This window comes from Streptomyces pimonensis, assembly GCF_041380215.1.
GTDB lineage: Bacteria > Actinomycetota > Actinomycetes > Streptomycetales > Streptomycetaceae > Streptomyces > Streptomyces pimonensis.
Genome location: NZ_JAHWZY010000046.1, coordinates 1 through 44,640, shown reverse-complemented (window position 1 = coordinate 44,640; position 44,640 = coordinate 1). Strand labels below are relative to the sequence as shown.

41 protein-coding genes and 1 pseudogene are annotated in these 44,640 nt (G+C 71.8%); 25 read left to right on the top strand and 17 right to left on the bottom strand.

Features of this window, described 5'->3' with window-relative positions; translation table 11 throughout:
- Positions 1-12 precede the first annotated feature (12 nt).
- From KYY02_RS29975 to KYY02_RS29940, 8 genes and pseudogenes are all read left to right on the top strand, one after another.
- Positions 13-675 (top strand): HAD family hydrolase, encoded by a 663-nt coding sequence (locus KYY02_RS29975; RefSeq protein WP_371243452.1) that lies wholly within the window; start codon positions 13-15, stop codon positions 673-675.
- Positions 676-829: 154 nt separating this feature from the next.
- Positions 830-1,078 (top strand): annotated as a pseudogene (locus KYY02_RS29970) (MFS transporter); the annotation flags it as partial.
- Positions 1,029-2,201: an acetoin utilization protein AcuC gene (locus tag KYY02_RS29965; RefSeq protein WP_371243448.1), complete on the top strand. Its 1,173-nt coding sequence runs from the start codon at positions 1,029-1,031 to the stop codon at positions 2,199-2,201. The pseudogene KYY02_RS29970 and the gene KYY02_RS29965, both read left to right, overlap by 50 nt.
- A 100-nt stretch (positions 2,202-2,301) precedes the next feature.
- A complete protein-coding gene (locus KYY02_RS29960; RefSeq protein ID WP_371243446.1) occupies positions 2,302-3,117 on the top strand; it encodes a phosphatase in 816 nt (271 codons plus the stop codon).
- Between the two features lie 129 nt (positions 3,118-3,246).
- Positions 3,247-3,459 (top strand): helix-turn-helix domain-containing protein, encoded by a 213-nt coding sequence (locus tag KYY02_RS29955; protein WP_371243444.1) that lies wholly within the window; start codon positions 3,247-3,249, stop codon positions 3,457-3,459.
- A 154-nt stretch (positions 3,460-3,613) separates the two neighbouring features.
- Positions 3,614-3,712, top strand: a complete 99-nt coding sequence (locus KYY02_RS29950) for a 30S ribosomal protein bS22 (protein ID WP_003948845.1) — start codon at positions 3,614-3,616, stop codon at positions 3,710-3,712.
- Positions 3,713-3,881: 169 nt separating this feature from the next.
- The gene (locus tag KYY02_RS29945) at positions 3,882-4,943 is read left to right on the top strand and encodes an NAD-dependent epimerase/dehydratase family protein (RefSeq protein WP_371243442.1); all 1,062 of its coding nucleotides are present in this window, start codon (positions 3,882-3,884) and stop codon (positions 4,941-4,943) included.
- Positions 4,944-4,957: 14 nt separating this feature from the next.
- Positions 4,958-6,034 carry a lysophospholipid acyltransferase family protein gene (locus tag KYY02_RS29940; protein WP_371243440.1) on the top strand — a complete coding sequence of 359 codons (1,077 nt, stop codon included), beginning with the start codon at positions 4,958-4,960 and terminating at the stop codon, positions 6,032-6,034.
- 322 nt (positions 6,035-6,356) lie between these two features.
- On the opposite strand, the gene KYY02_RS29935 is transcribed toward KYY02_RS29940, so the two are convergent.
- The 3 genes from KYY02_RS29935 to KYY02_RS29925 all read right to left on the bottom strand — a co-directional run bounded on the left by KYY02_RS29935 (position 6,357) and on the right by KYY02_RS29925 (position 10,361).
- A complete protein-coding gene (locus tag KYY02_RS29935; RefSeq protein ID WP_371243438.1) occupies positions 6,357-7,610 on the bottom strand; it encodes a DUF5667 domain-containing protein in 1,254 nt (417 codons plus the stop codon).
- 251 nt (positions 7,611-7,861) lie between these two features.
- A complete protein-coding gene (locus KYY02_RS29930; protein WP_371243436.1) occupies positions 7,862-8,725 on the bottom strand; it encodes an ECF subfamily RNA polymerase sigma factor, BldN family in 864 nt (287 codons plus the stop codon).
- A 724-nt stretch (positions 8,726-9,449) separates the two neighbouring features.
- The gene (locus KYY02_RS29925) at positions 9,450-10,361 is read right to left on the bottom strand and encodes an HAD family hydrolase (RefSeq protein ID WP_371243434.1); all 912 of its coding nucleotides are present in this window, start codon (positions 10,359-10,361) and stop codon (positions 9,450-9,452) included.
- A gap of 101 nt (positions 10,362-10,462) precedes the next feature.
- Between KYY02_RS29925 and KYY02_RS29920 the strand changes: the two genes are divergently transcribed.
- The 5 genes from KYY02_RS29920 (at position 10,463) to KYY02_RS29900 (ending at position 16,207) form a co-directional block, all read left to right on the top strand.
- A complete protein-coding gene (locus tag KYY02_RS29920; protein ID WP_371243432.1) occupies positions 10,463-10,741 on the top strand; it encodes a glutaredoxin family protein in 279 nt (92 codons plus the stop codon).
- A 300-nt stretch (positions 10,742-11,041) separates the two neighbouring features.
- Positions 11,042-11,806: a redox-sensing transcriptional repressor Rex gene (locus KYY02_RS29915; protein ID WP_371243430.1), complete on the top strand. Its 765-nt coding sequence runs from the start codon at positions 11,042-11,044 to the stop codon at positions 11,804-11,806.
- A complete protein-coding gene (locus tag KYY02_RS29910; RefSeq protein ID WP_371243428.1) occupies positions 11,803-13,521 on the top strand; it encodes a glutamyl-tRNA reductase in 1,719 nt (572 codons plus the stop codon). The genes KYY02_RS29915 and KYY02_RS29910 overlap by 4 nt, the downstream gene beginning before the upstream one ends.
- Positions 13,518-14,513: a hydroxymethylbilane synthase gene (hemC, locus tag KYY02_RS29905; protein ID WP_371243426.1), complete on the top strand. Its 996-nt coding sequence runs from the start codon at positions 13,518-13,520 to the stop codon at positions 14,511-14,513. Before KYY02_RS29910 ends, hemC begins: the two co-directional genes overlap by 4 nt.
- Positions 14,510-16,207 (top strand): bifunctional uroporphyrinogen-III C-methyltransferase/uroporphyrinogen-III synthase, encoded by a 1,698-nt coding sequence (locus KYY02_RS29900; RefSeq protein WP_371243424.1) that lies wholly within the window; start codon positions 14,510-14,512, stop codon positions 16,205-16,207. Before hemC ends, KYY02_RS29900 begins: the two co-directional genes overlap by 4 nt.
- Before the next feature lie 136 nt (positions 16,208-16,343).
- Here KYY02_RS29900 and KYY02_RS29895 read toward each other — a convergent pair whose 3' ends face one another.
- The 5 genes from KYY02_RS29895 to KYY02_RS29875 form a co-directional block, all read right to left on the bottom strand.
- Positions 16,344-16,868, bottom strand: a complete 525-nt coding sequence (locus KYY02_RS29895; RefSeq protein ID WP_371243422.1) for a nucleotidyltransferase family protein — start codon at positions 16,866-16,868, stop codon at positions 16,344-16,346.
- Positions 16,869-16,962: 94 nt separating this feature from the next.
- Positions 16,963-17,184, bottom strand: coding sequence for a DUF397 domain-containing protein (locus tag KYY02_RS29890; protein ID WP_371243420.1), 222 nt, complete (start codon positions 17,182-17,184; stop codon positions 16,963-16,965).
- 35 nt (positions 17,185-17,219) lie between these two features.
- On the bottom strand, positions 17,220-17,675 hold the full coding sequence (locus KYY02_RS29885; RefSeq protein ID WP_371243418.1) for a DUF5753 domain-containing protein: 456 nt from the start codon (positions 17,673-17,675) through the stop codon (positions 17,220-17,222).
- A 157-nt stretch (positions 17,676-17,832) separates the two neighbouring features.
- Complete coding sequence (locus tag KYY02_RS29880) at positions 17,833-18,498, bottom strand: class I SAM-dependent methyltransferase (RefSeq protein ID WP_371243416.1); 666 nt, start codon at positions 18,496-18,498, stop codon at positions 17,833-17,835.
- Positions 18,499-18,629: 131 nt separating this feature from the next.
- On the bottom strand, positions 18,630-19,088 hold the full coding sequence (locus tag KYY02_RS29875; protein ID WP_371243413.1) for a UCP032817 domain-containing protein: 459 nt from the start codon (positions 19,086-19,088) through the stop codon (positions 18,630-18,632).
- Between the two features lie 197 nt (positions 19,089-19,285).
- Here KYY02_RS29875 and KYY02_RS29870 point away from each other — a divergent pair, with 197 nt between their 5' ends.
- Both KYY02_RS29870 and KYY02_RS29865 read left to right on the top strand, forming a co-directional pair.
- Positions 19,286-20,293 (top strand): helix-turn-helix domain-containing protein, encoded by a 1,008-nt coding sequence (locus KYY02_RS29870; RefSeq protein ID WP_371243411.1) that lies wholly within the window; start codon positions 19,286-19,288, stop codon positions 20,291-20,293.
- A 680-nt stretch (positions 20,294-20,973) separates the two neighbouring features.
- The gene (locus KYY02_RS29865; RefSeq protein ID WP_371243409.1) at positions 20,974-21,879 is read left to right on the top strand and encodes a helix-turn-helix domain-containing protein; all 906 of its coding nucleotides are present in this window, start codon (positions 20,974-20,976) and stop codon (positions 21,877-21,879) included.
- A 21-nt stretch (positions 21,880-21,900) separates the two neighbouring features.
- Here KYY02_RS29865 and KYY02_RS29860 read toward each other — a convergent pair whose 3' ends face one another.
- On the bottom strand, positions 21,901-22,548 hold the full coding sequence (locus KYY02_RS29860) for a DUF4232 domain-containing protein (RefSeq protein ID WP_371243408.1): 648 nt from the start codon (positions 22,546-22,548) through the stop codon (positions 21,901-21,903).
- Between the two features lie 528 nt (positions 22,549-23,076).
- On the opposite strand from KYY02_RS29860, the gene KYY02_RS29855 reads away from it, so the two are divergent.
- Both KYY02_RS29855 and KYY02_RS29850 read left to right on the top strand, forming a co-directional pair.
- Positions 23,077-23,928: an IS982 family transposase gene (locus KYY02_RS29855; RefSeq protein ID WP_371243450.1), complete on the top strand. Its 852-nt coding sequence runs from the start codon at positions 23,077-23,079 to the stop codon at positions 23,926-23,928.
- 85 nt (positions 23,929-24,013) lie between these two features.
- On the top strand, positions 24,014-24,301 hold the full coding sequence (locus KYY02_RS29850) for a hypothetical protein (RefSeq protein WP_371243406.1): 288 nt from the start codon (positions 24,014-24,016) through the stop codon (positions 24,299-24,301).
- A gap of 27 nt (positions 24,302-24,328) precedes the next feature.
- On the opposite strand, the gene KYY02_RS29845 is transcribed toward KYY02_RS29850, so the two are convergent.
- Both KYY02_RS29845 and KYY02_RS29840 read right to left on the bottom strand, forming a co-directional pair.
- The gene (locus tag KYY02_RS29845) at positions 24,329-25,192 is read right to left on the bottom strand and encodes an NAD(P)H-binding protein (protein WP_371243404.1); all 864 of its coding nucleotides are present in this window, start codon (positions 25,190-25,192) and stop codon (positions 24,329-24,331) included.
- Entirely contained in the window at positions 25,189-25,620 is a 432-nt protein-coding gene (locus tag KYY02_RS29840; protein WP_371243402.1) for a nuclear transport factor 2 family protein, read from the bottom strand. The genes KYY02_RS29845 and KYY02_RS29840 overlap by 4 nt, the downstream gene beginning before the upstream one ends.
- A gap of 93 nt (positions 25,621-25,713) precedes the next feature.
- Between KYY02_RS29840 and KYY02_RS29835 the strand changes: the two genes are divergently transcribed.
- Complete coding sequence (locus KYY02_RS29835) at positions 25,714-26,322, top strand: TetR/AcrR family transcriptional regulator (protein ID WP_371243400.1); 609 nt, start codon at positions 25,714-25,716, stop codon at positions 26,320-26,322.
- 784 nt (positions 26,323-27,106) lie between these two features.
- On the opposite strand, the gene KYY02_RS29830 is transcribed toward KYY02_RS29835, so the two are convergent.
- Positions 27,107-27,280, bottom strand: coding sequence for a hypothetical protein (locus tag KYY02_RS29830; protein ID WP_371243398.1), 174 nt, complete (start codon positions 27,278-27,280; stop codon positions 27,107-27,109).
- An 834-nt stretch (positions 27,281-28,114) separates the two neighbouring features.
- On the opposite strand from KYY02_RS29830, the gene KYY02_RS29825 reads away from it, so the two are divergent.
- Both KYY02_RS29825 and hemB read left to right on the top strand, forming a co-directional pair.
- Complete coding sequence (locus KYY02_RS29825; protein WP_371243396.1) at positions 28,115-28,429, top strand: hypothetical protein; 315 nt, start codon at positions 28,115-28,117, stop codon at positions 28,427-28,429.
- A gap of 125 nt (positions 28,430-28,554) precedes the next feature.
- Entirely contained in the window at positions 28,555-29,556 is a 1,002-nt protein-coding gene (gene hemB / locus KYY02_RS29820) for a porphobilinogen synthase (protein ID WP_371243394.1), read from the top strand.
- On the opposite strand, the gene KYY02_RS29815 is transcribed toward hemB, so the two are convergent.
- The gene (locus tag KYY02_RS29815) at positions 29,550-30,281 is read right to left on the bottom strand and encodes a DUF4232 domain-containing protein (RefSeq protein ID WP_371243392.1); all 732 of its coding nucleotides are present in this window, start codon (positions 30,279-30,281) and stop codon (positions 29,550-29,552) included. The two genes, hemB and KYY02_RS29815, sit on opposite strands and share 7 nt — an antisense overlap.
- 212 nt (positions 30,282-30,493) lie before the next feature.
- On the opposite strand from KYY02_RS29815, the gene KYY02_RS29810 reads away from it, so the two are divergent.
- Both KYY02_RS29810 and KYY02_RS29805 read left to right on the top strand, forming a co-directional pair.
- Positions 30,494-31,981, top strand: a complete 1,488-nt coding sequence (locus KYY02_RS29810) for a helix-turn-helix domain-containing protein (RefSeq protein WP_371243390.1) — start codon at positions 30,494-30,496, stop codon at positions 31,979-31,981.
- Positions 31,982-32,541: 560 nt separating this feature from the next.
- Entirely contained in the window at positions 32,542-32,898 is a 357-nt protein-coding gene (locus tag KYY02_RS29805) for a peptidase inhibitor family I36 protein (RefSeq protein WP_371243388.1), read from the top strand.
- 207 nt (positions 32,899-33,105) lie between these two features.
- On the opposite strand, the gene KYY02_RS29800 is transcribed toward KYY02_RS29805, so the two are convergent.
- A complete protein-coding gene (locus KYY02_RS29800; protein WP_371243386.1) occupies positions 33,106-36,306 on the bottom strand; it encodes an AfsR/SARP family transcriptional regulator in 3,201 nt (1,066 codons plus the stop codon).
- 516 nt (positions 36,307-36,822) lie between these two features.
- On the opposite strand from KYY02_RS29800, the gene KYY02_RS29795 reads away from it, so the two are divergent.
- Positions 36,823-37,971: a serine hydrolase domain-containing protein gene (locus KYY02_RS29795; RefSeq protein ID WP_371243384.1), complete on the top strand. Its 1,149-nt coding sequence runs from the start codon at positions 36,823-36,825 to the stop codon at positions 37,969-37,971.
- A gap of 376 nt (positions 37,972-38,347) precedes the next feature.
- Here KYY02_RS29795 and KYY02_RS29790 read toward each other — a convergent pair whose 3' ends face one another.
- Complete coding sequence (locus KYY02_RS29790; protein ID WP_371243382.1) at positions 38,348-39,199, bottom strand: helix-turn-helix domain-containing protein; 852 nt, start codon at positions 39,197-39,199, stop codon at positions 38,348-38,350.
- Positions 39,196-40,002 carry a peptidoglycan-binding protein gene (locus tag KYY02_RS29785; RefSeq protein ID WP_371243380.1) on the bottom strand — a complete coding sequence of 269 codons (807 nt, stop codon included), beginning with the start codon at positions 40,000-40,002 and terminating at the stop codon, positions 39,196-39,198. Before KYY02_RS29785 ends, KYY02_RS29790 begins: the two co-directional genes overlap by 4 nt.
- A 310-nt stretch (positions 40,003-40,312) precedes the next feature.
- Between KYY02_RS29785 and KYY02_RS29780 the strand changes: the two genes are divergently transcribed.
- Positions 40,313-40,759: a peptidoglycan-binding domain-containing protein gene (locus tag KYY02_RS29780; protein ID WP_371243378.1), complete on the top strand. Its 447-nt coding sequence runs from the start codon at positions 40,313-40,315 to the stop codon at positions 40,757-40,759.
- 84 nt (positions 40,760-40,843) lie between these two features.
- On the opposite strand, the gene argS is transcribed toward KYY02_RS29780, so the two are convergent.
- Positions 40,844-42,592, bottom strand: coding sequence for an arginine--tRNA ligase (gene argS, locus KYY02_RS29775; RefSeq protein WP_371243376.1), 1,749 nt, complete (start codon positions 42,590-42,592; stop codon positions 40,844-40,846).
- A 214-nt stretch (positions 42,593-42,806) separates the two neighbouring features.
- Here argS and lysS point away from each other — a divergent pair, with 214 nt between their 5' ends.
- Positions 42,807-44,546, top strand: a complete 1,740-nt coding sequence (gene lysS, locus KYY02_RS29770) for a lysine--tRNA ligase (RefSeq protein ID WP_371243374.1) — start codon at positions 42,807-42,809, stop codon at positions 44,544-44,546.
- Positions 44,547-44,640: the final 94 nt, after the last annotated feature.

The following is a 44,640-nucleotide window of genomic DNA, read 5'->3' as shown; positions in this document are numbered from 1 at the left end:
AGGGTCGGAGGCATGCGCTACGACCTCGTCATTTTCGACAACGACGGCGTTCTCGTCGACAGCGAGCCGATCTCCAACCGGCTCCTGGCCGCTTATCTCACCGAACTCGGCCATCCGACCTCGTACGAGGAATCCATCCGTGACTACATGGGCTCCGCCATGCACCGCGTGCACGATCTCGTCGAGGAGCGGACGGGGCAGCGGTTGCCGGCGGACTTCGACGACGTGTTCCACGCCCGGGTCTTCGCCGCGTTCGAGCGGGAGCTGAAGCCTGTCGCCGGCGCCACGGGCGTACTCGAGGAACTGACCGCCGACGGGGTGCCGTACTGCGTGGCCTCGTCCGGGAGTCACGAGCGGATCCGGGTGGGGCACCGCACGACCGGGCTCGACCGGTGGTTCGACGACGAGCGGATCTTCAGCTCGCAGGATGTGGGGCGGGGGAAGCCGGCACCGGACCTGTTCCTGTACGCCGCCGAGCGGATGGGCGTGGCGCCCGAGCGGTGTGCGGTCGTCGAGGACAGCCCGCTGGGCGTCCGGGCGGCGGTCGCGGCCGGGATGGACGTGTACGGGTTCACCGCGATGACGCCCGCGGGGAAGCTCCCCGGGGCCACAGGACTCTTCGGGGACATGGGAGAGTTGGTCCCTCTGCTCGCACGAGCAGGAAGCCGGGGGTAATTCGTCTTTGACCCGGATCCACCCACCGGTACTCCCAGCCCTACGCTCGCCGCCACGACGGATGTGCTGCGGCGCGGCAGGGCCTGGCTGGCGTTCGGCTTCCTCGTGCAGGGCGTCGCCTTCACGCCCTGCACATGACGCGGACCCCGGCCGTCCGGGAGCTTCGGACGCTGCCGTGGCGCGGCTGAACGTCTTCGACCACGTGGGTTTCCCGGTCGGTTCGCCGTTGGCCGGGGCGCTCGGCGATGCCTGGAGCTACCGCGGGGCGATGCCTGTGCCGATGGTGCTGGTCCTCGTGACGCTCGTGTACGCCAGATCGTTCGCCGCGGAACCGGACCGATACGGTGGCGGGCATGAGCGGGCGCGTACAGCTGATGTGGGACGAGGCAGTGACGGGCTATGACTTCGGCCGGGACCATCCGATGGACCCGGTGCGGCTGGCGCTGACCCGGAGCCTGGTGGGCGCCCTCGGGCTCGACCGGGAGGTGGAGGTGGTCGCCGCGAAGGCGGCCGGGGAGTCGACGCTGCGGCTCGTCCACCGGGAGGACTACATCGGGGCGGTGCGGGCCGCGTCGGCCGATCCGGCGGCCGCGGACCAGTCGTACGGGCTGGGGACGATGGACGATCCCGCGTTCGCCGGGATGCACGAGGTGTCGGCGTTGATCGCGGGGCAGTCCGTGGGCGCGGCGGAGGCGGTGTGGCGCGGGGACGCGCCGCACGCGGTGAACTTCGCGGGCGGGCTGCACCACGCCATGCCGGGCGCGGCCTCCGGTTTCTGCGTGTACAACGACGCCGCGCTGGCGATCGCCCGGCTGTTGGAGCTGGGCGCGCAGCGGGTCGCGTACGTCGACGTCGACGTGCACCACGGGGACGGGGTGCAGGCGGCGTTCTGGGCGGACCCGCGGGTGCTGACGATCTCGCTGCACGAGCATCCGCGGACGCTGTTCCCGCAGACCGGGTGGCCGGAGGAGACGGGGGCGGACGGCGCGGAGGGCGGTGCGGTCAACGTGGCGCTGCCGGCCGGGACCGGGGACGCGGGGTGGCTGCGGGCGTTCCACTCCGTCGTACCCGAGCTGCTCGCGGACTTCCGGCCGCAGGTGCTGGTGACGCAGCACGGGGCCGACACGCACTTCGAGGATCCGCTGGCGCACCTGGCGGTGTCGCTGGACGCGCAGCGGGCGGTGCAGACGGCGTGCCACGAGCTGGCGCACGCGTACGCCGACGGGCGGTGGGTGGCGCTGGGCGGTGGCGGTTACGCGGTGGTGGAGGTGGTGCCGCGGTCCTGGACCCACCTGGTGGGGATCGCGGCCGAGCGGCCGGTGGAGCCCACGACGGTGATCCCCGAGGGCTGGCGGCAGGAGGTGTACGCCCGGACCCGGCAGCCGGCGCCGCGGCGGATGACGGACGGGCGGTGGCCGGTGTCCTGGACCGCGTGGGACGAGGGGTACGACCCGGCGGACCGCGTGGACCAGGCGATCCTGGCGGCGCGGCGCGCGGTGTTCCCGTTGCGGGGGCTGCTGCCCTGACGGCCGTACGGGAGGTCGTGCGGAGGGTCCGTTACGCCGACCGTGCGGTGTTCCCCCGTTCCCGGCCCGCAGCGCTCCCGTGTCCCGCACCATCGCTTCCGTGCTGACCACCGCCGAGCTCCGTGCGCACCTCCTCGCTGCCCGGCTCGCCGGGGTCGTGGGCACCACGCGGGAGGAGAGCCTGCGGAGCTACCGGCTGTTCGCCGCCCGGGATCCGCGTCTGCTGATCGGGTTGGAGCCCGAGCGGGTGTGGGGCGAGCGGGAACTGCTCGCCCTGATGGCGGACAGGTGCGGGGTTTCGGCCGATTCCGCGCGCATCTCCGGCCATGATGTGATTGATCCCGGGCGGACCCTGGCCGCGCTGGACGCCCTCGCGGGGCGGCTGGCGGTCGCTGCGGAGCGTGGCGGGCCGGTCCTGTTCGGCACCGGCCACCCGCACCGGCTGCTCGGCTTCTACGCCGTTCTGGCAGACGCCCTGTCGGCGGCGGGATGTGACGTCCTCACCCCGGCGCAGGGTCGCTGTGTCGACATAACGACCAGGTTCGGTCTACGCACGTACAACCTCGACTACGTCCGGGGAGTCGGGCTCGCCCGGAGCGCGACCGGGGAACGCCCCGGTCGTGAGCCCGGCGCGCACACGCACTCCCCCCTCCCGGTTCGGGCCGCGCTGGCCGCGGCGGCCGATGCCGGCGGGCCGCTTCCGGAGCTGGTGATCGGGGACCACGGCTGGGTCTGCGGAGCAGGTCAGCTGGGGTTCGAGGCCGTGGGACCGGCCGATGTGAACGACCCCGCGCCGTTCGTCGCAGAGGCCGAGGGAGCGGTGTCCCTCGTCGTTCCACTTGACGACGGCGCGCGGTCCGATCACTACCTGCCGCTGGCCCGCTACGTACTCAATCGAGCGTGTCTGTCACAGTAGTCCGCCGGCGGGTGCACCTCTTCCCCACTCGCATCACCCGCCCCTACATTGGGGAGTGAGCACGCAACGACGAAGAGTCACCGGAAGGGGAAGCCGGCGGCCGTCGAGTGCGGAAGGTTCAGGTGTGTCATGGCTGTAGCTGGCGAGAGGCCTCTGAACGAGGTTCAGTTCCTTACCGTGGCGGAAGTCGCCTCGGTGATGCGAGTGTCGAAGATGACCGTGTACCGGCTGGTGCACAGCGGTCATCTGCCCGCGATCCGGGTGGGGCGGTCCTTCCGCGTCCCGGAGCAAGCGGTTCACGAGTACCTCCGCGAGAGCTACGTGGGGGTGGACACCGTCTGACGGCGATCCGGAGAGGTCCGCACCGGGCACTCGCGGGCCTCCCCGGTCACCTCGATTACGGTCTCGGCGCTCGGGCGGGTAGGCTAGCCCCTCGTAGGTCGTGTGGGCCCATGGCGCCCAAACACCGAGTGATGAGAAGTGAGCGAGGGTAGTCGTGGGCTCTGTTATCAAGAAGCGGCGCAAGCGGATGGCCAAGAAGAAGCACCGCAAGCTGCTCAAGCGCACGCGCGTCCAGCGTCGCAACAAGAAGTAAGCGACAGCGCGAGAGCGTGTCCAGTGGCCCCCCACCGCATTCCGGTGGGGGGCCACTGCCGTTCGTACGTCCGGGGCTGTCGTCACTTCGAGCATCCGGCCGGCACCACAGAGCGACGGCGACCCGATAGGTTGGCCGTCGGGAGCAGGGCGAGAGGAAGGCGCTGATCTTGGGAAAGGTCGTGCTCGTGACCGGTGTGGCACGTCAGCTGGGGGGCCGTTTCGTCCGGCGGATCCTGCGGGATCCGGAGGTGGACCGGGTCGTCGGCGTGGACGCGGTCCCGCCCGAGCACCACCTGGGCGGCGCGGACTTCGTCCAGGCGGACATCCGCCAGCCCACCGTCGCGCGGGTGCTCGCCGAGTCGGGCGCCGACACGGTGGTCCACCTCGACGTGACGGGCACGCCGCTCGGCAGCGGTGGCCGGACCGCGTTGAAGGAGACCAACGTCATCGGCACCCTGCAGCTGCTGGGCGCCTGCCAGAAGTCCCCGAACATCAAGCGGCTGGTCGTGAAGTCCAGTACGAACGTCTACGGTTCCGCGTCCCGCGATCCGGCGGTCTTCACCGAGTCGACCCCGCCCAAGTCCCTGCCCAGCGGCGGCTTCGCGAAGGACACGGTCGAGGTCGAGGGGTATGTGCGCGGCTTCGCGCGCCGCCGTCCGGACGTCGCCGTGTGCGTGCTGCGGTTCGCCAACATCCTGGGCCCGGCCGGGGACAGCCCGCTCGCCTCGTACTTCTCGCTGCCGGTGCTGCCGACCGTGTTCGGCTACGATCCGCGGCTTCAGTTCGTGCACGAGGACGACGTCGTCGAGGTGCTGCGGATCGGCTCGCACGAACCGAGGCGAGGCACGCTCAACAGCGGCACCTTCAACATCGCCGGCGACGGCGTGCTGCTGCTCTCGCAGTGCTCGCGACGGCTGGGCCGGCCGACCGTGCCGCTGCTGCTTCCCGCGGTCACCTGGGCGGGCTCGCTGGTGCGTACGCTGGGAATGACGGATTTCTCGCCCGAGCAGATCCGGCTGCTCACGCACGGGCGGGTGGTGGCGACGAACCAGATGCGGGAGACGCTGGGCTTCACCCCGAAGTACTCGACTGCCGAAACGTTTGCGGACTTCGTGCGCAGTCGCGGCCCGGGGCTGCTTCCGCCGGAGACGCTCGCGAGGGCCGTCGACCGGATCGCCCAGCTGCCCCTGCCGGGCAGCGGTCACTCCCCGACGCAGAGCGCCAACTGAGGAGCGCAGCAACGATGGCGGACGCCAAGGTCATTCCGTTCGACGACGACCACCGCTCGCGCGGGGGCGCCGCGCAGCGCCCGTCGCGCCGCCGGGGCGCGGGGAGCCGGCGCCAGGGCGGCACGCAGCCCTCGGCGGTCGGGGATGTCCAGCCCCTGCCGGGCGTGGCGCCCGTGCGGGATGATGACCCGGTGACCGGTGCGGACGAGCAGCCCCAGGAACCGGCCGACGGCGGCGCGGACGACGGAGCCGGCGGCCTGGAGCGACGGGTCGCGAGCGGTCTGGCGTTCCTGCGTCGCCGGCTCACCGGGGACTACGACGTCGACGACTTCGGCTACGACGAGGAGCTCACCGACCAGGTCCTGATGTCCCTGCTGCGGCCGGTGTACGAGAAGTACTTCCGGGTCGAGGTGAAGGGCGTGGAGAACATCCCGTCGGAGGGCGGCGCGCTGATCGTCGCCAACCACTCCGGGACGGTGCCGGTGGACGGTCTGATGATGCAGGTCGCCGTCCACGACCACCATCCGGCCGGCCGTCATCTGCGGCTGCTCGCGGCGGACCTGGTGTTCGTGCTGCCCGTGGTCAACGAACTCGCCCGCAAGCTCGGGCACACCCTGGCCTGTGCGGAGGACGCCGAACGCCTGCTGGGGCAGGGTGAGCTGGTGGGGGTGATGCCGGAGGGGTTCAAGGGCATCGGGAAGCCGTTCGGCGAGCGGTACAAGCTGCAGCGGTTCGGGCGCGGCGGGTTCGTCTCGACGGCGCTGCGGCAGGGTGTCCCGATCGTTCCGTGCTCGATCGTCGGGGCGGAGGAGATCTACCCGATGATCGGCAACGCGAAGACGCTGGCACGGGTGCTGGGCTTTCCGTACTTCCCGCTGACGCCGACGTTTCCGTGGCTGGGGCCGCTGGGCGTCATTCCGCTGCCGACGAAGTGGACGATCCAGTTCGGCGAGCCGATCCCGACGGACGGTTATCCGCCGGAGGCGGCGGACGACCCGATGCTGATGTTCAACCTGACCGACCAGGTCAGGGAGCAGATCCAGCACACGCTGTACAAACTGCTGGTGCAGCGGCGGTCGGTGTTCTTCTGAGGTGGCCGTTGCGGCTGGGTGGAGGCAGGCCGGCGGACGGAGTCCGGCGCAGTTGCTCGAAGCCTGTGGAGCAGTGCGGGGACAGCCGACGGGAGGGGCCACGCTGCCGGTGCAGCGGCGGTCGGTGTTCTGGGCGGTGCCCTTTCCGGCCTCGGGGTGCGTGGCAGCGCTCGGTGCGGTGGGTCGTGTGGCGGATGCGAGCCGTTCGTGAGGGGGCGCGCGGTTCTCCGCGTCCCTGAAGCGGAAGCGCGCAGGTCTCCGCGTCCCTGAAGCGTGAAGGCCACCCCGCGCCCCTTGAGGGGGCGCGGGGTGGCCTCCGGTCCTACTCCGCGTCCTCGCCGTCGATGCCCAGGCCCGGGAGGAGGCCGGGCAGGAGGGGCGGGATGGTGACATCGGGGGCGGAGGGCGGGGTGAGGCCGCCCTCCGCCGGTGGCGGGGTGATGGCGGCGCCGCTCTTCTCGGGCGGGTCGAGCAGGTCGCCGGTGCTGCCGCCGAGCAGGCCGTCGCTCTCGCCGTCGGGGTCGGCGGAACCGGAGGGGCCGGCACTGCTGGAATCGCGTTCGCCGGAGGTGTCGTCGCCGGTGCCGGGGGACTGCGAGGGGGCCGTGCCGGACGACGGGGCGGCGGGTGTCGGCGCGGAGCCGTTCCGCTCCGCGCCGTCGCCCTCCTTGTCGGCCGGGGGCCGGGGGAGCAGCGGCCGCAGCGGCGCGACGTCTTCCTCTATGGCGTCGAACACCGACGAGACCTGCTGACTCACGTCCCCCAGCTGCACGGGCAGCCGGTCGCGCAGTGCGCCCCAGGTGTGACGGTGCGTCTGGGAGAAGGAGGAGAGGACCTGCATGGGGTCCAGGGAGTCCGGGTCGTGCTCGTACGCCTCGCGCAGCAGTCGGTGGCCCTCGGCGGCGTCGTGCCGCATGCCGGACAGGGCGCGGCGGATCTCGCCGAGGGACTCGTGGTCGAGGGAGCCGCCGCGGTCGCGTTCCATCAGCCGGCGGGCTTCGCCGAGGCGGGTGGAGGCGTGGTCGAGGTAGACCCGGCCACGCTCGTCGTTGCCGTCGGCGAGGCCGAGCTTGACGTCCTCGATGCCTCGCTTGACTCCGTAGAGGGAGTCACCGGGCAGGGCGTCGGAGCTGGCGACGGCCACTCCGCCGAGGGCGCCGGCGGCGACGCCGACGGTGAGCCCGCCCGCAGTGAGCCCTCTGGCCAGTCGCGACCGCGGTCGCAGCCTGCCCAGCGGGGTCGCCCGGTGGGCGCCACCGGCCCGGCGCGAGCGCTGTCCGGGTACGGCCCGATCCGTCGCCTCGCCCGCAGCGGTGCCCTCCTGGAGCATGGCCTCGAACGCGGCCACCAGCTGGGCCCGCTGGACGACCTTGACCTCGGGGTCCAGTTCCGGCTTGGGCAGCGCGCCGAGGCCGGAGGTCAGTGCGAGCAACCGTGCCCGCTCGCTCTCCACGGCGGCGGCCGGGGCCGGTGCCGATCCTTCGGACTGCTCGGCCGCCGTGCCCCGGTCGGACTGCTCCTCCAGGACCTGGGCGAAGGCGTTCGCCCGCCGGTGCGCCGATACGTTCGCGATCACAGGCGGCACCTCCTCTCGTCATCACGGTCGACTCCCCAGGGGGTCCTGAGGGGTCACCGCCTTGACCACGGCCACACGATCGGGTGATCGAAGTCGGTCAGAGGGTGACCACAGGGAGCCTGTATCCCGCACAACGAGTGGCGCGGCACCTGGGTTACGGAACCGGGATGACCGAATGAGGAAGCCAACCGAGTTTCACTTACCGTGAGTTGGTTCTTGCGGAACGTGTTCGGGCCGGCGGGCGCATGCGGTCAGCGGGTGTCGTCCGGGAGGAGCCGGGCGAGGGTGCGGACGGCCCGGTACTGGAGGGTCTTGATGGCGCCCTCGTTCTTGCCCATCACGCGGGCGGTCTCGGCGACGGACAGACCCTGGAGGAATCGGAGCGTGACGCACTCCTGCTGTTGGGGGTTGAGCCGTCGTACGGCATCGATGAGGGCGGCGTTGGACAGGGACTCGAGAACGGAGTCCTCGGGGGAGCGCTCGACCTCGTTGGCGTCGAGCATCTCCCCGGTGGTGACCTCGAGGCGGAAGCGGCTGGACTTGAAGTGGTCGGCGACGAGGTTGCGGGCGATGGTCACCAGCCAGGCGCCGAAGTCGCGGCCCTGCCAGGTGAAGGTGCCGATGCGGCGCAGTGCGCGCAGGAAGGTCTCGCTGGTGAGGTCCTCGGCGGTCGCCTTGCCGCCGACGCGGTAGTAGATGTAGCGGTAGACGGTGTCGCTGTACTGGTCGTACAGCCGCCCGAAGGCCTCGGCCTCGCCGGCCTGGGCGCGCTCGACGAGCTCCATCATCCGGGCGCTGTCGCTGTCGGCGGCGGGACGGCGGGTGGTGGGGGTGCCGCCGGCGGTCCTGGCGGAGGCCCCTCTGGCCGCGCCCTTGGCCGTGGTGGCGAGGGCCGTGGAGTGGCGCCCCCGTCCGCCGATCGCGGCACCGCCGTCGGCGAGGGCGTAGCACGGGCCGGCGGCGGGAACGTAGCACGGGCCGACGGCGGGGGCGGTGGCGAACGCGGGGACCGCGTGCGCGGTGGGGACGATGCCGCGCAGCAGATCTCGGGCTGTCGCGACTGTCGCGCGCAGCATAGCCAGGCCCGAGGCGTCAACCCCGACGTGTGGGTACACGGGACTCCCAGAGGCAGAGCTTCCATCACATGCAGTGCGGGACCGTTCACCCGTCGTAGCTACGGGCGGGTACCGGATTGCGTCTGAGGAGAATAACGCTTCGTGCAGGGCCTGCTACGCCGAGTTGCCAAAATCGCCGATTGCGTCTCTTCTGTTGCTGTTTGATGACTGTTCGGGTGTGGTTTGATGACCGGTTTTCGACCTGAGTCGTTCGTGTTTAGGGGTGGAGTGGGGCGGGTTGTGGCCGTGTGCAGCCAAGAGGACTGAACAAGGGGGTTGCGGGGTAAGGAAGTTGGATTGGCCGGGTTTGGGTGCGGGGCGGCGGAAGCGGTCCTCGGTGACCGGTTCGGCGGGGGGACGGAGGTTGACCGGGGGCTGTGCGTCATCGGGTGCGGTCCGGTGCGAGCCTGCGCGTCCGGCGCGTCACGGGGCGCCCCGTGACGGTGCGGGACGGGGTGCTCGCGCGGTCCGGCGCCTGCGGGGCGTCTTCCCTGCTCCCGGCTTCTCCCCGCCTCGGATCCGTTCGAGCGGGTCCCCCATGAGCGGGGTGTACCCCCTGCCGCCCGCTCTCCCTCCCTCCCTCCCTCGCCGCCCGGCCCCGCTCGAGCGGGGACCCCCGTCGCGCTCGGGGCACCTCCCAGGCCTTTGGGGCGCCGGAGGGGGCGGGACCGCCCGCGGAAACGGCGGCCCGCGGCTGTCCGCGGCCGGCGGATGCGGGCGGGGATCAGCGGCGTTTGCGGTGGAGGGCGATGGCGGCTGCCGTACCGCCGGCCACCGCGCCGACGCCCGCCGCCGCCGGGATGCCGACCTTGGCCGCCTTGCGGCCGGTGCGGTAGTCGCGCAGGCGCCAGTCCATGCGGCGGGCGTGCTTGCGGAGCTTGGAGTCCGGGTTGATCGCGTACGGATGGCCCACCAGCGACAGCATCGGGATGTCGTTGTGCGAGTCGCTGTACGCCGCGCAGCGGCTCAGGTCCAGCTCCTCCGCGAGCGCCAGCGCGCGTACCGCCTCCGCCTTCGCCGGGCCGTGCAGCGGCTCGCCCACCAGTTTGCCCGTGTACACGCCGTCGACCGACTCCGCGACCGTCCCCAGCGCCCCGGTCAGCCCCAGCCGGCGGGCGATCACCGTGGCGATCTCCACCGGCGCCGCCGTCACCAGCCACACCCGCTGCCCCGCGTCCAGGTGCGCCTGTGCCAGCGACCGGGTCCCCGGCCAGATCCGCTCGGCCATGTACTCGTCGTAGATCTCCTCGCCGATGGACTGCAGCTCGGAGACGCGGTGCCCCTGGACGATGGAGAGCGCCGAGTCGCGGGCCTCCTGCATGTGCTCGGGGTCCTCGACCCCGGCCAGCCGGAACCACGCCTGCTGCCAGGCGAACCGGGCGAGATCGCGGGTGTCGAAGAACTTCCGCTTGTGCAGGCCCCGCCCGAAGTGGAACAGGGCCGCGCCCTGCATCACGGTGTTGTCCAGGTCGAAGAACGCGGCGGCCCGTTCGTCGCCGACGACCGGGAACTCCGGTTCGCGTTCGGAAACTTCCTGGGTGGACTTGCGTGCTGCCTCCGCCGAGGCCTCGCCTGCCAACACGCTCCGCGCCGTGGCGGGGCGCCTACGGGGAGTGAGCCATCTTAGAGCGGCCATGGCGTGAGCATAGCCAGTCGGTGCGGATGTTCCGGGGCCGAGAGGTTCGAGCCTCGTGAACTCTTCGGGTCCGGGCGTCGGGGCGCGCGACAATGACCCGCATGAGCCCTCTCTTCCGCCGCAACAGGCCGGCCGCCCCGCGGGACCGGCTCGTCACCCTCGTTCGCAAGCCCGGCTGCCATCTGTGCGACGACGCGCAGGTGGTGGTGGAGAAGGTGTGCGGGGAGCTCGGCGTCCCGTGGGAGCACAAGGACATCACCGAGGACCGGGAGCTGTACGACCGGTACTGGGAGCAGATTCCCGTCGTCCTCGTCGACGGTGAGCAGCACACCTTCTGGCGCGTGAACGAGGACCGTCTCCGCAGGGCCCTCGCCGACTGACCGGCCAGTCCAAACTGGCCGAAAGTCGCTTAGGATCGATGGCGACTTGGTCTCGGGGGCGGGATTCACAGAGGAGAGTGTGCGGTTTTGCCCCCAGAAGAAAAGGAACGACGGTGCTCGTGCGCCGGTTCCTCACGAGTGCGCCGGGGGCGCGTGACCCCGGTCACGTTGGCCGGGCAAATCGGACACAATCTTTGTGCACGCGTTCACAAAGGCATAGCCTGCATGCGACGGGGCGGTCCGGGGACGTATGACCTGACGTATGACCGCCTGAAGCCCCGCTCTACCCGCAGGAGCACCGTGGCAACTGGCCGAACTCACCGACCGGCGACCCGTAGCCGAGGGATTCCCGAGGCCACCGTCGCCCGCCTTCCGCTGTACCTCCGCGCCCTCACCGCGCTCTCGGAGCGCTCGGTGCCCACGGTCTCCTCGGAGGAGCTGGCGGCCGCCGCGGGGGTCAACTCCGCGAAGCTGCGCAAGGACTTCTCCTACCTGGGCTCCTACGGGACCAGGGGTGTCGGCTACGACGTCGAGTACCTCGTGTACCAGATCTCCCGTGAACTCGGCCTGACCCAGGACTGGCCGGTCGTGATCGTGGGGATCGGCAACCTCGGCGCCGCCCTCGCCAACTACGGCGGGTTCGCCTCCCGTGGTTTCCGGGTCGCCGCGCTGATCGACGCCGACCCCGCGATGGCCGGGAAGCCCGTCGCCGGCATCCCGGTGCAGCACACCGACGAGCTCGAGTCGATCATCACGGACAACGGCGTGTCGATCGGCGTGATCGCGACCCCCGCCGGCGCCGCCCAGCAGGTCTGCGACCGTCTCGTGGCCGCCGGTGTCACCTCCATCCTGAACTTCGCGCCGACCGTGCTGACCGTTCCGGACGGGGTCGACGTGCGCAAGGTGGACCTCTCCATCGAGCTGCAGATCCTCGCCTTCCACGAGCAGCGCAAGGCCGGCGAGGAGGCCGCGGTCGACACCGCCGCCCCGGCCGCCGTCCGCAGGCAGCCCGCCGCCACCGACCAGGGACCCGACGGGGACGTACCCGCCGTGATGCCGGCATGAGTCTCCTCGTCGTCGGACTGAGCCACCGCAGCGCGCCGGTCAGCGTGCTGGAGCGGGCCTCGCTGAGCGCGGACGCGCAGACCAAGCTGCTGCAGGACACGGTCGCCGCGGAGCCCGCCGCCGAGGGCGCCGTCCTCGCGACCTGCAACCGCATCGAGCTCTACGCCGACGTGGACAAGTTCCACGCCGGCGTCGCCGAGCTGTCCACGCTGCTCGCCCAGCACAGCGGGGTCGGCCTGGAGGAGCTCACTCCTTATCTTTACGTGCACTACGAGGACCGGGCCGTCCACCACCTGTTCTCGGTGGCCTGCGGGCTGGACTCGATGGTCGTGGGCGAGGGCCAGATCCTCGGCCAGATCAAGGACGCGCTCGCCCGCGCCCAGGGACTGCACACCGCCGGGCGGCTGCTGAACGACCTGTTCCAGCAGGCGCTGCGGGTCGGCAAGCGGGCCCACTCCGAGACCGGCATCGACCGCGCCGGGCAGTCCCTGGTCACCTTCGGCCTGGAGCAGCTGGCCGTCGGCGCGCCCGTCGGGACCTGGGCCCGGGGCAGGAAGGCGCTGGTCATCGGCGCCGGTTCGATGTCCTCGCTGGCGGCGGCCACGCTCGCGCGGCTCGGCGTCGGCGAGATAGTGATCGCCAACCGCACGCCCGAGCGTGCCGAGCGCCTCGCGCGGATCCTCGCCGAGGGCGACGACACGGACGTGCTGGCCCGCGCGGTCCCGATGGACTCGGTGCCGTTCGAGCTGACACGTGCCGACGTCGTCGTCTCCTGCACGGGCGCGACGGGACTGGTCCTGACGGCCGAGGTGATCGCCGCGGGCGTCGAGGGCCGCGTCGGACGGCAGCCGGCCGTCGACCCGGACGCCGGGGCCGCCGAGGCGGCCGAGGCCCCGCTCCCGCCCACCTCCGTGGGCGCGGAGGAGAACTGCCCGCTGGACCTGTCCGCCGTACGGCCCGGCTTCTCCGTGATGGGCGAGGCCGCCGTCGCCGGTATGGACGCGGCGACGCTGGAGCAGCACGCCACGTGGGCCGCGGGGACGACCGTCGACCGCGGCCGGGCCGGGCGGGCGGGCCGCGGCGGCGGCCCGCAGGCCGACGCCGAGCTGATCGGCGCACTCGCCGCGACCGCGTCCGCCGTCGGCCGGATCCCCGAGCGGCGCCGCCCGGAGCCGGTGGCCGAGCCGCCGCGCCCCGAACCCGTGCTGTTCCTGCTGGATCTGGCGATGCCGCGCGACGTCGACGCGGCCGCGCACCGCCTCGCCGGGGTGCGCCTCGTCGACATCGAGTCGCTCGCGGAAGCCTCCGCGGACGCTCCGATGGCTGCCGATGTGGACCAGGTGCGGCGTATCGTCTCCGACGAGGTCGCCGCGTTCGGGGCGGCACAGCGGGCGGCGCACATCACGCCGACCGTCGTCGCCCTGCGCACCATGGCGGCCGATGTGGTGGCCGGTGAGATCGCCCGTCTGGAGGGGCGGCTCCCCGGCCTGGACGACAGGCACCGGGCGGAGATCACCCAGACCGTGCGGCGGGTGGTCGACAAGCTGCTCCACGCGCCGACGGTACGGGTCAAGCAGCTCGCGGCCGAGCCCGGCGGCGCCGGGTACGCGGACGCGCTGCGCACCCTGTTCGACCTCGACCCCGAGACGGTGGCCTCCGTCTCCCGAGCCGAGGAAAGCACCGAGAAGAACGCAAGGAACCGAGGGCCGGCATGACTGAGAAGGCACTGAGGCTGGGGACGCGGCGCAGCAAGCTCGCCATGGCCCAGTCCGGGCAGGTGGCGGAAGCCGTGAGCCAGGTGACCGGACGGCCCGTCGAGCTCGTCGAGATCACCACGTACGGCGACGTCTCGCGCGAGCACCTCGCGCAGATCGGCGGCACGGGAGTGTTCGTGGCCGCGCTGCGCGAGGCGCTGGCGCGGGGCGAGGTGGACTTCGCGGTGCACTCGCTGAAGGACCTGCCGACGGCGCAGCCCGACGAACTGGTCGTGGCGGCCGTCCCGGCGCGCGAGGACCCGCGCGACGCGATGGTCACCCGCGACGCGCTGAAGCTCACCGACCTGCCGCGCGGCGCCCGCATCGGCACGGGTTCGCCGCGCCGCATGGCGCAGCTGAACGCGTACGCGCGCAGCCACGGCATGGACATCGAGACGGTCCCGATCCGGGGCAACGTCGACACCCGCATCGGGTACGTCCGCAAGGGCGAACTCGACGCCGTGGTGCTGGCCGCCGCCGGACTGAACCGGATCGGACGCAGCGACGAGGTGACCGACTTCCTGTCGGTCGACACGGTGCTGCCCGCCCCCGGCCAGGGGGCACTGGCGATCGAGTGCACCGCGGACGACGCGGAGCTCGTCGCCGCGCTCGCCGAGCTCGACGACCCGCTCACGCGGGCCGCCGTGACGGCCGAGCGTTCCCTGCTCGCCGCCCTGGAGGCCGGCTGCAGCGCCCCTGTGGGCGCGTTGGCCGACCTTCCCCCACTCTCGGCTCCGCTCGAGCGGGGGGACCCCCAGGCCGACGGACGGATTGTCAAGGAAATGCGCCTGCGCGGCGTCGTCGGCTCGATCGACGGCTCGACGCTGGTGCAGCTGTCCACCACCGGTCCCGTGCCCCAGACGCACGAGGCGGCGACGGCGCTCGGCCGTGAACTCGCCGCCGAGATGCTCGCGCAGGGCGCGGCCGGTCTGATGGGGGAGCGAGCACAGTGAGCCCCACCACCCTTCCCGCCCCTCCGGAACACGGGCACGTCACCTTCCTCGGTGCCGGACCCGGGGATCCGGGACTGCTGACCCTGCGCGCCGTGGAGGCGCTGGCCAACGCGGACGTCCTCGTCGCCGAGCACGAGGTGCTCGACGTCGTACGCACGCACGCGAGGCAGGGCGTCGCCGAAGTGCACACGGACTCCGACACGTCGGATCCGGGTACGGGCACGCCCCAGCTGACGGTCGTCGACGGCGCGTCAACAACCGCCGGCGTCCCCGCAGTGCGGGATGCCGCACATCTTGTCATGGAGGCCGCGCGGGGCGGCAGGCGGGTCGTGCGTGCGGTGTCCGGTGACCCCGGGCTCGACGCGTACGCCGCCGAGGAGATGCTGGCGTGCGCCTCGGCCGGGGTGCCGTTCGAGGTCGTCCCCGGTGTCGCGGCGGCGGTCGGCGTGCCCGCCTACGCCGGTGTGCCGCTGCGCGACGCCGAGGGAGCGGACGTGCGGTTCGTCGACGCGCGCACGGCGTCCGACCGGTGCTGGACGGAGGTCGGGGCGTCGGACGGCACGGTGGTCGTCTCCACCACGCTGGACTCCGTGGCCGCCGCCGCGGGCGAACTGGTGTCCGCCGGACGCAAGCCCGACACCCCGCTGACGGTGACGGTCGCCGGTACGACGACCCGGCAGCGCACCTGGACGGCGACGCTCGGCACGATCGCGCAGACGCTGAAGCAGGCGAAGGTGCTGCCCTCCCCGGAGGGCGGCCGGCCGGTGATAGCCGTGGTCGGTGAGCGCAGCGCCGCCGCCCGGCGCGACCAGCTGTCGTGGTTCGAGTCCAAGCCGCTGTTCGGCTGGAAGGTGCTCGTGCCGCGCACGAAGGAGCAGGCGGCGTCGCTCTCCGACCAGCTGCGCTCCTACGGCGCCGTGCCGCAGGAGGTCCCGACGATCGCGGTGGAGCCCCCGCGCACCCCGCAGCAGATGGAGCGGGCGGTCAAGGGCCTGGTGACGGGCCGCTACGAGTGGATCGCGTTCACCTCGGTCAACGCGGTGAAGGCGGTCCGCGAGAAGTTCGAGGAGTACGGCCTCGACGCCCGTGCCTTCGCGGGGATCAAGGTCGCCGCGGTGGGCGAGCAGACGGCGAACGCGCTGGTCGCCTTCGGCGTGAAGCCGGACCTGGTGCCGAGCGGCGAGCAGTCGGCGGCGGGCCTGCTGGAGGACTGGCCTCCGTACGACCCGGTCTTCGACCCGATCGACCGTGTCTTCCTGCCCCGTGCCGACATCGCCACGGAGACCCTGGTCGCCGGTCTCATCGACCTGGGCTGGGAGGTCGACGACGTCACGGCGTACCGGACCGTGCGCGCGTCGCCGCCGCCGGCGGAGACCCGTGAGGCGATCAAGGGCGGCGGCTTCGACGCGGTGCTGTTCACGTCGTCGTCGACGGTCCGGAACCTGGTCGGCATCGCGGGCAAGCCGCACAACGTGACGGTGATCGCCTGCATCGGCCCGGCGACGGCGAAGACGGCGGAGGAGCACGGCCTGCGCGTCGACGTGATGGCTCCCGAGCCGTCGGTCCACAAGCTGGCGGAGGCCCTGGCCGACTTCGGCGCCCGGCGCCGGCTGGCCGCGCTGGAGGCCGGCGACCCGGTGACGAGGCCGAGCGAGCGGCGGCCGGGGGCGCGCAGGCGCCGGTCGACGACGTGAGGTGAGTGGGGCGCCCTTCCGGGGGCGCCCCTCCTCGTGCGGCCTCCGACGTCACCCATGTGTCGGGAGACGGGCGACAGCCCCCGCACATCCGGCAAGTGGACACTGTGTCCCGCAGCGCCTGTTCAGGATCGGGTCACGGCGGTGTGGAGTTCCCGTACGCCCGTGGTCCGCGGGTGCCGCTCGGCGAGCTCGTCGACGATGCTGCGGATCGCCGGCCGGTCGCGTACTTCGCCGGGGCTGGTCCGGTATGCGGCGAGCAGGGCGCGGGCCGTCTGTTCGGGCCGGTTCCACGCCCACCAGGCGCGTGCCGTGTCGGTGCCCGTGCGGGCCTTGCGCTCGGCGGGGCCTCGTTGCGGACCTCGACCTCGGCCGGGAGGTCCGCGAAGGCCTCGGCCGCGGCGCGGATCACCGCGTCCTCCGCCTCCCAGGACAGGTCGCGGTCGTCGAAGTGGAAGACGTCGTAGTCCTTGATCCCCTCGGTGGGCGGCCTGCCCGTGACGACGTTCCCCACGGTCTGGAAGGGACAGCCCGCTGTCAGGTACCAGCCGGGCAGGCGCAGTGCCGCGGTCCGGTCGAGCACCTCCAGCAGGACCTCGTTGCGGGACAGTACGACTTTCAGGGCGGCGAGTTGCTCGTCCAACGGGAGGCGACCGATCACCGCACATGCCTACCACGACGAAAGCGTGAACACTTCTCGCTGAAGTGCTCACGCTTCCGGGGCGCCGCGTGGGCGACCGGTCCGCTCGGGCGCGTCAGCGCCGGGAGGCGTACGGCAGGAAGGCGGCCCAGGTGGTGGGGGTGAGGGCAAGGCGGGGGCCGTCCGGGTTCTTGGAGTCGCGGACGAGGATGTGGTCGGGGGCGGTGGCCACCTCGATGCAGGAGGGAGTGTCAGCGCCGCTGTAGCTGCTCTTCTTCCAGGCCACTTCGACGCAGGACGGGCCGTCATCCGTGCTGTAGCTGTTTTTTATCCACATGCGTGCTGTCCCGTTCTCAAAGGCAGGCTTGAAGCTCATGGCTCTCCCAGCATTTTTTCGCTGAAGGCCAGGGACTCCTCGGGGGTGAGAGCCTGAGATCGGATGGTCCCGTAGCGGATCTCAAGGATCTGAACGAGTTTCGGATCGACGATCGCACGGCTGGTGAGCTGAACTTCGTTGGATCCCACAGTGGTTCCATCCTTGAGCCGAAGGACTCGGAACGGGCCATCGACCCCGGCGTTCCCCTCACGCCCAAGAGGCATGACCTGGAGGTCAACGCTCCGCAACTTGCCCAACTGCAACAGTCGTTCGAGTTGCTCGCGCATCACCATTCTGCCCCCGTAGGGGCGTCGCAACGTCGACTCGCACTGAACGAAGCTGAAGACGGGCAGCGAGGTGTCGCCGCTGATGATCTCTTGGCGAGCTGTACGCGCAGCCATCTGCTGCTCCAGCTCCTCCTCTGTGAAGGGTGGTCGCCGAGAGCTGAACACAGCCCGCGCGTCAGCACGGCGATGGGGGTAGACCTTTCCGCTCCGCCTGTCTATCTGTATGGCGCTACCGCAGAGACGGCATCGTCCGCTCGCCGAGTAGGAGGACGGTGGCACGGAGTCCCTTCAGTGATCGGGAGACCTTGGGTCGTCTGCTCTGTCAGGCAGGAAGCCGCGCTTCGACGATGATCGTGCCCAGCGCTTGGTCGGTGGGCGCGGGAAGGCACCGTGCCCGGACGTCACGGAAGCCGTGCTCGCGGGCCAGGTCGGCCCATGTCCCAGGATGATGGCACCAGCGGTCCACGGTCATCTCCCTGCCCTCCGGACCCTTCCCGTACATGGGGCGGCGGCCGTTGAGGTGCCGGGGGGTCTCGCCGTGCGAGAAGGCGAACACTCCGCCCGGTGACAACCGTTCGGCCACCAGCGGGAAGAGTTCTTCGGGGTCGGTGAACCACACCGCTCCCCAGATCGAGTAGACCGCGTCGTACGTCTGGTCGTCCGCACGGAGGAAGGAGCACGCCTCCCCCTCCTCGATCGTCAGGCCGGGAACGTCCTTCCACCACCTGCGTGCCCGCTCGACCTGCACGGGGGACAGGTCCAGGGCCGTGACGCGTACTCCCCGGCGCGCCAGCCACGACGCCTCCCGGCACTCTGCCGCCCCCAGTTCCAGTGCGGTACGCGGTCGGCCGAGCAGTTCGGCTCCCGGACCATGACCTTCGTACTGAGTCCACTCGAAGGCCGCCACGTCAGGAGGCGGCGACGGGCCGTCCCGGTCCGGCTTGTAGCGGTCCCAGAAGAGGACGGAATCGTGTGGCGTGCGGGGCATGGGCGTCCTTGAGGGGGGAGCGAGCATGGCGCTGGAGCACCGTAGCCGTGGCCCGCCCGCGACACGCCATGAAGACGAGAACGGGTCCGGGTGTCCACCGACGACATCCGGACCCGGCCGTACTCGACCGATCAGTGGCAGTTCTCGCCCGGCCTGCACGGACCGCACTTCGCGAAGTCGCGCTCCCACAGCTTCCAGTCCACCGGGAAGCCGTTCTCCGCGATGATGTGGGCCGTGCGCTCCACCGAGCCGTCGTACTTGAACTCGATCTCCGGGATGTGCTCCAGGAACCTGCCGTCGAAGTGCCGGGCGCAGAAATCGCGGTAGTTCTTCGTGTCCAGGATGAAGACGTGGACGGCGATGTCGACCAGCCGACCGCAGCACATCTCCAGCCCTTGGCCCCACTTCTCCATCGCCGTGACCAGGTACGAGACCGCCGCGGCGAACAGCCGCTCGGCCATGACCTCGTCGAACGGGTAGTCGCGCATGAGGAGCTGGATCTCCCGCTCCCAGACTTCCGGCTCGACGTACTTCCTGGGCTCCCGCATCGCGGGAGCCGTCTTCGGGGCGCGCTCCAGGGTTGTCGCCATCGTGGCTCTCCTCCCGTGTGCCGCGTACCCGCTCCTTGCCGGCGGGCCGCATCACCACGGCACCACGTCGTCGGCCTCGGACGTCCTCAACGCGCTTTCCACGCAAGCAGTGTGCAGAAGGTGCACGTCCCCTGGGCGCGCCGCTCCGAACCTCCTACCGTGGACGGACGGTCCTGCTCCTGCCATGGGGAGGCGCGATGCAGCGCACCATCGACCCGGTGTGGAACTCGTCCAGGGTCCGCTTACTCATGGAGCGGTGTGATCCCGGCGGGCTGGTCCGGCTCGGCCGGGCTCTGCACGGTTGGCGCCAGGCAGACCTCGGTCGTCGGCTCGGCTGTTCGGCGTCGACCGTCTCCCGGCTGGAGAAATCCGGCCGTGTCAGCGATCTGCGTCTGTTGCAGCGAGCCGCTTCCGAAGTCGGAGTACCACCGGACGTCCTGGGAGCGGCACTGGGGCTCACGGGCCTGCGAGCCGCTAGTGTTGCGCCGAACGGCCCACGCCACACCGAGGAGGACCCGATGCGACGCCGTACGCTGCTCGCAGCGGCAGGGCTGGCCGTCCCCACGTCCCTTCTGCTCGGCGTGGAAACGGCCCTCGCGGACATGCCCGCCCCTTCGGGGTCGTCGGTGCCTCTCGACGTGCGTCTGGCTCGTGCGCGTGCGCTTTTCGACACCGGCCGGTACGGCGATCTGCTGGAAGCGTTGCCGGACCTCCTTGCCACGGCCCACGCCCGTATCCGGGACCGTGCGGAGATCGACTATGCGCGTCTGTCCGCCTGCTACTCGCTGACGGCCCAGGTGCTGGTGAAGATCGGACGGTACGACCAGGCACGGCTCACCGCCGACCGTGCGGGCCTCTACGCGGATCTGTCCGGTTCTCCGCTGGCCTCGGCGGCGGCTGCCCGTGAACTGGGCATCGCGCTGCGTCACCAGAATCAAGCGGACACGGCGCAGCGGCTCGTCCTCAAGGCAGCCCGCAGCATCGAGGCCACCGGCCTGAACACTCAGGCGCAGGCAGCGGCGTACGCGCAACTGCTCTGCACCACGTCGTACACGGCGGCTCGCGCGGGCGACCGTGACCAGGCGCTGTCGATGATCGGCGAGGCCGCGCGACCTGCCCGCCGTACCGCCGACCGGTCGCCTCTTTGCCCTCACCCCTGCCTCCGTAGGGCTGTACCAAGTGGGAGTCCACTGGGCACTCGGTGACGCCGGAGCCGCGATCAGAGCAGGTGGGCAACTCCGCCAGGAGCAGTTCGCCACGGCGGAACGCAGGGGGCGTCTGCACACCGACATGGCTCGTGCCTGGTGGCAGTGGGGGGAAGCCCGAACAGACCGCACAGTCCCTGCTGGCCGCCTTCCGTGTGCCCCCCGCCGAAGTCCGGGACCGGCCCAGCATGCGGGCCATCGTCAAAGAGCTGCACCGCTCACATCCTCGGGTCAGCGGCGTTCGCGAGCTGGCCCGTACGGTCCTCGCCGACGGGCCCCGAACCGGAGCCAGGTAGTACGGGATGCGGCGGGGCGCGGGTCGGGGCTGCGGGCGGTAAAAGACTTAAGAACCAAGGGTAAAAACCGACCAAACCAACCAAACCTCGTGTAGGTCACTCGGGCGGGTGAAACACGTCGAACTGGCTGGCGCGGCGATGGTTCGGGCGGGCAGTTTCGGCACAGGAGCGGCCGGAGCAACTCAGCGCTCCCCAAGCCCGTACATGCGTCGGCCCCCGCCGGGACTCGCACTCCCGGGGCGAGGACCTGGCCAACGAGGAAGTCGAGCCTTCCCCATGGCTGAGAAAAAGCCTAGTCATGCCCCGCTCCCGATTCAGGGTGTTTGACGATCCGCCACACCCTCCGGTGTCACACACGTACGCACGCACCAGTCCGGTCAGTACGTGGTCGTGGGCAACCACCTCGCCCAGCACCATGAGTTGTCGCTGACCGCGATCGGGCTGGCGCCCCACATCCTGTCGGTGCCCGCGGGGACGCCGGTCGACATCCGCAGTCTCGCCGAGCGCTTTCCCGAGGGGCGGGACCGGATCGCGTTCGCGTTCCGGGAGTTGGAGGCGCACGGCTACCTGGAGCGGGTGCGCGAGCACACGGAGGCGGGCCGCCTGGTGACGCGTACGTACGCCCACCACACGCCGCTGCCCGTGCGGGCGGCCGCGTCGTCCGTTCCCGCTGGGGCGGTCGGGCGTGCGGGGACGGGTCGTGCCCGCACTCGGGACTCGGTCGAGGGTGCGGGCGGCCGGGAGGCTCCCGAGGAGGGCGATCAAGTTCCCGGTGAGCCGGCTGCCCAAGCTGCTCCGGTTGTCCCGGACGCGTCGGTGGAGGTCCTTGAGACGTCCGTACCCGCACCCGCCCCCGTGGGCCCGCCGCGCGAGCCCGTTCGCTCCGGTCGGCGGTACGAGGAGGCGGTCACCCTCCTCGCCGGTCTGCGCCGTACCGACGAGCGGCTCCCCCTGTCCCTGCGGGACGTGAACGGACTCGCCCCGAGTGTCGTCGACTGGCTCGAACGAGGTGCCGCCCCCGCCGCCGCCCACCGCACCCTGACCGCCGACCTGCCCGTTCCCATGAAGCACCCGGCGGGCGTGATCGCCTACCGCCTGCGCGAACTGCTGTCCCCGCCGCTTCCCGCGGCCCCGGCGTCTCCACCGGTCACGGCCGGCGCCCACCGCCTGCCCCCCTTCCAGGACTGCGACGGCTGCGAGCGGGTCTTCCGCTCCCTGGAACCCGGCCGCTGCCGCGACTGCCGGTACGGACCGACGACGACAACGAGCGGTGTGGCGAGCGCGGCCTGAGCCCGGGGCCGGCGGGGCGGGTCAGCCGCCCTGGCCGGCGCTGCCGATCGGGCCGACCTTCACCGGGGTGCCGGAGCCGTCCGTGACGGGCAGGGAGGCGGCGCCCGGCCAGTCGAGGGTGACCGACTTCGTCTCGTCCGGCGGGGTCACCACCAGCCCCGTGACGCGGACGCCTGAGCCGCCCGAGTCGTTGACCGGGTAGCTGACGGCGAAGGCCACCGACTCGCCGTCCTTGAGGGTGACCGAGGGGGCCTGTTCGCCGGTGCGCTCCGCGGACAGCGATCCCGCGTTGGTCTTCAGGTCGACACCCGCGTAACCCGAGAGCGCGCAGTCCCGGCCGCCGCCGTTGGTGAACTCCACCGCGACCATGCCCTCCGGGTCGCCCTCGACGGTGTGGTCCGTCGCCGTGACCTCCAGCTCGTCGGTGCGGCACGCGCCGGTCGTGCCGTTCCCGCTGGAGCCGGTTCCGGCGACCGTGCCCCGCCCCTCGTCCGCGTCGTTCCCGGTGGAGTCCTTCGCGGCGCCCTGGGCCGAGCCACCGGAGTTCGAACCACCCTTCGAGGACGACGAGTTGCTCCGGTCCGTGGCGGTGTCGTCGTTCTGGCAGGCGGTGAGCGAGAGGCCCGCGACGACGGCCAGGGCTGCGATGGTGATCTTGTTGAAGCGCATGGTGTCTCCTCGGTGTCGGCCGGGGTGCCGGCCCGTCGGTCCGGGCGGGCCTTCCTGAGCACCAAGAGCCGTCCGGACCGCCCGCAGTTTCGCCCGGCCACCCGTTAATACAGCCTTGTGACAGGTGAAAACGGACACGGCGCACGCCACCGCCGGTGCGCCCCCCTCCGTACCGCACCATCCCTTTGGTGTCCCCTGACGCCGTCCTGCAAGGGAGACGAGGTCTGAGCGCGGTGCGCCGCACCGCGCCGGGGCCTGCCGCCGGTCCGGCCGGGACGGCGGTTCCCGCACCGCTCCACGCCCGTTCGCGACCGCCGTCCGCTGGGACGGACCCGTGACCCGGCGGTCCTTGACCGCGACCGGGGACGTGTCCTTCCCGCCCCCTCGCCGTCGCCCGGGGCGGCCTCCTCCGGGCGGCAGGGCCGAGGTCCCTGGATGAATGAGTCCTATGTTTTTGCTGGTCGCGACCATGGCGAAGGACGCCCGTTGGTCAGTGTGTGAAACAAACCTGGCGCCCTTCTTGCGGCACTGCACGTGTTCCTCGACGACCATGTGGCCCCGCGTCGCCGGGTCGGGCGACCCCCTGAACTCACGGACGCCGAACTGCTGTGCCTCGCAGTCGCCCAGGTCCTGCTCGGCTTTCCCTCCGCCCGGCATTGGATCCGCTTCGCCCACGCCCGGCTCGGGCACCTCTTCCGCTACCTGCCCCAGCAGTCCGCCTACGACAAGCGCCTCAACGCCGCCGGGCCACTGATCAGCCACGTGATCGAGGCCCTGGCCCGCCAGGTGCCGACCTGGAACGACAACCTGCGGCTGATCGACTCCACGCCACTGCCCTGCGCGGCCTCTCGCGAAACCGTCAAACGCTCCAAGCTGGCCGGACACGCCGGATACGGCTACTGCCGCAGCTGCTCCCGCTTCTTCTGGGGTCTCCGGCTCTATCTGGTTACGACCGCCGAAGGCATGCCTGTGTCCTGGTGCCTGGCGAACCCAAAACTCGGCGAGCGGAAGGTGATGACCGCACTGCTCGAACGCGACCATCACCTCATCCGCGCCGACCAGGTGATCCTGGCGGACAAGGGCTTTGCCGGGCGGAAGTTCGAGGCGTTCTGCGCTGAACGCCTCGGCATCCACCTGGTTCGGCCAGACCGGAAGGACGAGCCGATCCGTCATGGCCGTCTCGCTCGTGTCCGCCAGTGGATCGAGTCGGTGTTCGATACCCTCGAAGGCCGGCTCAGCCTGGAACGACACGGTGGCAGAACCCCTGCCGGAGTCTTCGCCCGTACCGGACAACGCCTCCTTGCTCTCGCGGCCGGTATCCGGCACAACTGGACCACCGGCATCAGGATCAAAAAATCCCTGATCGCCTGCGACCACTAAAGCTGATCTACGCAGTTCCCCCCAGGGGGACCAGGTGGTGAGGCCGCATCATGCGGCCCCACCACCCTCACCAGAGGGAGTGGATATGGGAGACATGACCGCCAAGGCGCGGGTGGCGGATCTTGTCATCGCGTACGCGGTCCTGGTCGACGCGTCCAACGCGTGCGACGCCCTGGACGAGGTGGTGGTGGCCGCCGACAGTTGGGCTTCAGCCACGGATCTCCTCCGAGCCTGCGGCTACCTCAAGGTCCCCAGACGGGCCATGAGCAAGAAGATCCCGGCAGAGGCAGTCGAAGCAGCCCTCACCAATCCCGGAACGGTTTTCCGGAAGCGCTTCATGGCGGACATGCCGTGGACACCCGCCGCCAAGTGAGAGAAAGGCCCTCCAAGAACATTGGACTCATTCATCTGGAGGGGCGGGCGCGGTCTCCCGTTCGGCGGCCGTGCGGAAGTCGCGGGGCGGGCGGCCGGTGAGGCGGTGGACGGTGTCCGTGGTGCGGGACTCGGCGCCGATGGCTATGGCGTGGTCCATGTCGGCGAGGAGGGCGGCGAACTCCGGAGGTACGCCGGCCTGTTCGGTGAGGCGGTGGCGGATCTCGGCGACGGTCAGGCGGTGGTGGGTGACGGGGCGGCCGGTGACCTCGGTGAGGATCGTGGCGATGTCGTCGTGGGTGAGGGCCTCGGGGCCGGTCAGGACGAGGTCGCGGTTCGGGGCGTCGTCGTCGGTCAGGGCGCGTGCCGCGACGGCGGCGATGTCGTCGGCGTCGACGTAGGCGACGCGGCCGTCACCCGTGGCGGTGGCGAAGGCGCCGGTCTCGCGGATCGTGGTGGCGTGGAGGTGGGCGCCGGTGAAGTTCTGCATGAACCAGGAAGGGCGCAGCACCGCCCACTCGTCGAAGAGGGACGGGAGGGCCTGGTGCACCCTGCCCACCGCCGGGCCGCCCTCGGGAACGGCCGAGGAGCTGAGGAGCACCGCTCGGCGCACGCCCAGGGTCCGGGCCCGTTCGAGGAAGGGGAGCATGACCGCCGCCGGGTCCGGGTCGCCGACCGGTGGGACGAGGTAGACGCGGTCGGTGCCGGTGAGGGCGGCGTCGTGGGTGGCGGGGTCGTACCAGTCGAAGCGGACCGCTTCCGCGCCGGGGAGCGGGGTGCCCCGGCGGGAGGCGGCGCGGACGCGGTGGCCGGCGGCGAGGATCTGGGCGGCGGTACGGCTTCCGGTGGTGCCGGTGGCGCCGACGACGAGGACGGTGCCGGTGGGGGTCATCGGGTGCTCCCGGTGAAGTCGACGCCGGGCTCGCGCACGGCGAGCGGGTTCCAGTAGTCGCGGTAGCCGGTGATCAGGCCGTTCCGGAAGGTGACGACGGCGATGTACGTCATGTCGTAGGCCGCGCCGGTGGCGACCACGCGGCCCTCCGCGCGCATCTCGACCACGATGGTGCCGGGGGCGTCGGTCCGGTGGATGCGCAGGTCGGGGATGTCGTGCAGGTCGATGTGGTCGGGGTAGTCGCGCATGTACGCGGCGATCGCCGCCCTGCCCTCCAGTCGGCGGGGCCAGCCTTCGGGGGCGAAGGGGAACTCCATGACGCCGTCGTCGTCCCACAGGGAGGTCCAGGCGGGGATGTCCTTGTCCAGCAGCAGGCGCAGGCTGTGGCGGAAGAGCGCCTCGGGGGAGGCGGGGGTGCGCTCGGGCATGGGGGTCTCCGTCCCGTAGAATACGGACCGCTGGTCCGCTTTACTGGGGACGACGATACGGACCGCTGGTCCGCTTTGCAAGCTGGGAGGCCGATGATGGAAACGGGACCGGCGGACGGCGCGCCCGCGCGCAGACCGCGCAAGGACGCGGCGCGCAACCGGGCGGCCCTGCTCGCCGCGGCGGACGACCTGTTCGCGCGCTGCGACAGCCCCGGAGACATCACGATGTCCGACGTCGCGGCGTCGGCCGGCGTCGGCAAGGGCACGCTGTTCCGCGCGTTCGGCGACCGTACGGCGCTGATCGGCGCGCTCTACGCGGCGCGGCTGGAACCCCTCGACGCGGCGGTGTCGCACGGGCCGCCGCCGCTGGGCCCCGGCACGCCGCCGGCGGAACGCGTGCCCGCGCTGCTCGACGCGCTGCTGTGCTTCAAGCTGGACCACCGCCACCTCATGCTGGCGCTGGAGGGGACGGGATCCGGCAGCCCCTACCAGGCGGAGCACTACGGGCGGTGGCACGAACTGCTGCGCTCCGCGCTGGCCGGTGTCCCGGGCCTCGCCGACCCCGGCTTCACCGCGCACGCCCTGCTGGCCGCCGTACGCGCCGACCTGGTCGAACACCTCGCGGGCGACCGCGGCACGGACCGCGACGAACTGCGGTCACAGCTCCAGGAGTTCGTACGACGGGTGCTGGCCGGGCCGTAATCGGCGCGTGGCGGCGCGGCACGGCCCGGGCGGTGGCCTCCTCGCCGCGGACGGCGCGGTTGCGGAGCGACGCGCGGTAGGCGGTGACGGGTTCGAAGGTGTCGGGAGGCATGAGAAGCCTCCGGACGCACCCGGCGGGGCGCCGAAGGCCGACGCGGTGATGATAGGCACGAGACCCGGTGAGGACCGCGTCGAACGGCGCTCGTGGGGGACCGGGCCGGCCTCCCCGGCCGAGAGGGAGAACGGGAGCCCTCCGTCGCGAAGGCTCACCGGTACCAGGACCCGCTGCCATCGGCGGAGGTCATCGCCCGGTCGAGCAGCCTCGGGCGTTGCTCGCGGGAAGGCGTCAGAGTCTGTCGCGGCGTCGCACCGTGCGGATAATCACCACTGTGGAGATGACGACGATGATCAGGGAACCGGCGATGATCACCAGTTCCGCACTCCCCAGGTTGCCCATGGCGTCAGATTCTCCTTTTGTGGCGTTGTGGCGTTGTGGCGTTGTGGCGTTGTGGGAAGAGAAGTGGGTTCGATTCCTCGGAGGCGGGCCGGGCCCGTCGGCCCCTTCGGCGTCGGAGCGCGTAGGGACGGAGCGTCAGGACGTCATGCGGTAGGCGGGGCACGACAGGCCGCGAGGGCCGGGGCGCCATGAGAGGGAGCGGCAGCCGTGGTGCCGGCCACGCACCCTGTGACGGCACCATCGAGGGCGTTGCCGGTGGCGGAGGTACTTGCGGTACGGCGGGTACGCGCGGCGGGTCACGCGTCGCAGCATGTTCCTGCCGAACGGCTACGTCAGGAGCACTCCTGCGATGCCGAGGGCGACGAGGGGCACGAGGACGACCACGGCTCTTCGGGCCGAACGCCGACGAGTCGATCTCTCGTCGCCGGTGATCATCAGGCCGTTCGTGACCGCCGTCGCGATCAGTGAGACCGCAAGGAGCGCGTGGCTCGCGTTCTTCATTTCCGGCATCCGTCCGAAGACATGCCCCACTCCGCCGACTCCACTTGCTGTGCCGGTCGTGAGGCCGATATCGCCGAACACCTCGGCCGTGACCGCTCCTGCTGCCAAGGGGCCGCCCACTTCGGTCGCCATGCCGATGGCGCCAGGGGCACCACGGTGATCTCTCCGGCTCCGGCGGCAGGGGCTTCGGCGTCGCCGCCGGGCCGGGGGCCGCCGCGTTCACCACGGCGGCCGTGGCGATCGCCGCGACGGGAGCGGCTCCGTGTGTTCTCCGGGCACGCCACGACGGCGTGCCCGGAGCGCGCGAGTGCATCGGTCTCCCCCACAGGAGGTCGGGAGTACGACAGGCGGGCGGTCGGAACAGGTGGCCCCCACGGTCGCCGGCCCCCACAAGGTGTCACAGGACGCACATGAAGCGACGCGGCATGCCCTCGAACGTCATATGCATACGGGCCGGAATCAGCCCCACCGCTTACCGGCGGCAAGTATGGATCCTTTCGGGCGAATTGGGTGAGCGAGTCAACGAAGTTGTCCACTCTCCACCCTTTTTGCGTAGCAGCATCGACTGAAAAGCTTCGAGGCTGGGGCAATTGGGAACGCTTGCCGCTCTTGAGCGGGGTTTTTCAGCCAGGTTCGCCACGCCATGATCGACCGTGCGGACAGCGCCTGCCCGATCCTCTCGGGGCGGAGGGGGAAAGCGCCTGGTGGCAAGTTGTCTCAGAGGGTGCGTCCCCCGGCGACGGCCCTGTGGGAGTGGTCCCACGGCCTGCACACTGATCGCGTCCGGCCGATCCGGCCACGCCCGCCCCCGCTTCCGTGAAGGACCCTCCCACGATGAGCGAACCCGGCAGAGCCCTGCCCTTCTGCCGTTCCCGTACGCGACGCCCCACCACCCCGAACCGGTTCACCGGCCCCGTCCGGTGGGCCGGGCGCCTGCTGTGCTGGAACCTCGCCGTCGGCATGGCCGTGGCCGCAGCCGACCTCCTCCTCGCACCCTCCGCCGGCCGGTGGTCCGTCCTCTGGCCACTGCCCTGGTACCTCACCTGCGTGTCCCTCCTCGTCTGGGCCGTCCTGCGTGCCTGTGAGAAGGCCGCGCACCGGCCGCCGGACGAGGAGGAACTCCCCGGCGCGTGGGACACGGCGGCGTGAGGGAGGACGGCCGCGCGTGACGCGGCCGTGGTCCGGGGAGACGCCGGGTCCGTCCCCGGCCCCGGAGAGCCGGGCCGACTCCGCGTCGGCAAAGGCACGTGGGGGGCGGGCGTAGCGTAGGTGGTATGACGACGTACGGATCCTTCCCCGGCGCGCGGCCGCGGCGTCTGCGTACCACCCCCGCCATGCGGCGCATGGTCGCCGAGACCCGGCTGCACCCCGCCGACTTCATCCTTCCCGCCTTCGTGCGCGAGGGCGCGGACGAGCCCGTGCCGATCGCGGCGATGCCGGGGGTCGTGCAGCACACCCGGGACAGCCTGAAGAAGGCGGCGGCGGAGGCCGTGGCGGCCGGGGTCTCCGGGATCATGCTGTTCGGCGTTCCGGAGGAGTCCAGGAAGGACGCCCTCGGGACGCCCGGCACCGACCCGGACGGGATCCTCCAGGTCGCCCTGCGGGACGTGCGGGCCGAGGTCGGGGACGACCTGCTCGTCATGTCCGACCTCTGCCTCGACGAGACGACCGACCACGGGCACTGCGGGGTCCTCGACGAGCAGGGGCGCGTCGACAACGACGCCACGCTGGAGCGGTACGCCGAGATGGCCCAGGTGCAGGCCGACGCGGGCGCCCACGTGGTCGGGCCGAGCGGGATGATGGACGGGCAGATCGGGGTGATCCGCGACGCCCTCGACCAGATCGGCCGGGAGGACGTGGCGATCCTCGCCTACACCGCCAAGTACGCCTCCGCCTTCTACGGGCCGTTCCGGGAGGCCGTCGCCTCCTCGCTGCAGGGCGACCGCAAGACGTACCAGCAGGACCCGGCGAACGTCCGCGAGTCGATGCGTGAGCTGGCGCTCGACCTGGAGGAGGGCGCCGACATGGTCATGGTGAAGCCGGCGGGCCCGTACCTGGACATCCTGGCCAAGGTCGCGGACGCGGTGGACGTGCCGGTGGCGGCGTACCAGATCTCCGGTGAGTACTCGATGATCGAGGCCGCCGCCGAGAAGGGCTGGATCGACCGGGACCGGGCGATCCTCGAGGCGCTGACCGGCATCAAGCGGGCCGGTGCGCGCAACATCCTCACCTACTGGGCCACCGAGGTGGCCCAGAAGCTGGGCGCCGCTCAGTAGGTGAGGGCGTCGTCCATCGACTGCTGCCAGTACGTCACCGCCATGCTGCTGTCGTAGTACACGCCGTCCGCCGGCAGGGCCGGGACGGCCGACGGGCCGCCGTCGCTGTTCGGGGTGGCGCCCTGGAAGGCGACGGTGAGCTTGTGGGCGGTGGTGCCGCCGTCCCCGCTGCCGTCGGCGGCCGACAGGAGCACGCCCGCGTACGCCGTCTCGCCCGGGGCGAGGGTGACCACGGCCTGCGGCTTCGACTCCTTGACGGGCTGCGGCACCCACTGCATCTCGTCGAAGCGGAGCACCGGGTAGTAGGGGAGGTCACAGGTCCTCGACCCCGAGTTCTCGACCGTGATCAGCATGTGGTTGACGGGGCGGGGGACCGGCTTGGCGCCGACGGTGGTGTTGGAGCCGTTGCAGATGACGCGGGCCTGCGAGCCGCCGTCGGAGCCGTTCGTGCTGCCGCCGCCGGCCTTCTCCCCGGTGCCGGCCTTGTCCCCGCCGCCGGCCTTGTCCCCGGTGCCGGTGTCCTTGTTCCCGGTCCCGGACGGCTCGTTCGAGGCGGAGTCGTCCTTCGCGGAGCCTGAGGGCGTGTCCGCGGTCGCCGTCGCGTTCGGCTGGGACGTGCCGGCGCCCTCGTCCTTGAGACCCGTGCCCTCCTGGCACGCCGTGAGGGCGAGGGCGACGAGGGCGGCTCCGGCGGCGGCGATCAGACGGATGCGGGACGTGCGCATGGTGAATTCCTTTGCGTGACTACGGCTTTGGAGTGACCGCTCGACCGGAGGACGGGAGCGGCGTGCTTGGATGACCAGAGCTTGTCCGGTGATTCGTCCCGGCCGCCAGAGCTGGTGGACGATCCGGGACGTTGGAACGCTCGTACCGTTGTTGACCTGGGAAAACGGCCATTCCCTGGAACGGCGGAATGGGACGTGGGGTGGGAGGAACGGTGTCGCAGGATACGGTGGCGGCGGAGTTCGCCGCGCGGTTGAGGGCGCTGAAGGAGCGGTCCGGGCTGAGCTACGGGGTGCTCGCCAAACGGCTTCACATGAGTACGTCGACCCTGCACCGGTACTGCAACGGGGACGCGGTGCCGACGGAGTACGCGCCGGTGGAACGGCTGGCGCGGCTGTGCAGGGCGAGCCCCGGGGAACTGGTCGAACTGCACCGGCGGTGGGTGCTGGCGGACGCGGCGCGGGGGCGGAAGGGAGCGCCGTCGGAAGGGGCGGCGTCCGCCGGGGAAGCGGTGCCCGCGGGCGCACCGGTTCCTACGGGCGCACCGGCGCGCGCCGGCGAACCGGCGGAGGACGCGGAGGTCCGGGATCGGGAGGCGGCAGCCCGGGATCGGGAGGCTGACGGCCGCCCGGTGGCCGGGCCCCCGGCGCCGGGACGGTCCGGGGCCCGGGGCCCGGAGGTGGAGACCAGGGAAGCGCAGACCCCGGGGGCAGGGCCACAGGAGGCCGAGGTCCCGGTGGTCGCGGGCCCCGGCGAGGCCCGTCCCCGCCGCCGTACCCGTACCGCCGTCCTCGCGGGGATCGCCGTGGCCACCGTGCTCGGTGGGGTCACGCTAGCCCTGGGCCTGCAGGACGATGGCGACGGGGGCGGGGGCGACCGGAGGGACACGGCGGGAGCCGCGACCGTCGACGCCGGGGCGGGCGGGAACGAGGACGTCACCGCCTCGCCGTCCGCCTCCGTCTCCGCGTCCCGCTCGCCCTCCTCCTCCCCCTCCGCGTTCGCCTCCCCGTCCGCGAAGGACAAGGAGGCGCCCCGCACTCCGGCCTCCGCCTCCGCCGCCGCCCCGGCGGGTGACGGCGACAAGGGCGCCGTGCCGCTGACCGTGCAGACCAACCCGTACGCCTGGCAGGACCCTTGCTCGCAGCGTTATCTGATCAACAGGCCGGCGAGCGAGGTGAAACCGCCGCCGCAGGAGCCGGGTGCGGCGGCGTGGGTCAGTGCGTTCGGGGCCGTGTCGTCGGGGGAGCAGTACGTACAGCTCACCGTGCAGGGGACCGGGGACGAGACGGTGGTCGTGCAAGGACTCACCGTGCGGGTGGCGGGCAAGCGGTCGCCGCTCCCCTGGAACGACTTCGCGATGGGCTACCCCGGCGTGGGCTGCGGCGGCAACGTGCCCACACGTTCCTTCACGGTCGCCCTCGACGCCGCGCGCCCGGTCGTGGCCCCGGAGGCCGGGCAGCGGAACTTCCCGTTCTCGGTGAGCGAGTCGGACCCCGAGGTCTACTACATCACGGCCGACGCCTCCGCCTACGACGTGAGCTGGTACCTGGAGCTGAAGTGGTCCAGCGGCTCCAGCAGCGGCACGCTCGTCGTGGACGACAAGGGGCGCCCCTTCCGCACCAGCGGTAACAACGGGCGTCCGGCGTACGAGTTCCCGCTGGGCGGCGAGGAGTGGGTCCCGGAGGGTACGACGGACTACTAGGCCGTGCCCGACGGACGATCCCTGTGGGGCTTCGGTGTCCGAGGCCGGAGGAGGGGGGCACGGGGATCGAGCGGGAACCGCGCTCGGGCGTCCCGTGCGAAGGGGTCGTCCCGGGACACTCTGCTGCGGGGCTCCCACGGCCGCGGTGAGGCGTTGTCGAGGATGCCGAACATCCTCGGCCGGCAGGGTCCGGGCGAGCCAGGCCGGACGGATCCGTACGGGATGGCACGCTGTTCGGCGGACAGGAGGCCCGAGCTGTCCGCCGGGAGGCCTTCCGTCCGCACCGCGGATGCTGCGGGCAAGGGCTCCGCGACGCCGCCATCGGTGCTTCCCCGCAGAGAGCCCGCCGCCGGTAATTCGTCGTACGAGACGCAAGGTCGCAGGGCCGCAAGGTGAACCAGCGCGTCGTTTTGGGAGTTCACAGGAGAGGGGCGCACGTCCGGGGATCACGGCGCGTGGTCCTCGCGACGGATTCTCCGCCGGGCCTTCCGAGGAAGCGCTCCCGCACCCACAACGTCCCGGAGTTCCCTCCGGTCGTCGAATCATGAAGAGGAACATCTGTGATCGGTTCACGCTTTCGCCGCGTCCTGCTGTCCGGAGCAGTGCTGGCCGGTGCCCTGGTGGCGCTCAACGCCCCGGCGGCGCAGGCCCATTACAACCAGTGCCCCTCCGGGCACTTCTGCGTCTGGCAGCACAGCAGCTACGAAGGCCGCTTCTTCTCGAGCGACCGTGACACACCCAACGTCGGCGGCTACATGAACGACCGCACCACCTCGGTCTGGAACCGGACCGACCGCACCGTCTGCATGTACCGGCATGAGAACTACGGTTATCCCATGGGGTGTTACGGGCCCGGTGGTTCAGTCGCGGCTCTGCCGATCCACAACGACGAACTGACCAGCTTCCGGTTCGGGTGATCCGGCGTGCCGGGGCGGAGGCCGACGTCCGACCACGGACGTAGTGCACCGCCCGGGCGCGGTCGAGCAGGATCGGGGCGGCAGGGCGACCGCGGCGGGCAGACCGTCGCCCCGGCTCGCCTCTCCTGCGCTTCCCCGCCGCCGGGTCCACCAGGCCGTGCGGCGGCACGAGGCCCGGCCGCCCTCGGTCCGGACCGTACCCCGGTCCTACCCCTGCATCGAGGGGTGGAGCCCGCGCGCGGCATCACCCGGAGCCGGGATCCGATGGCTGCCGACGGCCCTCTCCGGTGCGGTGGGCGCGGTGGGCGCGGAGCCCGCTTCGGCGTCCAGGGCGGCGAGCCGGTCCCGGACCTGCTGGGCGCTGTGGGGGAGCGCCTGCCGTTCGGCGCCGGCGAGCGCACGCACCCAGTGCGCTCGGGCGGCCTCCCGGTCGCCCATGGCCAGGAGGGTGTCGCCCAGGCGCATCAGTGCGCCGACGGCGTTCCTGTGGTCGCCCAGTTCCTCGAACGCCTCCTGCGCCCGCCGGTAGCCGGCCATCGACTCCTCGTACCGGCCGAGCTGACGGAGGGAGTAGCCCAGGACGTCCCAGCACTGAGCCTGCTGCCAGTGCGCCGCCAGGCGCCGGCACAGGGCGCCGGCCTCCTCACCGTACGCGAGGCTCTTCTCGAGCTGTCCCAGATTGGCGTACAGCCAGGCGAGTTCGATGAGGCATTCGGCCAGCCACAGCTCGTCCCCCGTCGCCCGGGACAGCGCCAGTCCTCGCTCGGAGGCCGCCACGGCCTCCTGGATCCGGCCGAACATGTACAGCGCACACGCCTTGCAGTAGTGGGCGCGGGCCTGTTCGTCCACCGCGCCGAGTTCCTCGAAGAGCGCGGTGGCCTGTTGCAGGTGGTGCAGGGCCTGTTCCCGGTGGCCCAGGTAGCCGTGGATGCTGCCGAGGTCGCGCAGGCAGCGGCCCTCCTCCAGGCGGTCGCCGCGGCGCCGGGCCACCTCCAGGGCGGGGGCCAGTGCGGAGACGGCCTCCGGCCAGAACTCCCTGCGGTACAGGTACTCCTTCAGTGACCAGGCCAGTCCGGTGATGTGGTGGTCCAGCCTCTGGCTGACGGCGGTGTGCAGCAGGCCGCTCAGCACCCGGTGCTCGGCGGCGAACCACCGGTTCGCCTGTTCCGCGGTGGTGAGGTCCTCCGGGGTGACGCCCGGGCTCGGTGAACCGAGGTCGAGTTCGGGCAGCGAGTCCTGTTTGAGCAGCCGGTTGGCTTCACGGGCCGTGAACATGTAGTGGTCCAGGACCCGGAGGGTGGCGCGGTGGCGTTCGTCGGCGTCATGGGCGCGGGTGAGTTCGGTGGCGTAGCCACGCAGCAGGTCGTGGAGGGCGAACCGGCCGGGCAGAGGCTGTTCGACGAGGCAGGAGCGGGTCAGCCCGGCGAGTACGCGGCGGGCTTGGGGGAGGGGGAGCCCGGCGAGGCCGGCGGCGGCGGGGACGGTGATGTCGGGTCCGGGGTGGAGGGCGAGGAGGCGGAAGAGGCGGGCGGCGGGCTCGTCCAGGGACCGGTAGGACCAGGAGAACACCGCCCGGACGTCGGTGGTGGTGTCGAAGCCGGTGAAGGCGTCCAGGCCGCCGTGGGAGTGCCGCAGGTCGTCGGCGATGGTGTGCAGGGGGAAGGCGGGTTCGAGTTCGGCGCGGGCGGCCACCACGGCCAGTGCCAGGGGCAGCCGTCCGCACAACCGGATGATGTCGGCCGCGGCCGTGGGCTCGGCCGCCAGGCGCTCCGCCCCCAGCCGTCGTTCGAGCGTCTGCTGGGCCTCGGCCTGTGAGGGCAGCGCAAGGGCGAGGGGGCGGGCTCCGTCGGCCGCGATCAGACCCGGGAGCTGGTTGCGGCTGGTGACCAGGGTGAGGCAGCCGGTGCCCGCGGGCAGCAGGGGGCGGACCTGCTGTTCGTCGCGGGCGTTGTCCAGGACGAGGAGGACCCGTCGGTCGGCCAGGAGGCTGCGGAACAGTGTGCTGCGGCCGGCGGTGTCCTCGGGGATGCGCTGGGCGGGGACGCCGAGAGCGGTGAGGAAGCCGTGCAGGGCGTCGCCGGGCTCCACGGCGGGCGCGTGCGGGTGGAACCCGCACAGATTGACGAAGAGCTGTCCGTCGGGGAAGGAGGGGGCGAGGTGGTGGGCGTGGTGGACGGCGAAGGTGGTCTTGCCGACACCGGGGGCGCCGCTGATGACGACGAGGGGGACACCGGCCGGTCCCGGCCGTCCGGGCGCACCGCTCGCGGCGGACAGCCATGCGCTCTCAGCCGTCCGTCCGGCGAACACCGGCAGGTCACCGGGAAGCTGCATCGGACGCGCCGAGGGCGGCGGCTGGCTTCCCCCGCCGTTTCCGGCCGGGCAGTCGCCCGCACCGGACGGGTCCGCCGGACCGGGGGATGCCCCGGCGGCCGTGCCGGACGGCGCCGCATCGGCGGCCGGTCCGCAGGACGTGGCACCGTGGGCCGCGGCGGCGGGCCGCGCGCCGGGGGACGCGGTTTCGCCCTGCCCCTCCTGTGCCCCGGGTCCTGCCGGCCGGCTCGGAGCACGGCTGCCCGCGGCGCCGGCCGCCGGACCCGCGGCCCTCGCCGTCCCCGGCAGGGGCAGCGGCGGCAGGTCGTGGCGGAGGATGCCGTCGTGCAGGGCACGCAGCGGAGGGCCGGGTTCGAGGCCGAGTTCGTCGGCGAGGTGCCGGCGCAGGTCCGTGTAGCGCCGCAGCGCCTCGGGGTGGCGGCCGGCCAGGTACAGGGCGCGCAACAGCAGGGCCCAGCCGGTCTCCCGCAGGGGGTGGCGCGACGTCAGTTCCTGTGCGCTGTCGACGGCTTCGGTGATCCGCCCGTCCAGGAGGAGAGCGGTGGCGCGGATCTCCCGGACGCTCTGTCGCAGCTCCTCCAGGCGCGCGGCCTCGTGGGCGGCGAACAGGTGGTGCGCGGCGTCGGCCAGCGCGGCGCCGCGCCACATGTCCAGGGCCCGTTCGGTTTCCTCCACGGCGCGGCCGGGCCGGCCCTGGTCCAGCAACTGGCGGGCCCGGGCGACGGCCCGTCCGAAGCGCACGGTGTCCCGGTTCTCGGGCGGGACGCGCAGGGCGTAGCCGGCGGGTTCGGTGACCAGCACCTCGAACGGCCGCCGCCCCCGCAGATGCGAGGGTTCCAGGACCGCGCGGACCTTGCTGACGTGGGCGTGCAGGGAGGCAGCCGCCCCGCCCGGCGCCCCTCCCGGCCGCTGGGGCCACAGCTCCTCGCACAGCGTCTCGGGAGCGACCGCGCAGCCGTCCGAGAGCAACAGCCGGATCAGCAGCAGGCGTTGCTTGCGCCGTCCCGGATCCAGCACCGTGCCCGCCCGCCGCACCACCAGCGGGCCAAGTAGCCCGAACTCGAGCTCATGTCTCACAACCGCCACCGTTTCCACTCGGCACCCCGCTCAACGATGACACCATCCGGGCCCGCACATGACCCATGGGCACGTGAGCGACCCGCCCCGGCCGCGGGAGCGCTCGTGCCGTTCCCGCGGCGGCCGGGAGAAGTCGTCCGCGACGGACCTCCCGCTGTTCACGGTGCCACCCGGTGTGGGCCCTGCCGGGGCCTGCGAGCGGGAGCGGGAGTGGTGCAAACGGCTGACCGGGGGGCCGATCAGCCGACGTCCTTTCGGGCTTCCCGTGCCGACCGGATCGGGAAGGAGGCGTGTGGCACGTGCCCTCCTCCGGTCGGAGTCCGACGCGAGCGGGCCGGACCACCTGGGTGATCACTGCGGGCGGAGGGCGGACCACGCACAGGAGGGTCTTCCGCGAAGCCGCCCCTCGAACCGCTCCGGGGCGTGAACCGAGGGGCCGGTCATCCCGTTCAGTGATCGGGCGGGCGTCGTCAGTAGTAGTCGTCGCCAGCAGTCGTCGTCAACAGAGGGAGAAGCATGGCCACCGTCGAAGGAACCAGTACCGCCCGGTTCGCACCGGTCCGAGCGGCACTGGCAGCGCACATCGAGTCCGGCGAGGAGCTGGGGGCGTCGATCGCCGTCGACGTCGACGGCGTCATGGAAGTCGACGTATGGGGTGGGCACGCCGACGAGGCACGAACCGTCCCGTGGCAGCGGGACACACTGGTCGGCCTGTGGTCGGTCACCAAGACCCTCAGCAGTCTGGCGGCCCTAGTCCTCGTCGACCGGGGAGCGCTGGATCTCCGCCGTCCGGTCGCGGAGTACTGGCCCGAGTTCGCTGCCCGGGGCAAGCAGGACATAGAGGTGCGGCACGTCCTGGCACACACCTCGGGGCTCTCCGGTTGGCAGCAGCCCTTCACCATGGACGACCTGTGCGACTGGTCGACGGCGAGCACCCGACTGGCCGGGCAGGCGCCCTGGTGGAAGCCGGGCAGCGCCTCGGGTTACCACATGCAGACCCAGGGCCAGTTGGTGGGGGAGCTCGTCCGGCGGGTCAGCGGCCGTACCCTGACCGAGTTCGTCGACACCGAGATCGCGGGGCCGTCGGAAGCCGACGTCCAGATAGGCGCGCGGGAAGCCGACTGGTCGCGTATCGCCGGGCTGGTGCCGCCGTCGCAGGCCCTCGAAGTGCCCGCAGACCTCGATCCCGAGGCGGTCTTCACCAAGACGTTGCTGGGAAGTCCGGCCCGGGACGAGCACGTCGACACCCCGCAATGGCGCCGCGCGGAACTGGGCGCCGTCAACGGACACGGCAACGCACGAGGTGTGGCCCGTGCCCTCTCCGTGATCTCACGACACGGCGAGGTGAACGGCCTTCGGCTCCTCTCCCCGGACACCGTGGACAAGATCTTCGACGTACAGGCCGACGGAGTCGACCTGTTCCTGGGCGTCCCTGTGCGCTGGGGCGTCGGCTACGCGCTCGCGGACCGGAGGACCATGCCGCACATGCCCACCGGAAAGGTCTGCTTCTGGGTCGGCCGGGGCGGTTCGATCGTCATGATGGACCTCGATCGGCGCGTCACGCTCGCGTACACCATGAACCGGCTGGGCGCCGGACTCCTCGGCTCGGAACGCACCCACGACTACATCAGGCACGTCTACGAAGCTCTCGACGCCACGGACTGAAGCGCGCTCGCTCCGCCCGGAGACCCGCCCTGCCCGTACCGGGGTGGCGGGCGGTGGGAACCCGCGCGGACCGCGGACTCGGGGCAACTCTTCGTCGTACGAGGAGAGATGGGAGTACGCGCGTTCGATGATCACGCGACCGGTGTCACCCGGACCGGAAAGCGCAGGCGGCCGCGCGGCCGGCGTCAGCACAGCGCGCCCTTCGTCACCGGGGCTCCGGCCCGCCCGTTCCACCGGGACGCGCGGGCCGCCGCCGGGGCCTGCGCCGTGCCGACGCCGACGGGGAACCCGACCGGGCCGCGCTGAGGCTCCGCTTCGCCCCCGGACGGGATCGCGGAAGGCTGCGCAGGCCGGGGGAGGCGCTGCGCGCCCGGCGCTAGGCGGGCGGCCGGCCCGTCACGGCCGCGCCCACGCGGGCCCCGAAGCACTCCCGCTCGCCGTCGGCCGCCGCGGGCCGGAAGCAGGCCCGGACGGTGCTGCCGGGGCGGGCCGCGGTCATCCTGGTGTAGACGTAGGTCTTCGCGTCGAACCTGTCCACGGTGCGTACCTTCCAGGTCGGACCGCCGACCGTGACGTCCACCCGGTCACCGACCCGCGTCCCCCACATCCGGGCCCAACTCGCGCCGCACTCCTTGCTGTAGCGCAGTTCCACGTGGGCGCCGGTGGCCGTGCGGTACGTGGCGAGGTCGTCGGGGGCGGCGCCGCAGACCATGTGGACCGGGTCCCGGCCCTCGCAGGCGGCCCCGTGACAGCGGGGCGCGAGGGCGTACGAGGAGGAGGACAGCGGTTCGTCCTGAGCTGCGTCCCGGTGCGGCAGCAGGAGCAACGTCAGTGTCACCCCGCCGGCGACTACGGCGTACACCGACGTCAGCGTCATCATGAGCCTGCTCCAGCGGCCGTGTGACCGCCCGGCGTCCGGGCCGGTCCGTGGCTCGGCGGGGGCGGGGGCGGAGACGGGGGCCGCAGGGGCGGGAGCGAGAACCGCCGCGCGTCCGCTCCAGTCCGATTCGGCGATCTCCCACAGCGCCAGCAGCCGCCCGTCCGGTTCACCGGCGACCCGGCACAGGTCCTGGACCGCCTGCCGCGGGGGCATGGCCTTGCCGTTGAGGTAGCGCTCCCATGACGACTTGCTGTACGCCGTGCGTTTCGCCAGCGCCGCCAGACTCAGTCCCGTACGGGTCCTCAGCTCGCGCAGCGCCGCGGTCAGCCGGGTGTGGTCCGGGGTCACTTCGGCGCCGCCCTCCGCAGTGCCTGCCAGGTGTGCGGGCCGACGATGCCGTCCACGGCCAGCCCCTCCCGGTCCTGGAAACGCTCGACCGCGCGCTGGGTCAGCGGGCCGAAGATCCCGTCGACGTTTCCCGGCGAGACGCCCGCCCGGCGCAGCAGGCACTGGGTCTCGATCACCTCCGGCCCCGTGCCGCCGTACGCCACGATGGCGTCCCGGGTGCGGCTGTGGCCCGCGTACCAACGGTCGCCGGCCCGTTCCGGCCGGCAGGTGTGGAGGGCCGGCAGCACGGATGCCGGGGTGGGGGTCGAGGTGTCCGTCACCGCCGTGGCCGTACCGGTGCGGAGGGCTTCGGCGGCGGAGCGGGCTTCGGCCAGTCGCACGGACAGCAGGAGCACCGCGGTGACGGACAGCACCAGGGCCACCGCTCCCACCGTGAGCGCCACGCGCAGGGAACGCCCGTGCGGCCGCTGCTCCGAGAACCCGTCCTCCGGTGCAGCCGACCCGCTCGGTGAGGTGCCGGGGCCGGCTCTCCGTCCCTCCGCCCACCGCTCGGCGGCGATCTCGTGCAGCACCAGCAGCCGGGCCGGGTCGTCACCGCCGATGCGGGCCATCGCCTCGACGGCCTCCCGGGGCGGCAGGGACCTGCCGTTCAGATAGCGATCCCACGATCTCGCGCTGTAGCCGGTCTTCGTGGCCAGCTGCCGTGTGCTCAGCTCGCCGCGATCCTTCAGCTTGCGCAGGCGCACAATCAACTGGCGTGTCTGTGGATGGAGTTCGTCGAGCAGCTCTGTCCAACGAGCCATGTTCCCCCACTCGCGTTCGGGGTGATCGGTCCTGGGCTCCGTGTCCCGGCCTCATTCTGCGTCAGCTGTCACTGTGGCCACAGGACGGCGATTTCGGCCAAGGGCACCGAAACAGGCCGCCGCTCGCTGTGACCGTCCCGCCGTGCCGACTCCGCGGATCACGTCCCTGCAGGTCAGGGGGCGGGACGTCCCAAGAGGACGCCAGTTCCGCGTCGACGGTGGCCGGACAGTCCACCGACCCCGCAGTCTCGTCGTGGAGCCGGCCGGTGAGGTCGGTTCCGTCCATCGCACATCAATGGAGGAGAACAGCATGCGAGCTCTCACGAAGGCACTCGTCGGCGTCACGACCGCCGTCGGCATCGCGGCCGGCGGCCTGGCGACCGCGGGTACCGCCATGGCGGTACCCGCGACGGCCCAGGAGCGGGTGGTGAGCGCCGAGGCGGGGGTGCTCGCGGTGGAGAACCTGGGGCTGAACACGACCCGGGCCAAGAACTGGCAGTGCTGGCTGCGCGACACGGGTTACAACCCCGGCACGATCGACGGCCAGCTGGGCACCAACAGCTGGAAGGCGGCGCAGCGCAAGTTCAACGACCTGGGCTACAACGCCGGCACCGTCGACGGAGTCGTCGGCCCCAACACGATCAGGGCGCTGCAGCGCTACCTGAACCGGCACGGCGCCAGCCTCGCCGTCGACGGGGTCGCCGGATCGGCGACCAAGGCCGCGTTCTGGAACTTCGCCGGAACCGTCCGCTGCTGATCCGGCCCGCCGACCGCACACACGGCGGCCCGTCCTCTCCAACGGTGGAGGGGACGGGCCGCCGTCCGTGTGCCGGCGAACGCGTCAGAGCCGCTCGGGCGTCCGGATGCCCAGCAGGGCCATGCCCCGGTGCAGCGTGCGGGCCGTGAGGTCGCACAGGAACAGGCGGTTGGCCACCTGCTCCGGCGAATCGGCCTTCAGCACCGGGCACTTGTCGTAGAACGAGGTGTACAGCGACGCCAGCTGGTACAGGTATGCGGCCAGCTTGTGCGGGGCGTACTCCGCGGCCGCCTCGAAGACCGTGTCCCCGAAGGCGTCCAGGTGCAGGCCCAGCGCACGCTCCGCCTCGTGCAGCCCCAGCTCCGGGTGGGCCGCGGGGCGGACCTCGCCGGCCTTGCGGAGGATGGACCGGATACGGGCGTAGGCGTACTGGAGGTACACGCTGGTGTCGCCGTTGAGCGAGACCATCTGGTCCAGGTCGAACTTGTAGTCGCGGCTCGGCGACGTCGACAGGTCCGCGTACTTCACGGCCCCGATACCGACCTGCGCGGCCCGCTCCTGGATCTCGTCCTCGGTGAGGTCCCGCGCCTTCTCCCGTACGACCTCCGCGGCCCGCTGCACCGCCTCGTCCAGCAGGTCCTCGAGGCGTACGGTCTCGCCCTCACGCGTCTTGAAGGGCTTGCCGTCCGCGCCGAGCACCGTGCCGTAGCCCATGTTGTGCGCGGTGACGTCGTCGTTCAGCCAGCCGGCCCGGCGGGCCGTCTCGAAGACCATCCGGAAGTGGAGCGACTGGCGCACGTCGACGACGTACAGCAGCGTGGTGGCGTGCAGGTCGAGGACGCGGTTGCGGATCGCGGTCAGGTCGGAGGCCGCGTAGCCGAAGCCGCCGTCGGCCTTCTGCACGATCAGCGGGACCGGCTGGTCGTCCTTGCCGCGGATGTCGTCGAAGAACACCACGAGCGCGCCCTCGGAGCGCTCCGCGACACCCATCTCCTCCAGGAGGCGGGCGGTCTCGGGCATGCCCTCGTTGTACGCGGACTCGCCGACGATCTCCTCGTCGCGGATCTCCATGTCGAGCTTCTCGAAGACGGAGTAGAAGTAGACCTTCGACTCGTCCACGAACTGCTGCCACAGATCGAGCGTCTCCTTGTCGCCGGACTGGAGGGCGACGACCCGCCCCCGGGCCCGCTCCTTGAACTCCTCGTCCGCGTCGAAGAGCGCACGCGACGCCTTGTACACGCGGTTCAGGTTGCTCATGGCCTGCTCGCCGTCGACCTCGGCCGCGGGGGCCAGCTCGCCGGGGTGCTCGAACAGGTACTGGATGAGCATGCCGAACTGGGTGCCCCAGTCACCGATGTGGTGCCGGCCGATCGTCTTCTCGCCGGTGAAGTCGAGCATGGCGCGCAGGGCGTCGCCGATGACCGCGGACCGCAGGTGACCGACGTGCATCTCCTTCGCCACGTTCGGCTGGGCGTAGTCGACGACCGTGACGCCCGCGTTCTCCTTCAGCGGCACGCCGAGGCGCTCGCCGTCCGCGAGCCGCGCGGCGAGGTTCTCGGTGATCGCCCGGTCGGCGACGGTGATGTTGAGGAAGCCGGGGCCGGAGACCTCGACGTCCTTGATCAGGTCACCGGTCGTGATGCGCGAGACGACCTCGGTCGCCAGCTCCCGCGGGTTCGCCTTCGCCTTCTTGGCCAGCGCGAGGATGCCGTTGGCCTGGAAGTCCGCCCGGTCGCTACGTCGCAGCAGCGGGTCGGCCTCCGGCTGGGTGGCCGGGAGAGCGGACGTGAGCTGCCGGTTGACGAGATCGGTGAGCGATGTGACCGAGGCCATAGGAGTGGGTGCCCGTTCTCCTCGTGGGTTCAGATAGACACGGTCAGTATCCCATGGGGGGTGAAGCGATCTTCTCGGCCGCGGAGCCGCGACCGGCACGGCCCGCGCCCCCGGGCAGGCCGGTGGAAAGGCGTTTTCGTCGTTGCCGTCGTTGCTGGGAGAATGGAGCGGTCAGCCGTGCGACCGTACCGGCTGCCCGAGCAGAAAGAAGGACGTGCCGATCGTGGCTCAGAGCACCGAGACCACCGACTGGGTCTCCCGTTTCGCGGATGAGGTCATCGAGGAGTCGGAGCGTCGGGCCCCGGGCAAACCGGTCGTCGTCGCGTCCGGCCTCTCCCCCTCCGGCCCGATCCACCTGGGCAACCTCCGCGAGGTCATGACCCCGCACCTCGTCGCCGACGAGATCCGCCGCCGCGGCCACCGGGTGCGGCACCTGATCTCCTGGGACGACTACGACCGGTACCGCAAGGTCCCGGCCGGCGTCCCCGGGGTCGACGAGTCGTGGTCCGAGCACATCGGCAAGCCGCTGACCTCCGTCCCGGCGCCGAAGGGTTCCGCGCACCCGAACTGGGCCGAGCACTTCAAGGCCGCGATGACCGCGTCGCTGGCCGAGCTGGGCGTGGAGTTCGACGGGATCAGCCAGACCGAGCAGTACACCTCCGGTGTCTACCGCGAGCAGATCCTGCACGCGATGAGGCACCGCACCGACATCGACGCGATCCTCGCGCAGCACCGCACCAGGAAGGCCCCGGCGAAGAAGCAGCAGAAGCCGGCCGACGAGGCCGAGCTGGAGGCCGCCGAGGGCTCCGGCGCCGCCGCCGAGGACGACGGCAGCTCGGGGGCCGCCGGGTACTTCCCGTACAAGCCGTACTGCGGCAACTGCGAGAAGGACCTGACGACGGTCACCGCGTACGACGACGACTCCACCGAGCTGACCTACGCCTGCACGGCGTGCGGCTTCTCGGAGACCGTCCGGCTGAACGAGTTCGACCGCGGCAAGCTGGTCTGGAAGGTCGACTGGCCCATGCGCTGGGCGTACGAGGGCGTGATCTTCGAGCCGAGCGGGGTCGACCACTCCTCGCCCGGGTCGTCGTTCCAGGTCGGCGGGCAGATCGTCGGGATCTTCGGCGGCGAGCAGCCGATCGGGCCGATGTACGCGTTCGTCGGGATCAGCGGCATGGCGAAGATGTCCTCCTCGAAGGGCGGCGTGCCGACCCCGGCCGACGCGCTGCAGATCATGGAGCCGCAGCTGCTGCGCTGGCTGTACGCCCGGCGCAGGCCCAACCAGTCCTTCAAGATCGCCTTCGACCAGGAGATCCAGCGCCTCTACGACGAGTGGGACCGGCTCGACGCCAAGGTCGCCGACGGCTCCGCCCTGCCCGCCGACGCCGCCGCGCACTCCCGCGCGGTGCGCACGGCGAGCGGTGAACTGCCGAGGACGTCCAGGCCGCTGCCGTACCGCACGCTGGCCTCGGTGGCCGACATCACCGCCGGACACGAGGACCAGGCGCTGCGGATCCTCAGCGAGCTGGACCCGTCCGACCCGCTGGGCTCGCTGGACGAGGCCCGCCCCCGGTACGACAAGGCCGAGGCGTGGATCAACACCCACGTCCCCGCCGACCAGCGCACCATCGTCCGCGCCGAGCCCGACGCCGAGCTGCTGAAGTCGCTCGACGAGCGGGACCGGCAGTCGCTGCGGCTGCTGCTGGACGGGCTGGCCGACAACTGGTCGCTGGACGGCCTCACCCACCTCGTCTACGGCGTGCCCAAGGTCCAGGCGGGCTTCTCCGCCGACGCCACGCCCAAGGAGCTGCCGGCGGAGATCAAGACCGCCCAGCGGTCCTTCTTCGCGCTGCTGTACCACCTGCTGGTCGGGCGGGACACGGGCCCGCGGCTGCCCACGCTGCTGCTGGCGGTGGGACAGGAACGGGTGCGGTCACTGCTCGGGGAGTAGCCGGCGGTACGACGGCAGGGGGCGCCCGGTGCCGGCCGGGCGCCCCCTGCCGTGTGCGCGTGCGCGCTAAGGGGTCCTTTCAGAATGCCGGGTG

Bases quoted from the DNA above. Each gene is read 5' to 3' on its own strand.
- argS (WP_371243376.1), bottom strand. From the start codon at position 42,592: ATGGCCTCGGTCACATCGCTCACCGATCTCGTCAACCGGCAGCTCACG.
- KYY02_RS29890 (WP_371243420.1), bottom strand. From the start codon at position 17,184: ATGTGGATAAAAAACAGCTACAGCACGGATGACGGCCCGTCCTGCGTC.
- KYY02_RS29795 (WP_371243384.1), top strand. From the start codon at position 36,823: ATGGCCACCGTCGAAGGAACCAGTACCGCCCGGTTCGCACCGGTCCGA.
- KYY02_RS29845 (WP_371243404.1), bottom strand. From the start codon at position 25,192: ATGACCCCCACCGGCACCGTCCTCGTCGTCGGCGCCACCGGCACCACC.
- KYY02_RS29910 (WP_371243428.1), top strand. From the start codon at position 11,803: ATGAGTCTCCTCGTCGTCGGACTGAGCCACCGCAGCGCGCCGGTCAGC.
- KYY02_RS29860 (WP_371243408.1), bottom strand. From the start codon at position 22,548: ATGCGCTTCAACAAGATCACCATCGCAGCCCTGGCCGTCGTCGCGGGC.
- KYY02_RS29835 (WP_371243400.1), top strand. From the start codon at position 25,714: ATGATGGAAACGGGACCGGCGGACGGCGCGCCCGCGCGCAGACCGCGC.
- KYY02_RS29815 (WP_371243392.1), bottom strand. From the start codon at position 30,281: ATGCGCACGTCCCGCATCCGTCTGATCGCCGCCGCCGGAGCCGCCCTC.
- hemC (WP_371243426.1), top strand. From the start codon at position 13,518: ATGACTGAGAAGGCACTGAGGCTGGGGACGCGGCGCAGCAAGCTCGCC.
- KYY02_RS29920 (WP_371243432.1), top strand. From the start codon at position 10,463: ATGAGCCCTCTCTTCCGCCGCAACAGGCCGGCCGCCCCGCGGGACCGG.
- KYY02_RS29825 (WP_371243396.1), top strand. From the start codon at position 28,115: ATGAGCGAACCCGGCAGAGCCCTGCCCTTCTGCCGTTCCCGTACGCGA.
- KYY02_RS29955 (WP_371243444.1), top strand. From the start codon at position 3,247: ATGGCTGTAGCTGGCGAGAGGCCTCTGAACGAGGTTCAGTTCCTTACC.
- KYY02_RS29870 (WP_371243411.1), top strand. From the start codon at position 19,286: ATGCAGCGCACCATCGACCCGGTGTGGAACTCGTCCAGGGTCCGCTTA.
- KYY02_RS29830 (WP_371243398.1), bottom strand. From the start codon at position 27,280: ATGAAGAACGCGAGCCACGCGCTCCTTGCGGTCTCACTGATCGCGACG.
- hemB (WP_371243394.1), top strand. From the start codon at position 28,555: ATGACGACGTACGGATCCTTCCCCGGCGCGCGGCCGCGGCGTCTGCGT.
- KYY02_RS29975 (WP_371243452.1), top strand. From the start codon at position 13: ATGCGCTACGACCTCGTCATTTTCGACAACGACGGCGTTCTCGTCGAC.
- KYY02_RS29880 (WP_371243416.1), bottom strand. From the start codon at position 18,498: ATGCCCCGCACGCCACACGATTCCGTCCTCTTCTGGGACCGCTACAAG.
- KYY02_RS29875 (WP_371243413.1), bottom strand. From the start codon at position 19,088: ATGGCGACAACCCTGGAGCGCGCCCCGAAGACGGCTCCCGCGATGCGG.
- KYY02_RS29785 (WP_371243380.1), bottom strand. From the start codon at position 40,002: ATGGCTCGTTGGACAGAGCTGCTCGACGAACTCCATCCACAGACACGC.
- KYY02_RS29965 (WP_371243448.1), top strand. From the start codon at position 1,029: ATGAGCGGGCGCGTACAGCTGATGTGGGACGAGGCAGTGACGGGCTAT.
- KYY02_RS29925 (WP_371243434.1), bottom strand. From the start codon at position 10,361: ATGGCCGCTCTAAGATGGCTCACTCCCCGTAGGCGCCCCGCCACGGCG.
- KYY02_RS29840 (WP_371243402.1), bottom strand. From the start codon at position 25,620: ATGCCCGAGCGCACCCCCGCCTCCCCCGAGGCGCTCTTCCGCCACAGC.
- KYY02_RS29780 (WP_371243378.1), top strand. From the start codon at position 40,313: ATGCGAGCTCTCACGAAGGCACTCGTCGGCGTCACGACCGCCGTCGGC.
- KYY02_RS29850 (WP_371243406.1), top strand. From the start codon at position 24,014: ATGGGAGACATGACCGCCAAGGCGCGGGTGGCGGATCTTGTCATCGCG.
- KYY02_RS29940 (WP_371243440.1), top strand. From the start codon at position 4,958: ATGGCGGACGCCAAGGTCATTCCGTTCGACGACGACCACCGCTCGCGC.